Below are 55,645 nucleotides of genomic sequence, written 5' to 3'. Positions count from 1 at the left end.
CCGGTAGTACCTCGGTCGGGCGTCCGGCTTGCCTGAGGTGCGGGGCCAGCCAGCGTGTGCAAGGGCCAAATATCGCGTTTCAGTCACAGCAGACGGCCAACGGCAAGTCTCGTAGGTGACAACAAGCCTGCCTACGTGACAACTATCTTGCGTCGGCTCAGCCGAAGGGGCCGACTGGCGCTTGGCCAAGTACCGCCAGGACGTCCAAGTACATGCACACGTTCTGGATCAAGACCTACCGGCCCATCCGCAGCCACAACGAAGGCGCCAACAGACGCGTCAAGAGCGGGGAACTCGACATCGGCGACCGCAAACGCCGGCCGGCACGCCGGCCAGGTCACCCAGGCGCTTCTCCTCGCGGTCATGCTCACGATCGCCAACCCGACCGTCCTGGAAACCTGGCTCCTGGAACGCGGCGGGCCCGGCGACCTCACCACCGCCGACTTCGACGCGAGCGGCCCACTGCCACCACGCACCGCCCCCGGCGGCACCGGCACGCAGACCTCTCGACGTACCCGGAAACGGCAAGATCCCGCCCGATCGAAGGGATCGGCGGGATCTCGTGAACCGTCTACGAGCCAACTCGTGAACGGCCTGTGGGTGGACCTGTGGGGATTTGAACCCCAGACCCCCTCGATGCGAACGAGGTGCGCTACCGGACTGCGCTACAGGCCCTCACAACGGAAAGAACCTTAGCATCCCGGCCCCCTGGCCTGGAAATCGGTTCCTGCCGTGAGACGGGGGCGCGGGGGCGGGCTATTCGTTGGCGGCGCGGCGGCGGGGTGGGTCGGCGTACTGGTCGAAGAGGGGGGTGCGGTTGGTGGGGCGGCGGCGGGGGGTGTCGGGGGGCTCGGCGGGGTCGGTGGGTGGGGTCTCCGGCGCCGGGGGGCGGGGTTCGGCGGTGCTGGAGCGGGCCGAGCTCCAGGTGTCCGGGGCGTCGAGGTCCAGGCCGCGGGGGGCGCGGGGGGCCACGGGGGCGGTCACGTAGGTGGGCAGCGGGACCGGTACGGGGTCCCAGCCGGCGTCCGCGGGGCGGTCGCGCTCGCGCTGCTGGTCGACCCACTCGGCGTGGTCGGTCTGCTCCACCAGCGCCCGGCGGTCCGCCTCGTACGCCGCCGCGGGGGCGTCGAAGGGGGCCGTGGCGGAGGGGTCGTCGTCGGTGTCGTGTGCCGGGTGTCCGTCGCCGCCGTGGCGTTCGGCGCGCCCGTCCTCGGCGGCGGCGTCGTGGTCCGGTGCGGCCGTCTCCGGTCCGGTGCGGCGCCGGGGCGCGGGGGCGTTGACGCCGCCCTCGCGCAGTCGGCGGGCCGCCGCTTCGCCGCGGGCCGGGTCGGCGGTGAACGTGCGGCGGCGGCGCTCCTGGGTGCGTACGCGGACGACGTACGCCGTGAGCAGCAGCCCCGGGACCGCGACGGCCCACAGGAGGCGCGGCCCGCCGACCGAGGCCGCGACGGCGCCCGCGGTGAGGGCCACGAAGAGCAGCGTGAGCGTGCGCCGGCGGCGTGCGAGGACCCGGGCGCGGGCCCGGCGTTCCGCGGCGGCCTGCGGCGACTGGTTCCGGGCCGGGGCCGCGGGGGGCGCGGGGTCGGGGGCCGGGGGTGCCGGGTCGGCTTCGGGGGGGCGGGGGGGCGGGTTCGCGCCCTCGGGTGCGTCGGTGCGCCCCCGGGGCTCCTCGGGCTCGTCGTCCACGCGCGCCTTCGCCGCCGCGCCGCGGCGCGGCGCGGGGGCGGCGGCGCGGGGATCGGTCACGGGCACGGCAGCGGCCCGGACGTCGACCACGCCGCCTGCGGCGGGCGCGGCGTCCGGGCTGTCGTCGTCGCCTCCGGCGTCCTCTCCGGAGCCGTCCCGGTCCCGGGTACGGTCCGCTCCGCCCCGTCCGGTCAGCAGCCGGATGGCTGTGCTGAAGCGTTCCGTCGGACGGGCTTCGTTCAGCTCGTCCTGCCTACGGAGCCACATCGGCACCAGGTAGGCGGCCCAGGCCCCGACGATCATTGCGTAGATGAGGCCGCTGCTGCTCACGCCTTACACGTTAGAGGCCGCGGCGTCAGCGCATGGGCCAATTGGCTCGGTGTGTCGCACCATCTGGCTGATATCTCGACCTTTTCTTCTGACTTTTTACGGCCCTCTCTCGAATATTTGTTTTATTTCTCCGAGTGGCGGAGCCCGCGCCACCTGGTGATCAGCCCTTCCGGCACTTCCTCGGTGGTCAGCACGTACACCAGGTGGTCGCGCCAGGCGCCGTCGATGTGCAGGTAGCGCGGGCGCACACCTTCTTCACGAAAACCCAGCTTTTCCACCACACGGCGGCTCGGCATGTTCTCCGGCCGGATACAGACTTCGATGCGGTGCAGCCCGACCGTCCGGAAACAGTGGTCCACGGCAAGCGCCACGGAGGTGGGCATCACGCCGCGGCCCGCGTAATCCCGGTCGATCCAGTAACCGACGTGTCCGGAACGCATCGAGCCCCACGTGATACCCGCCACGGTCAGCTGCCCGCACAGCGTGCCCTCGTACTCGATGACGAAGGGCAGCATCCGGCCCGCGCTCGCCTCGCTGCGCAGATGCCGGACCATCTGCCGGAACGTGGGGCGGCGGGTGTGCGGGGTGCCGGGGGGCGGGGGCGGGACGGTGGCCTCCCAGGGGCGCAGCCAGTCGCGGTTGCGCTTGTTGATCTCCCGCCAGGCGCGCTGGTCGCGCGCGCGGATGGGGCGGAGGGTCACCGGTCCCTCCGCCAGCGTCGCGGGCCAGGACGCGCTCAGTGGGCACCGCCGGAGTGTCTGGGGGGCTCGCCGCCCGCCGGGCTCGGGCCGGGCCCGGCGTCCTGTCCGCGCGCGTGGTCGCCGCCGTGCACCTGGTCGACCGCGTGCGGCAGCAGCCGCGCCAGCACCGCGAGCCCGTCGCGTACGCCGCCGGACGAGCCCGGGAGGTTGACGATGACGGTACGGTCCGCGACCCCGGCGAGGCCGCGGGAGAGCGCGGCGGTGGGCACCTTCCCGTACCCGTACGCCCGGATCGCCTCCGATACGCCCGGCAGTTGCCTGTCGAGCACCCGGGCGGTCATCTCGGGCGTGCGGTCGGTGGGCGAGATGCCCGTGCCGCCGGTGGTCAGGACGACGGCGTAGCCGGCGGCGACCGCCTCGCGCAGCGCCGCCTCCACCGGCTCGCCGTCCGGCACCACCCGCGGGCCGTCGGCGGCGAAGCCCATCTCCGCCAGGCCGGCGACGAGCAGCGGGCCGCCCGTGTCCTCGTACACCCCGGCCGCCGCCCGGTTGGACACCGTGACCGCCAGGGCCCTCACGACCGGCTCCAGTCGCCGGACTTGCCGCCGCTCTTCGCCTCGACCCGCACGTCGGTGACGACCGCCTCCTTGTCGACGGCCTTGACCATGTCGACCACCGTGAGGGCCGCCACCGACACGGCGGTCAGCGCTTCCATCTCCACCCCGGTACGGTCCGTGGTGCGCACGGTCGCCGTGATCTCCACCGCGTCGTCCGCGACGCCGAGGTCGACGGTCACGCCGGAGAGGGCGAGCGGGTGGCAGAGCGGGATCAGCTCGGGGGTGCGCTTCGCGCCCATGATGCCGGCGATCCGGGCGGTGGCCAGGGCGTCGCCCTTCGGCAGCGTCTCGCCGGACGGGGTGCCGCGGAGCAGTTCGACGACGCGCGGCGAGACCAGGACGCGCCCGGACGCGCGGGCGGTGCGTGCCGTGACGTCCTTGGCGGAGACGTCGACCATGCGGGCGGCGCCCGTGTCGTCGAGGTGGGTCAGGCGGCTGTGCTGGCTCTGCTGGCTCATGGTGTCAGGAGCTCCCGGGGTGAATGCGCGCGGAGCCACCGTACCTCCAGGGCCCGGCGTTCGGCTCCGCGCGTTTCCCGGCAGCGGGCTCAGTCGAGGAGGACGACGTCGACGGACTCCCCCGGCGCCACCTCCGTGGTCTCCTCCGGTACGACGACGAGCGCGTTGGCCCGCGCCAGCGCCGCGATCAGGTGTGAGCCGGCGCCGCCCACGGGGGCGACCCGCGCGCCGCCGTCCGCGCCGCCGTCCGCCGGCTCCCCCGCCTCGTACCAGCCGCGGAGGAACTGCCGCCGGCCCGCCGGCGACGTCAGCGGCTCGTCGGCGGCCAGCCGGGCCCGTACCACCGGGCGGTGCACCGGCTCCACGCCCGTCAGCCTGCGGATCACGGGCCGTACGAACATCTCGAAAGAGATGTACGCGCTGACCGGGTTGCCCGGGAGGGCGAACAGCGGGGTGCGGTCCGCGCCGATGCGGCCGAAGCCCTGCGGCTTGCCCGGCTGCATCGCCAGCCGGCGGAACTCCACGCCGCCGCCCGCCTCGCCGTCCAGCTCGGCCAGCGCCTCCTTCACCACGTCGTACGCGCCGACGCTGACGCCGCCGCTGGTGACCAGCGCGTCGGCGCGGATCAGCTGGTCCTCGACGGTGGCGCGGAGGGTCTCGGCGTCGTCGGCGACGGCGCCCACGCGGTAGGCGATGGCGCCGGCGTCGCGGGCGGCGGCGGTCAGCGCGTAGCTGTTGGAGTCGTGGATACGGCCCGGGGTGAGCCGCTCGCCGGGGGGCACCAGCTCGCTGCCGGTGGACAGCACGACGACCCGCGGGCGCGGGCGGACCCGCACCGTGCCGCGGCCGATGGCGGCGAGCAGCCCGATCTGCGCCGGGCCGAGCACCGTGCCGGCGCGCAGCACCAGGTCGCCGGCGAGCACGTCGCTGCCGCGCGCGCGTACGTGCCGGCCGGTGCCGGCGGGGGCGTAGATCCGCACCTCGCCGCCGGCGCCGGCGGGCGACTCGCTGTGCGGGCGCATGGCGTCGACCCGGCCGCGGCCCGCGCCGCCGTCGGTCCACTCCACGGGGACGACGGCCTGCGTGCCGGGCGGCAGCGGGGCGCCGGTCATGATGCGGGCGGCCTCGCCGGCGCCGACGTGCGGCAGGTCGGCGCCGCCGCCCGCGGGGACGTCGCCGACGACGCGCAGGACGGCGGGGAACTCGTCGCTCGCGCGCTCGACGTCGACCGTGCGGACCGCGTACCCGTCCATGGAGCTGTTGTCGAAGGGCGGGAGGGCGACGGCGGCGGTGACGTCCTCGACGAGGACGCAGCCCTGGGCGTCGAGCAGCTGCATCTCCAGCGGCTCCAGGGGACGGATCTGCCGCAGTATGTCGTCGAGGTGCTCCTCGACGGACCACACTCCGTCGGGCCGGCGCCCGGCCGGCACGCCGGCGCCGGGCTCACGGGCCCCGCCGCCGGTCCCCGGCTCCCCCGCCTCCCGCACGTCCGCCTCCCGCACGCCCTCCACGTCCACCACGCCCTTCACGCCCTCCGCGGCCTCGCTCAATCCGCCATCTCCTCCGCGACGTACTTCCGCAGCCACGCGCGCATGTCCGCGCCGAGGTCCTCGCGCTCGCACGCGAGGCGGACGGTGGCGCGGAGGTAGTCGCCGCGGTCGCCGGTGTCGTACCGCCGGCCCTTGAACACCACGCCGTACACCGGGCTCCGCAGCTCCTCCTCCGTCGCCAGCCGTTGCAGCGCGTCGGTGAGCTGGATCTCGTTCCCCCGGCCGGGCTCCGTCGTGCGCAGCACGCCGAAGACCGCGGGGTCCAGCACGTACCGCCCGATGACCGCGTAGTTGCTGGGGGCGTCGGCGACGGCGGGCTTCTCCACGAGGTCCGTGACGCGCACGACGTCGCTGTCCGCGGTGGTCTCCACGGCCGCGCAGCCGTAGAGGTGGATCTGCTCCGGGTCGACCTCCATCAGCGCGATGACGCTGCCGCCGTGGTCGGCCCGGGCGCGCACCATGCGGGCGAGCAGCGGGTCGCGCGGGTCGATGAGGTCGTCGCCGAGGAGGACGGCGAACGGCTGGTCGCCGACGTGCTCGGCGGCGCACAGCACCGCGTGGCCGAGGCCGCGGGGGTCGCCCTGGCGGACGTAGTGGATGTTGGCCAGGTCGTTGGACTCGGCGACCTTGGCCAGGCGAGCCTCGTCGCCCTTCTTGCGGAGGGCCTCTTCCAGCTCGTGATTGCGGTCGAAGTGGTCTTCCAGCGGGCGCTTGTTCCGCCCGGTGATCATGAGAACGTCGGTGAGTCCGGCCGAGACGGCCTCCTCGACGACGTACTGGATCGCGGGCTTGTCGACCACCGGCAGCATCTCTTTCGGCGTCGCCTTGGTCGCCGGCAGGAAGCGGGTCCCGAGGCCGGCGGCCGGGATGACAGCCTTGGTGATCCGAGTACGCGAAGAATCCATGTTCAGCACCATAAGGGTAGGTACGGACAAGTGGGCAGCAGCGACCAGGCCGGAAAGGCGGCGTTGCGCCGCACCCTACTCGCGGCGCGGGCCGCGGTGCCGCCGGGTGAGGCGGAGGCGGCGGGGCGGCGGCTGGCGCGGCGGGCGCTGGAGCTGCCCGAACTGGCGGCGGCGCGGACGGTGGCGGCGTACGTGTCGGTGGGGCGCGAGCCGGCGACGCGCGAGCTGCTGGAGGAGCTGCGCGGGCGGGGCACGGCGGTGCTGCTGCCGGTGCTGCTGGCGGACGGGGACCTGGACTGGGCGGAGTACGGCGGTCCGGACACGCTGCGGGCCGCCGGGCGCGGGCTGCTGGAGCCGGCCGGGCCGCGGCTGGGCCCGGCGGCCGTGCGACGGGCGGGGGCGGTGCTGCTGCCGGGGCTCGCGGTGGACGGCCGGGGGATGCGGCTGGGGCGGGGCGGCGGGTCGTACGACCGGGTGCTGGCGCGGCTGGCGGCGGACCCGGACGCGGACGGGGACGCGGACGCGGGCGGCGCCGCGCTCGTCGTGCTCCTCTACGACGGCGAGGTGCTCGGCCACGTACCCGCCGAGCCCCACGACCGCCCCGTGACCGCCGCCGTCACACCCTCCGCGGTGCACCGCTTCCCGCGCGCGTAGCGCGGCGGCGTCCGTCCCGTACGGCCGTCAGGGCGACAGCGTCATCGTGTCGCCGGTCGCTTCCTCGACGGCCTTGTCCGAGAACGGCCACTCGTACAGCTCGCCCTTCGCCCACGCCGTCGTCTGGTCGGTGTAGTTCGGGTGGAAGGCGTGCCCCGAGGCGCCGGAGAGGTTGACCCAGCCGGAGCCGTCGAAGTCAGCCATGTCCACCACCATCCGCATCGACGGCACCCACAGGACGTCGTATCCGCCCGCCGCGTTCCAGCCGGTCGCGTTGACGGCGGCCTCGCCGCCGCTGAGGTTCCACGGGCCGCGGTTCAGCAGCCACTGCACGACGCCGGGGCCGTCGGTGCCCAGCGTCTGGTTGCGCAGCATCAGCTGGTGCAGCCGGCCCCACGACCAGGTGTCGATGTCCTTGCCCAGCTCGGCCGTCAGCTCCCAGCGGGCGTCGACCATGGCGTGTTCGAGGAGGTCGTCGCGGTTCTCGTCGAGCGGCTTGCCTTTTCTGTCGGTGGTCTTCCACCAGCGGTTGTCCTCGTCCTTGAGGATGCTCCGTACGACCTCGAACCACCGGTCCCCGCCGTCCGGCTGGGCGGCGTCCGCGTCGCGCTTGCCGCACTCGCGCACGGTGGCGGGGCCGTCCGGGTCGGCCGCGGGGTTGGCGGGGGGCACCCGCAGGCACTCGCCCTCCGGGCGCAGCTCCTTGGGCATCTTGTCGCCGAAGGCGAGCTTGAGGATGTTGCGGTAGACACCGTTGAAGTACGCGGCGGCGGAGGAGTCGGTGTCCTGGCTGTAGTCCCAGTCCTTCAGCAGGCCCTGGGCCTCGCGCACCATCGGGTCGTCGAGCTCGATCTTCAGCAGCAGCGGGGTGAGCAGCTCGGCGATCTCGCTGTGGTTGTCGAGCTGCATGGTGCGCATGTCGTCCGGGGAGATCTTCCCGCCGTCCTTGATCTTGCTCTCGATGAGGTCGGCGATGCGCTGGCTGCGGGTGCCGTAGCCGGGGTCGGTGGTGAGCAGGTACGGGTATTCCTTCTCGTTCACGACCGCCTGGTTGGCGGTGACGACGTACCCGCGCGCGGGATTCAGCTCCCAGGGCAGCGCGTCGAAGGGGATGTAGCCGTCCCAGGAGTACGCCGGGTCCCAGCCGGGCGCGGGCAGGCTACCGTCGCCGGTGCCGCGCCGGGGGATCTTGCCGGGCGCCTGGTAGCCGATGTTGCCCTCGGTGTCGGCGTAGACGAGGTTCTGCGAGGGCACGGCGAAGTCGCGGGCGGCGTCCCGGAACTCCTCGAAGTCGGACGCTGCGTTGATGCCGAAGACGGCGTCCATGGTGCGGGAGGGCTCCAGGGCGGTCCAGCGCAGCGAGACGGCGTAGCCGTCGCCGCGGTCGGGCGCGGAGTTGCCCACGGGGGCCTCCTTGCCGACCTCGGCGAGTTCGTCGCTGCGGTCGGAGATCACGGGGCCGTTGCGCGTGGTGCGTACGGTGATGCGCTTGTCCTCGCCGTCCGCGACCTTGATCAGCTCCTCGCGGGTGCCGAACTCGCGCGACTCGCCGTCATACAGATAGCCGTCGTCCTCGACCTTCTCCAGATACAGGTCGGCGACGTCGGCGCCGAGGTTGGTCATCCCCCAGGAGATGTCGGCGTTGTGGCCTATGACGACCCCCGGCATGCCGGAGAAGGAGAAGCCGCTGACCTCGTACGGGCACTCCTCGCTGACCCTCTTGCACTGAAGGCCCATCTGGTACCAGACGGAGGGCAGCTGCGCGGCCAGGTGCGGGTCGTTGGCGAGCAGCGGCTTCCCGGTGGTGGTCAGGTCGCCGGAGACCACCCACGAGTTCGAGCCGATGCCGCTGCCGCTGGGGCCGAGGAGGGCGGGGACCTCGTCCATGGTCTGCGCCAGCGCGCCCATCTGGCTGCTGAGGCCCTGCACGGCGGCGCCGTACGTGTTCCGGGCGCCCTCGGGGTCGTAGCCGTCCCGAGCGGCGGAGCCGCCCTCCACGATGGGTTTGTTGCGCTTGTACGGGTACGGCGGGTAGAGGTCGGCGATCTGGCCCTCGTCGAAGCGCTGGGAGAGCAGGGAGCGGTCGATCTCGTCCTCGACGTTGGCCCGCAGGTCCCACGCCATCGCCTTCAGCCAGGCGACGGAGTCGACCGGGGTCCACTTCTCGGGCTCGTAGTCGTTGACGAAGCCCAGGGCCGCGTACTCGACGGAGAGGGCGGAGCCGCTGTGGTCGGCGAGGTAGGCGTTGACCCCGTCGGCGTAGGCCCGCAGGTACTTCTTCGTGTCCGCCGAGAGCTTCTTCTCGTACTCCTCCTGCGCCACCTGCCGCCAGCCCAGCGTGCGCAGGAACTCGTCGGTCTCGACCTGGTCCGCGCCGAACATCTCCGACAGCCGGCCCGACGTCATGTGCCGGCGGACGTCCATCTCCCAGAAGCGGTCCTGGGCGTGCACGAAGCCCTGCGCCCGGAAGAGGTCCTCGGCGGTGTCGCCGTAGAGCGTCGGCACGCCGCGGGCGTCGCGCTTGACGGTGACCGGCGAGCCGAGGCCCGGCAGCTTGAGCGACCCCGTGGTCTGCGGGAAGGAGTCCCGTACGGTGCTGACCGTCCAGAACGTGGCGGCCCCCAGCCCCAGCACGAGCGCGGCGGCGAGTCCGATCGCGACGAAGATGAGGCGGCGCCTCTTGCCTGCCGTGCGGCCGTTCTCGTTGACGGGCATGCCTGTCCTTCTGGAGCCAGCGGAGCACTTGCTGGAGCAACCTTAGGCGCCCGGTCAAGCGGCTCCGTACGGCCCCTGCGCGGTCCGGCGAAGCAGCAGACGGACGGTCGCTCCAGGTAAATTCTCCGTCAAGCACGTGACGACGAGAGGGAAAAAGCTGTCAGTCGAAGAACTCAACAAGCTCGCGCTCGTCGCCGCCCTGGTTCTGCTGGTCGCGGTCGGAGCCGTCCGGCTCGCGTCCCGCAGCGGGCTGCCCAGCCTCCTGCTGTACATGGGCATCGGGGTCCTGGTCGGCGAGGACGGGCTGTTCGGCTACGCCTTCGACGACGTGGAGCTGACCCAGGTCTTCGGCTACGCGGCCCTCGCGCTGATCCTCGCGGAGGGCGGCCTCAGCACGAAGTGGAGTGAGATCAGACCCGCGGTGCCGGCCGCCGCCGTGCTGTCCACCGTGGGCGTCGCGGCGAGCGTGGGGGTGACCGCCGCCGGCGCGCACTACCTCGTCGGCCTGGAGTGGAAGCAGGCGCTCATCATGGGCGCCGTCGTCTCCTCCACGGACGCCGCGGCGGTCTTCTCCGTACTGAGAAGGGTGCCGCTGCCCAGCCGGGTCACGGGCGTGATGGAGGCGGAGTCCGGGTTCAACGACGCGCCCGTGGTCATCCTGGTCGTCGCCTTCTCCACCACGGGGGAGGTGGAGAGCTGGTACGTGCTGCTCGGCGAGATCCTGCTGCAACTGGCGATCGGGGCGGCGCTGGGGCTGGCGATCGGCTGGCTGGGCTCCTTCGCGCTGCGGCACGTGGCGCTGCCGGCCTCCGGCCTGTACCCGATCGCGGTGATGGCCATCGCCATAGTGGCGTACGCCGTCGGCGCCCTGGCGCACGGCAGCGGCTTCCTGGCCGTCTATCTGGCGGCGATGGTCCTGGGGAACGCGAAGCTGCCGCACTGGTCGGCCACCCTCGGCTTCGCCGACGGCGTCGGCTGGCTGGCGCAGATCGGGATGTTCGTGCTGCTCGGGCTGCTGGTGACGCCGCACGAGATGGCGGACGACATCCTGCCGGCGATCGTGGTCGGGCTGGTGCTGACGACGGTGGCGCGGCCGGCGTCGGTGGTCGTGAGCCTGCTGCCGTTCCGCATCCCGTGGCGGGAGCAGGCGCTGATGTCGTGGGCGGGGCTGCGCGGCGCGGTGCCGATCGTCCTGGCGACGATCCCGATGGTGAACCACGTCTCCGGCTCCGGACGCGTGTTCAACATCGTCTTCATACTCGTCATCGTCTACACGATGGTGCAGGGACCGACGCTGCCGCTGGTGGCGCGGTGGCTGCGGCTCGAAGAGGGGGAGGCGGCGTACGACCTGGGGATCGAGTCGGCGCCGCTGGAGCGGCTGCGGGGGCACCTGCTGTCGCTGTCGGTGCCGGAGCGCTCGCGGATGCACGGGGTGGAGGTCGGCGAGCTGCGGCTGCCGCCGGGGGCGGCGGTGACGCTGGTGGTGCGGGGCGGGGCGAGCTTCGTACCGTCGCCGACGGACATCCTGCGGCGGGGGGACGACCTGCTGGTGGTGGCCACGGACGAGGTGCGGGACGCGGCGGAGCAGCGGCTGCGGGACGTGGGGCGGGGCGGGAAGCTGGCGCGGTGGCTGGGCGGCGCGGACGACACGGGGCCGGGCGGGCCGGGCGGGTAGACCGGCTGACGGGCAGAGCGGCAGGCGGGCGGGCGGATCGGCGGGAGTGGGCGCGCGCGGGGGCGTTCGGTATCGTCGGGGTGGAAACTCGTACGAACAGTTGTCTCTGTCTGATGCAGGGCCGGCGCGCCGGAGGGCGCGCACAGCGGACGGCCCTCGGTGCGCGGCGCACTACCAGGCGGCAGGAAGGACCGGGGCGTGTCGCGCCCGTCTCAGCCTTCGTCCTCGCTCTCCTCTTCGCCCTCGGGCCGCTCTACGTCTCCGGGCTACCGGCAGTTGTTGCGCACCCCCGGCGCCCGGAGCTTCGTCCTCCCCGGCTTCGCCGCCCGGCAGCCGTTCGCGATGCTGACCATGAGCATCGTGCTGCTGGTGCGGCACACCTCGGGCTCGTACGCCCTGGCCGGTGCGGTCGCCGCCACGGCCGGCGTGGCCATGGCGCTCTGCGCGCCCCTCAGCGGCAAGCTGGCGGACCGCCACGGGCAGCCCGCCGTGCTGCTGCCGAGCGTGCTGCTGCACGCCGCCTCGGTGGCGCTGCTGAGCACGCTCGCGCTGGCGGGCGCGCCCGGGTGGGCGCTGGTGGCCGCGGCCGTGCCGACGGGCGCGTCCATACCGCAGGTCGGGCCGATGGTACGGGCCCGCTGGTCGCACCTCCTCGCGGCCGGGCCGGATCCGCGTACGCCGTTGCAGCACACGGCGACGGCGTTCGAGTCGGTGACGGACGAGTTCACGTTCGTCGTCGGGCCGGTGCTCGCCGCGGCCCTGTGCACGGGCGTGCACCCGGCGGCGGGCCTGGCCGCCGAGGGGGCGCTGACACTGGCCGGCGGGCTGCTGTTCGCCGCGCAGCGGCGGACGGCGCCGCCGGCGGAGCGGCCGCGGGGGCGTGGGGGACGTACGGGCGGCGAAGGGCGCGAGGGGCTGCCCCGGGGGCGGCGGGCGTCCGCGCTGCGGGCGCCGGCGCTGCCGGTGCTGGTCGCGGCGTTCTTCGGGGTCGGCGCGGTCTTCGGCGGCATGCAGGTGTCGCTGACGGCGTTCAGCGAGTCGATCGGCCGCCCCGGGCTGAGCGGGATCCTGTACGGGGTCTTCGCCGCCGGCAACATGCTCGCCGGGGTGGCCATCGGGATGGTCCACTGGCGCGGCCCGGCGCAGCGGCGCCTGCTCGTCGCGTACCCGCTGCTGGTCGCCACCGCCTCCGGGCTGTGGGCGGTCGCGGGTCTGGAGTCCGCCGTGGCGCTCGCCGGCCTCGGCCTGGCGGTCGGCGTGTGCATCGCGCCGGCGGTGATCACGGGCTTCACGCTGGCGGACGCGCTGGTGCCGAAGGAGGTGCGCACGGAGGCGTTCACGTGGCTGACGGGCGCCGTCGCGCTGGGGCAGGCCGCCGCGAGCACGGCGGCCGGGCGGCTGGCCGACGGGCCGGGGGCGAGCGCCGGGTTCCTCGTACCGCTGGCGGCCACCGCGCTCGCGTGCGCCACACTGCTGCTGCTCCGGCAGCGGCTGCGGCCCGCGGAGAGCCACGGGATGATCACGGTCCGTGGCGGCGGCCGCCCGGTTCCCGCCTCGGTGGACTGACGGGCGGGAATGCTGCATGATGAGGCGTCGTTAGCACTCAACAGTTGAGAGTGCCAGGAGGAAGCACGTGCCGACCTATCAGTACCAGTGCACCGAGTGCGGCGAGGGCCTCGAAGCGGTGCAGAAGTTCACCGACGACGCGCTGACGGTGTGCCCGGCCTGCCAGGGGCGGCTGCGCAAGGTGTTCTCCGCGGTCGGCGTCGTCTTCAAGGGCTCCGGGTTCTACCGGACGGACAGCCGCAGCGGCTCGGGGTCCGGGTCGGGCTCCGGATCGGGCGGCTCGGGGTCCGAGTCGGGGTCGGGCGAGAAGAAGAGTGCGGAGTCCGCGGCTTCGTCCTCGTCGTCCGACTCGTCCTCGGGTTCTTCCTCCTCTTCCTCCTCTTCGGGCTCGTCTTCGGGTTCGTCCTCTTCCTCGTCGTCGTCCTCTTCGTCCTCCTCGTCGGCGTCCAAGTCGTCCAGCGGTTCGGCTGCGGCCCGCGGAGAGCCCGCCGGGCCCGCTGCGGCTATCGTGGCGGAATGGCTGAGGCAGTGGCAGAGCAGGCAGAGATCGGCGTCATCGGGGGCTCGGGGTTCTACTCGTTCCTCGACGACGTCACGGAGATCGGCGTCGAGACACCGTACGGACCCCCGAGCGACTCGCTGTTCCTCGGCGAGATCGCGGGGCGCCGCGTGGCGTTCCTGCCCCGGCACGGCCGCAAGCACCACCTGCCGCCGCACCGCATCAACTACCGCGCCAACCTGTGGGCACTGCGCTCCCTGGGCGTACGGCAGGTGCTGGGGCCGTGCGCCGTGGGCGGATTGCAGCCGGAGCACGGGCCGGGCACGCTGCTCGTACCGGACCAGTTCGTGGACCGTACGAAGGCGCGCGCGCAGACGTACTACGACGGCGAGCAGCTGCCCGACGGCGCCACGCCGAACGTCGTGCACGTGAGCCTCGCCGACCCGTACTGCCCGACCGGGCGCCAGGCCGCGCTGAAGGCGGCGCACGGGGACGGCTGGGAGGCGGTCGACGGCGGGACGCTCGTCGTCGTGGAGGGCCCGCGGTTCTCGACGCGGGCCGAGTCGCTGTGGCACCGGGCGCAGGGGTGGGCCGTGGTCGGGATGACCGGGCACCCGGAGGCGGCACTGGCCCGCGAACTGGAGCTCTGCTACACGTCGATGACGCTGGTGACGGACCTGGACGCGGGCGCCGAGACGGGCGAGGGGGTCTCGCACGAGGAGGTGCTCGAAGTCTTCGCGGCGAACGTGGGGCGGCTGCGGGACGTCCTCTTCGACGCGGTGGGGCGACTGCCGGCGACGGCGGACCGGGACTGCCTGTGCGCGGGGGCGCTGGCGGGCATGGATCCGGGGATCGAGCTGCCGTAGGGGCTGCTCGCCGAGGCCGGCGTTGTCCACAACCGGGGAGTTGTCCACAGGCTGAAGCGGGGCGGACGGGAATCGGGCAGGGTTGAGGGCGTCACGGAACGCATCCGACTCGTCACGTACAGGTGGTGACCGCCATGTCCGCCCTGGTCCGCTCTCTGCCCGGCTCTTCTCCCGGCTCTTTTCCCGCCCCTGACCCCGCCCCGTTTCCCTCCCCTTTCCCCGCGCCTCGCGCCCGCCCCGGCGCGGACCCGGCCGCGGGCTCCGGTGTCGGCACCGGTGTCGGCTCCGGCTTTGAGTACGGCGAGGGTGGCGCCGGGGGCGGTCGGGACGGCGGCCCGGGTGAGGCGGTCGGGACGGGCGAGGGCGGCGGCGCGGCTGATCCTGGACCGTTGCCGCGCGGCGCGCCGCCGCCCCGCCCGGTGCCGGAGTTCGAGCCGTTGCGCCCGCCGCGGGGCGCCCGGCTGCGCCGGGCCGTGGCCAGGCGCAGCCGGCTGCTGGCCGCCGTGGTCGCGATGACGGCGGCGGCACTGGCCGCGGCGCCGCGCAGCGACGCGGAGAGCCCGCCGCCCGCCACCGCGCCGGACGGCTCCGCGACCGGGGTCCCCGGCGAGGCCCCCGGTGCGACCGCCGGCGAGCACGTCGGAGGCGGAGGCGGGGGCGCCGGAGCCGGGGGCGGGGAGGTGCTGGCGCCGGTGCGGCTCGCGGACGCCGGGGTGGCCGGGCTGCTGGAGCCGGGCGACGTGGTGGATGTGCTGGCTGTCGGCGCCGAGGACACCGGAGGCGGCGGCCCGGCGCGGATCGTGGCGCGGGCGGCGCGGGTGGCGGAGATTCCGGGGACGGCGGAGGCGCCGGGCGCACCGGGGTTCGCGGCAGACCCGGAGGCGCAACCGCCGCCGGGAGCAACGGGGTTGACGGCGCCGGCGGGTGGGGACGGCGGCACGCTGGTGGTGTTGTCGGTGCCGCGGAAGACGGCCGCGGCGCTGGCCGGCGCGGCGGCCGAACGACGACTGGCGGTCACCTTGCGATGACGACATATGCGCGGACCGTCACCGGCCCGAGTGGGAGGATTGGACAATCCTTCTGTATCTCTGCCATATCTTGCTGGGTCGGCCGACCAGTCGAGAGTGAAGCGAGGAAGGGCATTGAGCACGCAGGGCGCCGGGAGCACCTCGGACAGTCAGGGCGTCATCGCCGGGTTCAAGCAGTTCCTGATGCGCGGGAACGTGATGGAGCTCGCGGTCGCCGTCGTCATCGGCGCCGCCTTCACGAACATCGTGAACGCGGTGGTGAAGGGCGTCATCAACCCACTCATCGGAATCTTCGGCTCGAAGAACCTCGACAAGTACCACTCGTGCTTCAGCGACGTCTGCACCACCAGTCCGGAGGGCGAGGTCACCGAGGGTGTCGCGATCCTCTGGGGCCCGGTGCTGAGCGCCACGCTGACGTTCGTGATGACGGCCGCGGTCGTGTACTTCGCGATGGTCCTGCCGATGAACCGGCTCCGGGAGCGGCAGACGGCGCAGGCGCCGGTGGAGGAGGCGCCCGTGGAGGTCACGGAGGTCGATCTGCTGACGCAGATCCGCGACGAGCTGGTGGCCCAGCGGAACGGCTCGGCGCCGAGCGCCGACCCCGGGACGTTGCCGACGCAGAAATAGGCGTCGCGGGGCGTCACGGCGGGCCCGCGAGCGGGCGGGGACGGCGTGGGCAGGGACCCTGGGCGGGGACCCTGGGCAGGGCCGGTGTCCGGGCGGCCCGGCGGGCCCGGGCGGGTCAGATGTGGTGCGGCGGCTTCTCGTCGAGGAAGCGCGCCAGGTCGGCGGCGCTCCCCTCGGCGACGGGCCGGTCGCCCCAGCCCTCGTCGGTGTCGTCCCGGCTCTGCCGCGTCAGCGGGTCGTCGAAGACGAGCGGGTTCTCGGGCTGGGTACTCATACGCCCCAGGGTACGCGGCACTGCTCCGGGGAGGCGGGGGCGGCGCCGGGCCGCCGCGGGGACCCGGTCGCGCGGGCGGGAAGGGCGGGAAGGGCGGATCGCGGGCCGGTCTTCCTCTCCGGCTCCGCGTCCGCGGGGTGCCTGCCGGGCAGGCAGGCCGCTTCTTTCGGTTCGTCCCGCCGGCCGGAGGCGGATGACGGCGAGGTGAGGTCGTCGTCGGCAACGCAGGCCGGACTTCCGGCTGCGCTGGCTGCTCCGGCGGCTACCCGCGCCGGTGGGCGGAGCGGTGGGTCGCCAGAGCGGTGAGGAGCACCAGGACCGCGGCCAGCGGGGAGAGCGGGCCCGCGCCCAAGCCCGAGAGCGCGAGGCCGCCGAGGACCCCCGAGAGCGATATCGCCAGGTACAGCGCCGACTGGTAGAGGGAGGTGACGACGGAATGCGCCCCCGGCGCCAGCACGATGATCTCCTGCTGCTGCGGCGTGGTGATGGCGAAGGAGAAGAACCCGACCACGACGATCGCGGGGATCGCGGCAGCCACGCTGCCCCGCAGCGCCGGGACCGCCAGCAGCGCCACGGCCAGCAGCGAGGTCGCGACCACGATCACCCGGGCCGCGCCGAGGCGGTCCGCCAGCGTACCGGCGACCAGGTTGCCCGCGGTGCCCGCGACCCCGAACACCAGCAGAAAGATCGCGAGCAGCCCGCTGTCTCCACCGGTGGCGGGCTCGTAGACGGCGCTGAGATAGGTGTACGGGACGTAGACGCCGGTGAAGGCCAGCAGCGTCCTGCCCAGCGCGGCGAGCACCCTGCGGTCGGTCAGCGGCGCCAGCCGGACCCGCAGCCCGGCGCCCGCGGTGCCGGGGATCGCCGGTAGCCGGACGGCGACGACGACGGCCGCCACCGCTCCGGCGATCACCAGGAACCACAGCGTCGAGCGCCAGCCGAACGCGCCGCCGATGACCGTGCCGATCGGCGTGCCCAGGACGAGGGAGGAGGTCAGCCCGAGCATCACCACGGAGATCGCCTTGCCGTGGTGGCGCCTGCCGGCGAGCGTGGCCGCCGCCGCGGTGGCGCTGGCGGTGTAGAGCGCGGCGCCGGTCGCGGCGATCGCGCGCGAGGCGAGGACGAGGGGGTAGCTCGGCGCGACGGCGGTCAGTACGTTGCCCGCGGTCAGCACGGCCAGCGCGACGACGAGAGCCGTGCGCCGGGACCAGCCGGCGGTGAGCACGCCGAGCACGGGCGCGCTCAGGGCGTACGCCAGCGAGAACACGGTCACCAGTTGCCCGGCCGCGGAGACGCTCACCCCGAACGAGTCCGCGATGTCCGGCAGCACGCCGGCGATGACGAACGCGTCGGTGCCGACGGCGAACGTGCCCAGGGCGAGCACCGCCGCGTGCGACCGCCAGTGCGGGGAAGCGCCGGGCTCGGCGTGGGTGTCGGCGGCGGTGCCGGTGTCGGCGTCCGTATCGGTGTCCGTGTCGGTGTCGGCTGCGGGGCGAGGGCCGGGCGGAGTCGGCGGACCTTTGCGGGACAGGGGTGACAAGACCACTCCTCGATTCGGTACCGATCAGTTCCGCTTTCGAGACGGTACTGATCGGTTCCGTCTTGTGTCAATCCCGGGTTACCATCGCGGCATGCCCACACGAGCCCGTGAGCGTCTGATCGAAGCGGCCAGAGACCTCTTCTTCGCGGAAGGGATCCACTCCGTCGGTGTGGAGCGGCTGTTGCAGGAGTCCGGCGTCGGGAGGGCGTCGTTCTACCGCCACTTCGCGAGCAAGGACGAACTCGTCGCGACCATGCTGCGCAGCTATGACGAGGAGCTCCGGACCTGGCTGCGGCAGGTCGTCGACGACGCGGGCGGCGACCCGCTGGCGATGTTCGACGGGCTCGCCGACCGGATGGCGGCGTCCGGCTACCGCGGGTGCGCCTCGATCAACACCATGGTCGAGATCGCGGACCCGGACGACCCGGCGCGCAAGGTCGCCGTCGAGCACAAGGAGTCCATGATCCGGGACCTGCGCCGGCTCCTCGACGCGCCGCAGGGCGACGAACTGCCCGAGCAACTGCTGCTGTTGTTCGACGGCGCGCTCGTCAGTTCCCTGCGGGAGCGCAGCCCGGCCCCGGCTCGGCGGGCACGGAAGATCGCACAGGCCCTGCTCGCCGCATAGGCCCCGCCGTCGATCGCGCGCCGGTCGGCCCGCGGGGGCGGTTAGGGTGCGTCGCATGGGCGTGGACGGGCTCACGGATGTGGCGGGGGTGCGCGTCGGGCACGCGTCCCGGACCGGGGACGGGTGGCTGACCGGGACGACGGTGGTGCTCGCGCCCGAGGGCGGCGCCGTCGCCTCGGTCGACGTACGCGGCGGCGGGCCCGGCACGCGGGAGACCGACGCCCTCGACCCGCGCAACCTCGTGCAGCGGGTGGAGGCGGTGGTGCTCACGGGCGGCAGCGCGTACGGGCTGGCCGCCGCGTCCGGCGTGCTGGCCTGGCTGGAGGAGCGGGGCCGCGGCTTCCGGGTGGGGCCCGACCCCGCGCAGGTCGTCCCGGTGGTGCCGGCGGCGGCCCTGTTCGACCTGGGCCGCGGCGGCGACTTCCGGGCCCGCCCCGACGCCGCCATGGGTGCCGAGGCCGCCGCCGCGGCGGCGGCCTCGGCACCCGGCGCCCCGGTGGCGCAGGGCAACGTCGGCGCGGGTACGGGCGCGGTGTGCGGCGCGATGAAGGGCGGCGCCGGTACGGCGAGCACCGTGCTGCCGTCCGGCGCCACCGTCGCCGCGCTGGCGATCGTCAACGCCGCCGGCTCCGGCGTCGACCCGGCGACGGGCGCGCTGTACGCCGAGCTGCACGGAGACGCCGGCGGAGACGGGGGGCGCCGGGTCTCCCCCGGGGTTTCTCCCGCGGCTTCTCCGGCGGATTCCGCCGCGGCTTCCTCTGCGGGGGCCCTCGGCGTTCCTGCCGGGGGCCCGCCCGCGCCGGACGTGCACGCGGCCGCCGTGCGGCGGTTGGCGGCGGCGCGGGAGGAGACCGCGCGGCGGTACGCCGCGTCGGCCCGGCCCCCGCTGAACACGACCCTGGCGGTCGTCGCCACGGACGCAGCCCTCGGCAAGGCGCAGGCACAGAAGCTGGCCGGTTCGGCGCACGACGGCCTCGCCCGGGCCGTACGGCCCGCGCACCTGCTCTCCGACGGCGACACCGTCTTCGCGCTGGCCACCGGGGCCCGGCCGCTGCGGCCCGCGGACGCCCCCGCGGCCGACCCGGCGTTCGCCGTCCACGAGGAGGCCGGGGCGCTCGACGAGGTCTTCGGGGCCGGGGCGGACGTCCTGACCCGCGCCGTGGCCAAGGCGCTGCGCGCGGCCGAGGGCGTCGACGGCCCGGGCGGCGTCTTCCCGTCGTACGCCGACCTCTACCACCGTCCCTCCGCCTAGCGGCGGGACCGCGGGCGGGAGGAGCGCGGTCCGGTCGGTGCCCGGCACGGTCCCCGCGCCGACGAGAGCGCGGCCGGGCTGCCAGCGGCGCGGGCGTGGCGGCACCCCGGCGCCCGCGGACTCCGGCGCCGGGCCCCGCACCCCGGCGTGCCTGGCGCGGCCTGGCGCGGCCCGCGCGTCCCCGGCGCGCCCCCGCGCGTCCCGCGCGGGTGCCCGCGGTCGTCACCGGGCCGGCGGGTGCATCGCCAGCGGGGTTGTGGTCGGGAGGCGGGTGAGGGCGATCCGCGTGACGCGGCCCTCCCGGACGGTGATGTCGACGACGGCCAGGGCGTGACCGCCGGGGGCGATGACGTGGGCCGGTCTGCCGGCGACGAGCATGCGGACGGTGGCGTGGATGCGGTCGGTGAAGTACTTCGTCTCCTCCGCCACCTCGCGGGCGCCGGTGACGACGGCCGGTGCGCCGGGCGGGAGCAGCGCGGGGTCGGCGGTGCGTACGCAGTCGTCGGTCATCAGGGCGAGCATGCGGTCCATGTCCCCGCCAGCCGCGGCGGCGAGGAACGCGTCCACGACGGCCGCCTCGCTCTCCGTACCGCCCCTCCCGTCACCGTCCCCCTCCCCGTCCCCGGGCGCGGACGAGGGCGCAGGCCCGCCGCCGATGCGGCGGCGGGCCCGGCTGGCGTGCTGCTTCGCGGCGGCCTCGCTCGTGCCGAGGGTCTCCGCCACCTCCCGGAACGGCATGTCGAACAGGTCGTGGAGGACGTAGGCGACGCGCTGCGGAGGGGTCAGCCGGTCGAGGACCACCAGCAGCGCCCGGGAGACCTTCTCGCGCCGCAGGTACCGCTCGTCCGCCGCGGCCTCCGCGCCCGGGATCAGGTCCGCGAACAGCGGTTCCTCCCGGCGGCGGCGCCGCGCGCGCAGCTGGTCGAGGCAGACCCGGGTGAGCACGGTCGTCAGCCACGCCGCCGGGTTGCGGACGTCGTCGGGGGCGGTGGCCGTCGCCGCCTTCAGCCAGGTGGTCTGCACCGCGTCCTCGGCGTCGGGTACGGACCCGAGCAGCCGGAACGCCACCGCCGTCAGCTGCGGCCGGGCCGCTTCGAAATCCGCAACCGGCACCACGGGGTGTCACCTTTCCACGGTTCGGGACGTCGGGACGGGCGAGACGGAGACCACTGCCCGAGGAGGCGACCCGACCATGAGCGTACATACCGTCCCGTTCCGGACCGCGCGCCGGGAGACCACCGGGGGGTGGTCCGTATGACCGTGCTGTTCACCGCCGTGATCCTGTGTATCGCGGCGAACGCGTTCATCGCCGTGGCCGACTACGCCCGGGCGGGGTTCGTGCTGAAGAACTCCGCCGAGGTGCGCGCCCCCGCGGCCGCCCTGCCCTACCTCGCGACGCTGAAGCTGGCCGGTGCCGCCGGGCTGGTCGTCGGGCTGGCGGCGGTGCCGTGGCTCGGGGTCGCGGCCGGCGTCGGCCTGGTGCTGTTCTTCCTCGCCGCGGTGGCCGCCCACGTCCGGGCGCGCGTCTTCCACAACATCGCGTTCCCCGGCCTCTACCTGCTCCTGGCCGTGGCGTCCGCCGCGTACATGCTCGACGGCGCCGTCGGCTCCTGACGTCCGCGCATGCGGGAGCCCCCGGTGCCGGGGGGAGACACCGGGGGCGGCTTGGGGGGGGCGGCGGGGCTGCGCGGAGGCGGTGCGCGCCGGGGGGGTTACGCGGCGGCGTCGAAGCCCGTGTCGCGGGCGAGCTTCTTCAGCTCGACCAGCGCGTGCTTCTCGATCTGCCGGATCCGCTCGCGCGTCAGGCCGTGCTGCTTGCCGACCTCGGTCAGCGTGCGCTCGCGGCCGTCCTCGATGCCGTACCGCGCCTTGATGATCGACGCCGTACGCGGCTCCAGCCGGCCGATGAGGTCCTCCAGCTCCTCGCGGCGCATCATCACCAGCACGGAGTCCTCCGGGGAGTCGGCCCCGGTGTCCTCCAGCAGGTCGCCGAACTGGGTCTCGCCCTCGTCGTCCACCGACATGTTGAGGCTGACCGGGTCGCGGGCCCAGTCCAGGACGTCCGTCACGCGCTCCGGCGTCGAGCCGAGCTCGGCGGCGACCTCGGCGGGCTCCGGCTCGCGGCCGTGCTCGCGGTTGAACTCCCGCTGGACGCGCCGGATCCGGCCCAGCTCCTCGACGAGGTGGACGGGCAGCCGGATGGTGCGCGACTGGTCGGCGATGGAGCGGGTGATGGCCTGGCGGATCCACCACGTCGCGTACGTGGAGAACTTGAAGCCCTTCTTGTAGTCGAACTTCTCGACGGCGCGCACCAGGCCGGCGTTCCCCTCCTGGATCAGGTCGAGGAGGGGCAGCCCGCTGCGCGGGTAGCGACGGGCGACGGCGACGACCAGCCGCAGGTTCGAGCGGATGAAGAGGTCCTTGGCGCGCTCGCCCTGGGCCACGATCGCTTCGAGCTCCTCCCGGTTCGCGGACGCGCTCGGCGCGTCCACCGCCTCGGGCTTCGCCTCGCCGGCGAGCAGCTTCCCGGCGTAGACGCCGGCCTCGATGTCCAGGGAGAGCTCGACCTCCTTCGCGGCGTCGAGCAGCGGCGTCCGTGCGATCTCGTCGAGGTACATCCCGACGAGGTCGCGGTCGGCGATCTCGCCGCTCCGGACGCGAGCGCCGCGGGCGCTGCTTGCCGCGCCGGCCGGGGTCTCGGCCTGGCGGCGGGCGACGGCACGGGTTGCCATGCGTGCTCCCTTGCGAGTGAGTTCCTACAGGTGGTCCGACACCTACCGGGTGCCCGTTCCACCCTGTCCAACGACGGGAATCAGGACAGAATTCCCCTCGGGTACACCAATTTCCGTGATCTTGCAGTACCCTGCCCGCCCACACGTGTCCTCCGGTGCGCGTACGGGGCCGGAGAGACCCAGGTCAGGCCCCGCGGCCCGAGGGCCGCGCCGCCCCGCTCCGGGCCCGGCCGGCGCCGGTCGGCGCGGTGCCCGTCGCTTCCGGCATCGGGACCTCCCCCGGGGCGGGACCGTCCCGGCCCGCCCTCTCCTTGAAGAGGACGGCACCCGCGGCCTTCTGGTTGCTCCTGTCCCCCCGGCGGCCGAAAAGAGCCGGTCGGGCGGCCCGGCCTCGGCCCGGAGGCGTACTCCGCGGCGCCGCCCGGGCCGGTAGGACCTAGGTCCCGCGGCCGTTACGGACCGGGCGGCGGCGGACGTAGCGTCGCCGCCATGGATACGAGCCGTGAGGACGCACGTACGCAGACCGGCCCGGGCGCCGGCGGCGGCACCCGGGCCGCCCACGACCCGACCGGAGTGCTCGACGAGGCCCTGGAGCGGCTGCACGCCGCGGGCCCCGAGCGGCTGGGCTGGCTGACCAACCACGGGCCGATGGCCGTCGAGGCCCTGGTGCACGGCGACCGGGCCGCGACCGTGCACCGCTGGCTGGACCACTACCGCGACAAGCTGGAGGACATGCCGCCGGAGACCCGGCCCATCGACCCCGCCGCCTGGCACGACGCGCTCGGCGACCCGGCGCGGCTCGGCGACTGGCCGGCGTACTTCGCCCGCGAGCTGGAGGCCCGGCCGTGGCGCGAGGTGCTGGCCGAGTGGTGGCCGCGGCTGCTGCCGGGGCTGGCCGGGGCCGCCACGCACACGGTGATCCGCGCGGGTCACGCCGTACGCACCCTGGAGGCCACCGAGGCCGCCGGCGGCACCGCCGGCGGGCCGCGGCTGGCCGAGCTGGCGCACGCCCTCGGCTACTGGGCCGCCCGCTACGCCCGCCTGCCCAGCGCCCCCGTCCCGGCGGGCACCGCCACCCCGGACGCCGCGCTGGCCGCCGTGCCCGCGGTCCCGGCGCAGTCCGGCGGGATCCGCGAGCGGCTGGCGCAGCTGACGCCGGAGGCGACGCCGGGCTGGCCGGCGGCGGTGGGCGCGCTGGCGCCGGCGGGTACGCCGGAGGAGGCCCGCGCGGCGCTGGCCGGGCTGGTCCGGGCCGCGGTCCACCGCTACGCGGCGTACGGGCACGGCGAGCCGGTGATGCTGGTGCACGCGGCGACCGCCCCGAACGCCGTGCTCCGCGCCCTGCCCGCGCTCCCCCGCGAGCTGTGGCTGCCGAGCTACGCGGCCGCGTGGGCGGCGAGCGCCGCCGTCACCGCCGCGTACGGGCCGGCCGATCCGCTGCCGCCGGAGCGGGTCCCCGCGCCGCCGGCCGGGGACGCGGCGGCGGCCGCGGACGAGCTGCGGACCCGGGCGGCGGCGCACGGCGACGAGCACGCGATCAAGTTCGTCGACACCGCGCTGGACGTCGGCGACGACACGGCGCGCGCCGCCGCGCTCCAGTCCGTCGCGCTCATCGACCCGGCGTTCTGACCCGGGGCGCACCGGAAGGAAGGGGAAAGCGAGGGGAGAGAGGGGGAGGCCGGGCACCCAGCCGGGCGCGGGTATGGTTGATGGTTGAAGTCTCAATTTAAGGCGGCGACCACGATGCCCACCATGCCCGCGCTCTACCTCTCGCACGGCGCCCCGCCGCTCGCCGACGACCCGGTCTGGCCCGCCGAGCTGGCCGCCTGGGCCGCCGCGCTGCCCCGCCCGCGCGCGATCCTCGTCGTCTCCGCGCACTGGGAGGAGGCCCCGCTCGCCCTCGGCGCCACCACCACCGTCCCGCTCGTCTACGACTTCGGTGGCTTCCCCGAGCACTATTACCGCGTCCGCTACCCCGCCCCCGGCGCCCCCGGCCTCGCCGACTCGGTGCGCAAGCTGCTGCGCACCCCCGGCGACGGCGTGCAGGACTTCCCCGACCGCGGCCTCGACCACGGCGCGTACGTGCCGCTGGTGGAGATGTACCCGGACGCCGACATCCCCGTGTTGCAGGTCTCCATGCCCACCCTCGACCCGGCCCGCCTGCTCGACGTCGGCCGCAGGCTCGCGCCGCTGCGCGCAGAGGGCGTGCTGATCGTCGGCAGCGGCTTCTTCACCCACAACCTCGCCGCGCTGCGGCACGCCGGCGACTCCCCGCCGTCCTGGTCCGCGGAGTTCGACGCCTGGGGCCGCGAGGCGCTGGCGGCGCAGGACGTGGACGCGCTGCTGGACTTCACGCGCAAGGCGCCCGCCGGGCGGCTGGCCCACCCCCGTACCGAGCACTTCGCCCCGCTGTTCGTCACCCTGGGCGCCGCCGAGGACGACCTGGCCGGCCAGCGCAGCGTCATCGACGGCTTCTGGATGGGGCTCGCGAAGCGCTCCCTCCAGTTCGGCTGACCCGGGTTCCCGGAGCGAGCACGGCGAAGGCCCCTTCCCGTCCCCCGAGGAACGGAAAGGGGCCTTCGCGCAGCCCTGAACTCTCCTTTGAGTCAGTGCGTCCGCGCGGTCAGTGGACCATCACCGGAGCCTTGACGTCGTCCTCCGTGCCCTCGCCGGCACCGGCCGCGGCCTGCTGGCCGCCCTGGCCGCGGGTGGTGACCAGGCCCCACGCGAGGGCCGCCGAGACCACCAGGATGCCGACCGCCCACCAGATCGCGGTGGAGTAGCCGTGCACGGCCGCGGAGTTCTCGAAGCCCGTACGGCCCAGGGTGCGGGCCTCGGCGGCGTGCGAGGAGATCCAGTCGGTCGTGGCGCTGGCCGCGATCGTGTTCAGCAGCGCGGTGCCGATGGCGCCGCCGACCTGCTGCGAGGTGTTGACCATCGCCGAGGCGACGCCGGAGTCGCGCGGCTCGACGCCGAAGGTGGCCAGGGACATGGCCGGCATGAACGCCGTGCCCAGGCCCAGGCCGAGCAGGATCAGGCCGGGCAGGACGACCGCGGCGTACGAGCTGCCGGGCTCGATCTGCGAGAGCAGCAGCATGCCGAGCGCGCCGACGAGGAAGCCGGGCACGAGCAGCAGCCGCGGCTGCACGCGGGTCATCAGCCGGGCGCCGATCTGCGTCGAGCCGATGATCATGCCCACGATCATCGGAAGGAAGGCGAGACCGGTCTTGACCGGGGTGTAGCCCTTCACGACCTGGAGGTAGTAGGTGAGGAACAGGAAGACGCCGAACATCGCGATGACCGCGAGGCCGAGCGACAGGTAGACACCGCCGCGGTTGCGGTCCAGCAGGACGCGCAGCGGCAGCAGCGGGTTCCGCACCCGCGACTCCACCGCCACGAACGCGGCCAGCAGCAGCGCGGACGCGACGAACATGACCAGCGTCAGGGTGTCGGTCCAGCCGTCCGACTCGGCCCGGGTGAAGCCGTACACCAGCGCCACCAGGCCGCTGGTCGCCAGCAGCACGCCCGGGATGTCGAGCGTGGAGCGGTTCCGGCTGCCCTTCGGGTCGTGGATGAAGGCCAGGGCGCCGAGGACGGCGACCGCGGCGAACGGGATGTTCACGAAGAACGTCCAGCGCCAGTCCAGGTACTCGGTCAGCACGCCGCCGAGGATCAGCCCGACGCCGCCGCCGGCGCCGGCGATGGCGCCGTAGATGCCGAACGCCTTGGCGCGCTCCTTGCCGTCGGTGAAGAGGACGGCGAGCAGGGACAGCGCGGCGGGCGCGAGCAGCGCGCCGAAGACGCCCTGGAGGGCGCGGGCGCCGAACATCATGGCCTGGCCGGTCGCGGCCCCGCCGAGGGCGGAGGCGAAGGCGAAGCCGACGAGGCCGGTGATGAAGGTGCGCTTGCGGCCCCAGAGGTCGGCGATGCGGCCGCCGAAGAGGAGCAGGCCGCCGAAGGCGAGCGCGTAGGCCGTGATGACCCACTGGCGGTTGCCGTCGGAGATGCCGAGGTCCGCCTGCGCCGAGGGCAGCGCGATGTTCACGATGGTCGCGTCGAGGACGACCATCAGCTGGGCCACAGCGATGAACGCGAGGGCTTTCCAGCGCCTCGGATCAGGCTGCAGAGCCGTTTCTGGCATGGGGGTACCCACCATTCGAGTTCAGGGTTTGATCACTTGAGGGTTCGGTGCGGGTCGCCGCGCGGGGCGTGGCGGGTGGCAGGGGGGAAGAGCCGTGGAGGGAGTCCTGATGATCAGAACAGACTCAACGTGCGCGGATCACCTCATTTACGTGCCCTTCTGCCGCAGTGCCTCGAACGTGGCCGCGCTGCCGGACAGCGTTGACCTGGCAGGATTCATCAGCCCGTCGAGGAACAGGTCCAGATGACGGTGCATGTACGTGTCGAACCCCACACCGCACTCCAGGCCGGGCAGCGGCCTGGTGAGCTGGGCGAGCGCGACCATCAGGTCACCGACGCCGACGTCGGCGCGGAGCGTGCCGTCGGCGCGGGCCCGCGCCATCAGGTTCTCCAGCGCGGTGTCGAGCCGGTCGCGGGTGGCGATCACCTCGGGCGCGGTGTGGTCGAAGCCGTCGACGAGCAGCGGGCACAGCGACCCGATCCGTTCGTCGGCGCCCCGGTGCACGAAGCGCCGCAGCGCCTCGAAGGGTTCGTCCTCGTCGGTGAGCCCGGCCTCCGCCAGGTCCGCGACGCGGCGCATGGACTCCAGCGTCACCTGGAGGATCAGCTCGCGGCGGTCGGCGAAGTTCCGGTAGACCGTCGCGTTGCCGACGCCGGCGCGGCGGGCGATCTCGTCGAGCGGGACGTCCGGGCCCCACTCGACGAACGCCTCCCGGGCGGCGTCGATGATCCGTTCGCGGTTGCGGGAGGCATCGGCGCGCAGCCGCGGCCGGCGTGGCCGCTCTCGCTGCCCGGGGAGCGTGGCCCCCTTGCCCTTGCCCATCGTTGCCTCCCTGACGGCTTCCGGGGACTGACTCCCCGTTTCGTTCGGACACCTGCTAAACGGGGAGGGAGTCCCCGGTATTTCCCGGCCCGGCTGTGATCTGCGCCACCCGGGTGCCGGGCCGCGGCCCGGACGCGCTCGGGCCCACCGGCACCGATAACTTGGGCACGTACCGTCTTTCGCTCCAGACACGGAGGCTGACCGCCATGGCAACCACCCGCACCGCGAAGACCCACTGGGAGGGCAACCTGCTCGAGGGCAAGGGCACCGTCGCCCTTGAGTCCTCCCAGATCGGCACGTACGACGTGAGCTGGCCGGCCCGTTCCGCCGAGCCCGGCGGCAAGACCAGCCCCGAGGAGCTGATCGCGGCCGCCCACTCCGCGTGCTACTCGATGGCCTTCTCGCACGGCCTGGCGGGCAAGGGCCACACCGTCGAGGCCCTCGACACCAGCGCCGACGTCACCTTCCAGCCCGGCGAGGGCATCACCGGCATCGTGCTGACGGTGCGGGCGAAGGTGCCGGGGCTGTCCGAGGAGGACTTCCAGGCCGCCGCCGCGGACGCCAAGGCGAACTGCCCGGTGAGCAAGGCGCTGGCGGGCGTCGAGAACATCACGCTCAACGCCACGCTGGTGCCCTGAGCCGTACGCGCCGCCGCCGGTCTCCCGCTACGCGGGCGACCGGCGGTTCTGCGTGGGGGCCGGCCGCCCGGCCGGCGCCAACGCGCGCACCGACCGGGCGACCGCCCCCGGCGCCTCCAGCGGGAGTACGCGGCCGGCCCCGCCGACCTCCGTCACCCCGGCGCACCACGGCAGCGCCCCGGCCACGGCGCGCGCCCCGGCCCGGGCGGCGACCGGCTCCGCGCCGCCGACCAGCACCGCGCTCGGCACGTCGAGCCGCCCCGGCGCGGTGTCCCGCACGGCGTCGACGCCGCGGAGCGCCGCCGCCCAGGACCGCGCCCCGCCGCCCCGGCCGTCGTGGGCCATGCGCGCGCAGGCGCCGGCCGCCGCGCCCGGGGCGTACGGGCCGAGCACCCGGCGCCGGAACAGCCACCGCGTCAGCGGCGGCCACACCCCGAGCGGCAGCCGCGCCGGGCCGCCGTCGGGGCTGCACAGCACCGCGGCCGACGCGCGCCGCAGCAGCCGGGGACCGGCCGCCGCGAGGATCGCCAGCGCGCCCAGCCCGTGCCCCGCGAGCACCGCCCGCTCGCCGGGGCCGAGGCACGCCTCCAGGACCGTGCACAGGTCGTCGGCCGCCGTCGCCAGGCCGGGCGGGCCGGCGCCGGCGGCCCGCGGGGGCGTACGGGCGTGGCCGCGCTGGTCGTACGCGATGACCAGGTGGTCGGCGGCCAGGTCCGCCACCACGGCGTCCCAGACCCGCGCCGACAGCGCCCGGTCGTGGGCCAGCAGCACCGCGGGGGCGCCCTCGGCGCCGTGCATCTCGACGTGCAGCGGCGTGCCGTCGGCCGCGAGCGCGGTCAGCTCGCAGCCGCGGTCCCGGCCGTGCGGCCCGCCCGCTCCCCCGGTCATGTCGGGCCGCCCGGTCAGGTGGTGCCGGGGTCCGGGTCCGGCGAGGTGGAGTCGTCGGGGCAGGGGGACTCGCCGGAGCCGGTCGGGCTGGGCGCGGGGGACTCGCTCGGGTCGGCGGAGCAGGTGTCGCTCGGGTCCGGGTCGGGGGAGCCGGTGCCGCCGGGGTCGCCCGTCCCGCCGGTGTCGCCCGTGCCGCCGGCGTCGCCGCCCGGATCGCCGGTGTCGCCCGGGTCGCCGGGGTCCCCCGGGTCGCCGGTGTCGCCGGGGTCGCTCGGGCTGGGGCCGGGGGTCGGGTCGCCGCCGCCGGAGTCGCCGCCCGTACCGCCGGAGTCGCCCGTACCGCCGTCCGCGCCGCCGGAGCCGCCCGTGTCACCCGAGCCGCCCGAGTCCGCGTCCCCCGGGTCGTCGCCCGGCGGGCTCGGCTGCGGGCCCACCTCGATGCCGCCGCCCGGCTCACCGGGCGCCTTGCGGCTGCCCTTCGGCGGCACCGAACCGGCGTTCCCGGCACCGGAGCTGGCCGGCAGCGCGCCCGTGCCGTCCGGCACGGCGTGCACGCCGGAGCGGTAGAACCCGAGCCAGGCCAGGACCGTGTTCAGGTAGTCCCGGGAGTAGTTGTAGCTGAGGATCGCCCGTTCCAGGTCGGCCTGCGTCCGCAGGTCGCGCGCCCCCGCGCACAGGTAGCGGCCGGCCGCCAGGGTCGCGTCGTAGACGTTGTTCGGGTCGGCCCGGCCGTCGCCGTTGCCGTCCGCCGCCCACCCCGCCCACGTCGACGGGATGAACTGCATGGGCCCCACGGCCCGGTCGTAGCCGGTGTCGCCGTCGTAGCGGCCGCCGTCGGTGTCGGAGATGTGCGCGAAGCCGTCGCCGTTGAGCACCGGGCCGAGGATCGGCGTGCGCGTGGTGCCGCGCGCGTCCACCGCGCCGCCCCGCGCGTGGCCCGACTCCACCTTGCCGATGGCGGCCAGCAGTTCCCACTCCAGGCCGCACCCCGGGTCGCTGCCCGCGAGCCGCCGCTCCGCGTTCCGGTACGCGGCCAGCACGGTCGCCGGCACCCCCGCCTGCTCCTCGACCACGGCGGGCGGCGTCGGCCGGGCGCCGGTGACCGGGCCGGTGACCGGGTCCATGCCCGAGAGCGGCGGGATCTCGGTGTGGTACTGGCCGTCGCCCGGCGTGCCCGGCGGCAGCACCGGCACGGAGTCGATGCCGTCCTCCCCGGCCCCGCCGTCCGCCGCGCGGCCGGGCTCGCCGCCCGGCGCCTGCGACGCCGTGAGCGCGACCATCGCCGTCGCCGCGAGCGCCGCCGTCGCCACGCCGTGCCGCAGTCTGCTGAGTGAAGCCATGGACCTGCCTCCCGGCGGAAGTCGAGGGGTGCGGTGGTTGCCGGTGGTGCCGTGCCGTCAGCCGAAGGTGTCGATGTTCGAGATCCGCCACCTGTCGCCGTCCTTCACCGCGTCCACGGCGACCATCGCGGCGCCGTACGACGTCTCGTCGGTGTCGGTACGGGTGTTGCGCTGGTCGGCGAAGACCAGCACGCGGGCCGCGTCGTCGTCGGCCAGCTCCACCGCCGAGTCGGTCACGGTGGTGGTGAGGACGAGCTTCTGCTCCGGCGCGTCCGCGCGGACGTCCCCGAGCATCCGCCGGTGCTGCTCGACGGCGTCGCCCGTGAGGTACGTACGCGCCGCCTTCTCGTTCTCCGCGAGGTCGGTGTAGTCGACGGAGAACACCGCCTCCACCGCCTCCCCCACACCGCCCTTGACCTCGCTGGTCAGCGCCGCGTCCACGAGCGCGGCGTTCTCCGCCGCCGGGTCGTCGCCGCCGCTCGCCCGCACGGCCGCGAAGGCGGCGAAGCAGCCGAGCAGCACGGCGGCGGCAAGCAGCGCGGCGACCAGCCGCCCGCCGCGCCGCGCCGGCGGCACGGCGGAGCCGGGGCCTGCGGAGCCGGACCCGGAGCCGCGGGCCCGTACGCTGCCCGCGCGCTGCGGCCGGCCGGACGGGGCCGGGGTCTTCTTCCCCGGGTTCTTCGCGGTCTCCTCCGCGGGCCGGGCCGCCGGCCGCTGCCGGGCCCTGGCCCGTACGGCGGACGGGGCCGGCCGGCGGGCCGGGGCCGGGGACTCCTCGGCGGGCGGCGCGGTGCGGCGGCGCCGGTTGATCAGGTGGCGGGTGGTCGACATCTGTGCGGTCCTCTCCGGAAGTTCACTGTCCGGCTGCGCCGGCCTCGCCCGAGCCCTCGCCCGCGTCCCCGCCCGCGGAGTCGCCCGCCGGGGCCTGCCCGAGGGCGCTGAGCTTCCAGCCGTCGCCGGTCCTGGTGACCTCGCCGAGCATCCGGCTGTCCTTGGCCTGCGGCTTCTCCCCGGGCGCGGCGACCGTGATCCGCACCGCGACCAGCACGTCGGCACGCCCCGCCCGCTCGTCCAGCCCGGTCAGCGCCGCCGACAGCACCTCGGCCGTGGTCACCGTCTCCGCCTTGCGCACCTCCTTCTCGAACCCCTCGCGCCCCTGCCGCAGCTGCGCGAGGAGCTCGCCGGTGGCGGACGCCTCCCAGCGGTCCAGGCCCTCGTCCAGCTCGCGGTGGTCGAGGGTGTTGAGGTTCGTCACCGCCTGCCGGGCGGCGGCCAGCGCGTCGTCCCGGGCGGCGGCGAAGTCCGCGGCGTCGTCGTGCGCGGCCGCGTACCAGGAGGTCCCGGCCCACGCCGCGAGCACCGCCGCCAGCGCGGCGGCCACCAGGGCCAGCGCCAGCAGGGGGTTCTTCCTCAGGCTCACGTCGGTCCGCCCTTTCGCTAGCGGGACTTCAGATCGGTGATGCGCCAGCGCCCGTCCTGCCGCTCCGCGGTCACGGACAGCTGCGCGCCGACGCTCGTCGGGTCCTCGCCCTTGCGCTCGGTGACCTGGTCGAGCAGGACGAGCAGCGAGGCGTCGTCGCCGTCGAGCCGGATCACCCCGGCGCGTACGACGTGGGTCGTCAGCGTCAGCTCCTGGGAGACGACGCGCTGCTGGATCCGGCCGAAGAGCTGCCGGTACTGCTCGCGGGCCCGGCCGGCGAGGAGTTCGTCGGCGTCCCGGGCGGTGACGCCGGGGTCCTCGGGGGCGTACGAGAACACCTTGCTGAGCGCGTTGCTGACGTCGCCGGCGACGGCGGCGGTGCCGGCGGCGTCGGTGAGCGCCCGGTTGGCCAGCGCGTCGTCGCCGTTGAGGCGGGCGGCCTGGACGAGGAGACCGGCACCGGCGAGGACGAGCAGGACGAGGACCGCGACGCCACCGACCCGCCACCGACCCCGGGCCCCGGCGACGGGGTCGGCGCGGCCCGCCCCGGCGGCCTCCGCGGGGTCCGCGGGCGCGGTGGGGTTCCCAGGCTTGGCGGGTTGAGCCGGCCGCGTGCGTTTGCCTGGGGCTGCGGATTTCGCCGACCCGGCCGGCGGCCCGGCCGACTCCTTCGGCGCGGCTGACTCCGCGGGCGCCTTCGGGGCCGCCGAGTCCCCGGGCGTGTCCAGACCCTCCGGCTCGGCAGGCCCCTCGGGCTCCCCCGGTCCCGTCGTCTCCGCCAAGTCCCCGGGCCCCTCCGGCCCCTCCGGCTCCACGAGCCCCCTCGGTCCCGCCGACTCCCCCAAGTCCCTAGGCCCGTCCGGGCCCTCCGACTCCACGGGCCCCCTTGATCCCGCCGGTTCCGCCGAGGCCCCAAGGCCCTCCGGCCCCTCCGGCCCCACGGACCCCCTCAGTCCTGCCGACTCCGCCAAGTCCCCAGGCCCCTCCGGCCCTTCCGACTCCACCGGCTCCGCCGACTCCCGCTCCCGCCCGCGTTCGCGCCCGCCCGCGGGAACCGCGACCCCCGTTCTGCTCTCCCGGCTCATGTCCGGCTCCCCTCCACGGTGATCGCGGTGAGGGACGCGATCTTCCAGCCGTCCCCCGTCCGCTTCAGTCCCGCCTCGAACCGCTTGCGGTCCGTCGCCGCCCCGTCCGCCCCGCCGCGCCGCTCCACCCGCAGCGTGGCCAGCGCCTTCGCCGTCCCTCCGCGGGTGTCCAGCTCCGTGACGGCGGCCTCGGTGACCGTCGCGCGGGCCGTGATCCCGGAGCGCTTGACGGCGTCCGCGCTCGCGGCCCGCGACCGGCGCAGGTCCTCGTGGAGCGGCCCGGTGGTGGCGTCCAGCCAGCGCGTCAGGCCGGCGTCCGGGTCGGCGGCGTCGATGCTGTTGAGCGTCCCGATGTGCGTCTGCGCGGCGGAGAGCACGCGGTCGCGCTCGCGGCCGAAGTCCAGGTCGTCGTTGGTCGCGGCGGCGGCGTAGCGCCAGGCGGCGAAGCCCGCGAACGCGAGGACCAGCGCGACGACGACGGCGACGGCGAGCGTCCGCCCCCGCGGCGCCTGCGGGGCGTCCGGAACGTACGACGCTGGCGTGCTCATCGCGCCTCCTCTAGGCCGAGCAGCCCGGCCATGTCGCGGGGCCCGTCGCCGACCGACGGGAGCCCGAGCGCGCCGGGCAGGGCGCCGGTCGCGGCGCGGGTGCCGGGCCGGTCGTCGGCGAGCCCGGAACCGGGCCGGGCCGGCGTCGGCACCTCGCCGCCGCCCGGGGAGTGCGCGGAGCCGCGGACGTTGACGCCGCTGGACGCCGGGGCGGTGCAGCGGGCGGCGGTGTTGAAGCTCGCGGGGCTGGTCTTCAGCCCGTTCCGGTATGTCGTGGAGCCGTACCCCTGGGTGCAGGGCAGCGGGTTGAAGAAGCTCAGGGCCAGGCCGAAGCGCGCGCCGTCGGGGGTGATGGCGGTGGAGCCGGCGGCGGTCACCTGGGGCAGCTGGACGAGGAGCTGTTCCAGGCCGTCCTGCCGGGTGACCGCGATGTCCGAGGTGGTCAGCAGGTTCGCCAGCAGCACGCTCAGGCTCGGGTCGAGGTCCCGCAGCAGCCCGGTGACCTGGCTCGCCGCGCCCGGCCCGGCCTCGATGACGCGGCGCAGGTCGCCGTCGGAGCGCTCCAGTTGGTGAGCCAGTTCCTCGGCGCCGTCCGCGAACGCCTTCAGCGCCTCGCCGGACTCGTTCTGGGTGCGCAGCACGGTCTCGCCGTCGATCATGAGCCGGGTGCTGTACGGGAGCGCGTCGTCGGCGGCGCGGACGAACTCGCTGCCGGTGTCGAGGAGCCGCCGCAGGTTCTCGCCCTGGCCGGCGAAGGCGTCGCCGAGCTCGTCGACGACGGTGCGCAGCTCGCGGGTGTCGACGGAGGTGGCGAAGGAGTCGACGCTGGTGAGGAGGTTGGTGACGGGCGCGGGCGTCGAGGTGTGCTGGCGGCCGACGACGTCGCCGTCCGTCAGGTACGGGCCGGAGTCGGCGGTGGGTTTGAGGTCGAGGTACTGCTCGCCGACGGCGGAGTAGTTGGCGACGTCGGCGGACAGGTCGGCGGGGATCGGCGGGGCCGAGTCGCGGATCCGCAGCTCGGCCTCGACGCCCGTGTCGGTCAGCTCGATGGGCCCGACGCGGCCGACGGACACCCCGCGGTAGGTGACCGCCGCGTGGGTGAACAGCCCGCCGGTCTCGGCGAGTTCGACGCGCACCGTGTAGTAGTCGCGCATGCCGACGTAGCGTCCGAGGTCGGCGTAGCGCACGCCGACGTACCCGATGACCAGCACCGCGACGACGGCGAACACGATGTTCTTGACGATGACGGACCTGGTGATCACCGGCTCTCACCCCCGGCCGACGGGCTGCCGGACGCCGGCGACTCCGGCTCCGTGGCGGAGGGGCTGCCGTCCGGCGACGACGACGGCGTGCCGTCCCCGTCCCCGCTGTCCCCGCTGTCCCCGCCGTCTCCGCCGCCGTCCGCCGCGTCGTCCCCGCCCGGGGACGCCGGCCCCGTGCCGTCCGGCGCCGGGTCGCCCGGGGTCGGGGACGACGACGGCCCGCCCTCGGGCGACGTGGGCGCCACCGACGGCAGCGGCAGCGACAGGGCGGTGCCCGGCGGCGTGGTGCCGGGGCCGGCCGCGCCGCCGGGGCCGCCGGAGTGGGGCAGCGGGTCCTCGGTGATCGGCGGGATGATCTCCGTGCCACGGGGCGCGGTCACCGCGAGGTAGATGTTGAGGTAGTCGCCCTTGACCCCGTTGAGCACCTCGTCGGTGAAGGGGTACGTGAACAGCACCTCCAGCGACTCGGGCAGCGCCTGCCCGGCGTCGGCGAGGTTCTTCAGCACCGGGCCGAGCGCCCGCAGATCGGCGATCATGTCCTCCCTGCTCGCGTCGATGGTGTCGACCGCGACGTCGGAGAGCCGGTCGAGGGAGCGCAGCATGGTGAGCAGCGCGCCGCGCTGCTCCTCCAGCACCTTCATGCCGGGGCTGAGGTCTTCGAGCACGGTGCCGATCTCGGTCTTGCGGGTGGCGAGGGTGGCGGACAGCCGGTTGACGCTGTCGAGCGCGTCGGTGATGCCGTCCTTGTTGTCGTCGAGGCTGGTCATCAGGGTGTCGACGCGGGTGAGCACGGAGCGGACCTCGGTCTCGTTGCCGTCCAGCGCCTTGTTCAGCTCCCGGCTGATGGTGCGCAGCTGCTCGATGCCGCCGCCGTTGAGGAGCATGGACAGGGCGCCGAAGACCTCCTCGACCTCCGGGTTGCGGTTGGTGCGCGCCAGCGGGATGTCGGGCTTCGCCGCCTCGTCGGGGTCGGGGAGGATCGCCGTGGTCACGTCCCCGGGGGCGCTGCCGAGGTCGCCCGCCTGCTGCGCGTCGACCCGCTCCTTCTCCGGCGGGGCGAGCAGCTGGACGTACTTCTCGCCCAGCAGGCTCGACTGCTCGATGCGGGCGTACGCGCCGGCCGGCAGCCGCACGTCGCCGTTGACCTTCATGGTGACCATCGCGGTCCACCCGTCGTCGGCGACCTCGATGTCGGTGACCCGGCCGACGGCCACGTCGTTGACCCGTACCGCGGACTGCGGCACGAGGCTCAGCACGTCCTCGAACTCGGCGGTGACCTCGTACGGGTGGTCGCCGAGGTCGGCGCCGCCGGGCAGCGGCAGGTCCTGGATGCCGGTGAACTCGACGTCGGCGCGCTGGTAGACCTCCATCAGCACGAACGGCGAGGCGAGGACGAGCGCGGTGGCGGCGAGCCCCACGACCGGCTTGACGTGCCACCTCATCGGGCACCTCCCTGCTCCGGCGTGCCGTAGACGTCGCCGACGGCCGGCAGCGGCAGACCGGGCAGCTCGGCGCGCCGCTCCGCGGGCGCCGGCACCAGTCCCTCGGTGCCGCTGCCGGCGTTCGCGGCCTCGGTGTCCGGGGTGCCGCCCATGCTCAGCTCGTTGAGGTTGCCGCGGCCGTCGATGGTGCGCTTGCCGGGGTTGTAGGCGTTCAGCAGGTTGTCCGTCGCGAGGGGCGCGGCGTCGAGGGCCTCGGCGAGGGAGGCCCGGTTGTCCACGAGGATGCGGGTCAGCGACGCCAGCTTGCCGACGTTGTCCTTGATGCGGCCGCGGTTGTCCTCGATGAACGACTCCACCTCGCCGAGCGCGTCGCCCAGTTCCCTGAGCGCGGCGGCCAGCTCGTCCTTGTCCTCGGCGAGGAAGGTGCCGACGTCGGCGAGCTGCCGTTCGGCGTCGCGCACCTGCTTGTCGTTCCTCTTCAGCATGGTGGTGAAGGACTGGAGGTTCTTGATGGTGCCGAAGAGTTCGTCGCTGCGGCCGGAGAGCGTCTGGGTGGCGTCGCCGAACTGGTCGATGCTGTCGCCGATCGCCTTGCCGTTGCCCTCCAGGTTGCGGGCGCCGGTCTCCAGCAGCTCGCTCAGCTCCCCCTCGGCGTTGGCGCCCTCGGGGCCGAGGGCGTCGCTGAGGTCGGTGAGGGAGGCGTACAGCTCGTCGATCTCCACCGGGGTGGCGGTCCGTTCGACGGGGATCTCGTCGCCGTCGGCCAGCTCGGGCCCGCCGGTGTAGGCGGGGCTGAGCTGGACGTAGCGGCCGGAGACCACGCTCGGCGCGATGACCGCCGCCTGGACGTCCGCGGGCGCGGGCACGCCGTCGTCGAGGGTCAGCTCGACGCGCACCCGCTCGCCCTCGGGTTCGACGGAGTCCACGCTGCCGACCGTGACGCCGAGGATCTTGAGCTCCGAGCCCTCGTAGAGGCCGACGCCGGAGTCGAAGTACGCGGTGACCGACGTGCCGTCGGGCCCGGTGAGCGCCCGTACGCCCCAGGTGCCCGCGGCCGCCAGCACGGCCGCGGCCAGCAGCAGCGCGACGGGCCTGCGCCCGCGCAGCCGGCCGGCGGCGGCGCGGACGTGCCGGGCCGCTCCCCTTCCGGGCGGTGTTCTGGCCGTCTTGGCCATCCTCACCGGCCCCCCTTCGGCTTGGGCGGCTTGCACCCGGTGTCCGGCACGACGTCCGGCGCGTAGGTCTTGGGCACCAGGCCGCAGAGGTAGCTGTCGAACCACCGGCCGTTGCCGACGGTGTTGCCGAGGAGCCGGTAGTACGGACCGGCCGTGGCCAGCGCCTTGTCGAGGTTCTTCTCGTTGTCCAGGAGCACGTCGGTGACCCGGTCGAGGGCGTCGAGCGTCGGGCCGAGCTGCTTCTCGTTGTCCGCCACCAGCCCGTCGAGCTCCTTCGCCAGGTCGCGGGTACCGGTGAAGAGGGCGTGGATCGCGTCGCGCCGGGCGCGTACCTCGGCGAGCAGGTCGTTGCCGTCCTTCAGCAGCGTCTCGAACGTCTCGTTCTGGTTCTTCAGGGTCCTGGTGATCTCGTTGCTGCCGGAGAGCAGCCGGGCCAGCTCCGCGTCCCGGGAGGAGATGGTCTTCGACAGGTCCGCGAGTCCCGTGGCCGCCTTCCGCACGTTCGGCGGGGTGTCCTCGAACGTCTGCGAGAGCACCTGGAAGCTCTCCGACAGCGCCTCGGTGTCCAGCTCGTCGACGGTCGAGGACAGGTCCTGGAACGCCTGCGTGACGTCGTACGGCGCGGTGGTGCGGCGGAGCGGAATGGGCCGGCCGGCGTCCTGGCGGGCGTCGCCGAGGGGGTCGAGCGCCAGGTACTTCTCGCCGAGCAGCGTCTCGATGGCGATGGCGGCGGTGGAGCGGTCGCCGACCCAGGCGTCCCGTACGGTGAAGTCCACCGCGACCCGGTCCCCGTCGAGCCCGACGTCGTCCACCTCGCCCACCTTCACGCCCGCGATCCGCACCTCGTCGCCGGAGCGCAGCCCCGCCGACTCGGAGAAGTGCGCGGTGTAGGTGGTGCCGCCGCCGACGCCGGGCAGCGCGTCGGCGCGGTACGCCGCGAGCCCGAGCACGGCGAGGACCAGCAGCCCCACCAGCGCCACGGCGACGGGGTTGCGTTCGCGTACGGGCTTCAGCTGCGGGAGTCTCATCGCTCGCACCTCGGCTGGGTCACGGAGATCCCGGTCGGCGGCTCGCTGCCGTCGTACGTGCTCACGCCGGACACCTTCGCCTCGCAGAGGTAGAGGTTGAACCAGGACCCGTACGAGGACAGCCGCCCGAGCGTGGCCATCTTGACCGGCGTCCGTTCGAGGAAGTTCTCCACCATGGGCGCGTTGTCCGCCAGCCGCTCCGAGACTCGGCCGAGCTGGCGGATGTCCTCCTTCAGCGGGGCGCGGCCGTCGCGTACGAGGCCGGCGGTGCTGGTCGTCAGGTCGCCCATGGCGTCGACGGCGCGGAAGAGGGGCTTCCGGTCGTCGGCGAAGCCGGACACGAGGTCCTGGAGGGTGACCAGCAGGTCGTTGAAGTCCTGTTCGCGGGTGTTGACGGTCTCCACCACCTCGGTGAGGTTGTCGATGACCTCGCCGATCACCTTGTCCTTGGCGGCCAGGGTGGTGGTCAGCGAGCCGACCGTCTCGACGAGGCTGTCGACCGTGCCGCCCTGGCCCTGGAGGACCTGGACGATCTCGTTCGCGAGCTTGTTGGTGTCCTCCGGCGACAGCCCCTGGAAGAGCGGCTGGAAGCCGTTGAAGAGCTGGGTGAGGTCGAGCGCGGGCCGGGTGCGCTCCAGCGGGATGGTGTCGCCGGGCGTGAGGCTCCGGCCGACCGGGCCCTCGCCCTGCTCCAGGTCGATGTAGCGCTGGCCGACCATGTTGAGGTACTTGACCGAGGCGTTCACGGAGGCGGGCAGCTCGCGCCCCTCGCGTACGGTGAACTCCACCTGCGCGTACCGCCGTCCGCTCAGCTCGATGGACTCGACTTCGCCGACCTTCACGCCCGCGACCCGCACGCTGTCGCCCTCGACGAGGCCGGTGACGTCGGTGAACCGGGCCCGGTAGCCGTCGGTGGGGCCGACGCCGGTGTTGGCGATGGAGAAGGCGAGCGCGGTCGTGGCGAGCGCGGTGACGACGACGAAGACGAGGGACTTGACCAGCGGTCCGGCGAGGCTCTTCCTGTTCACTTCAGCTCCACCTCCGTCCCGCGGAAGACGGGCCCGGCGAGCACGCTGGACCAGTCGGGCAGGCCGGCCGCGGCGGTGGTGTCGCCGGCCGCGAGGAGTTCGTTGACGAGCTGGTTCTCCGCCTGCGAGTTGGGCAGCCCGAGGCCGTCGTCGTCGGTGGCGAGGGTCTTCGCGGACTGCGGCCGCCCGCCGCCCGCGGTCCCGCTCCGGGACGGCTGGCCGGTGTACGGGACGCCGTAGCAGTGCGGGCCGCCGCCGGCGTCGAAGCGCGGGGTGTCCCGGCCGGGGACGTACTTGCCGCGCTGCGGCACCACCTCGACCTCGACGTGCAGGCCGGGCTTGCCGGTGCCCTTGCCGAGGGCCTTGTCCATGACGGGCACGAAGTCCGCGAGGGTACGGAGCGTGCAGGGGAACGACGGCGCGTACTCGGCGAGCTTCTCCACCGTGGGGCGGCCGTGGGCGGACAGCCGGATGATGTTCTCCTCGTTCTGCCGCAGGAAGGTGTCGAGGTCCTGCGCGGTGACCGTCGTGGTGCCGTAGAGGATGCCGAGGTCCGCGCGCTTGGCGGCGAGGGTGCCGCTCGTCGTCGTGGCGTCCCGCAGGGCGTCGACCAGGTCGGGGGCGGCGTCCGCGTACAGGTGGCCGAACTCGACCAGCTCGCGGATGTCGCGGTTGAGCGTCGGCAGGTGCGGGTTGAGCTTCTTCAGGTGCGCGTCCAGTTCGACGAGGGTGTCGCCGAGCTTCTCGCCGCGGCCGTCGAGCGCGTCGGCCATCGCGGTGAGGGTGGCGGACAGCTTGTCCGGCTTGACGGCGGTGAGCAGCGGCAGGACGTTGTCGAGGACCTGCTCCAGCTCGATGGCGTTCTCGCTGAGGTCCTGCGGGATGACGCTGCCGGCTTCGAGCGGCTCCGGCGCCGGGCTCTCCGGCGGGACGAGGGCGACGTAGCGCTCGCCGAAGAGGGTGGTGGGCAGCATCCGGGCGGAGACGTCCGCCGGTATCCGGTCCAGCTCCCCGGGCTTGAGGGCGATCGTCAGCTTCGCGGTCCGCCCGCCGTCCTCGGCGGAGATCTCCCGCACCTCGCCGACGACGACGCCGCGCATCTTCACCTCGGCGTACGGGTGCATCTCGTTGCCGACGCTGCCGGTCTCGACCGTGACGGTGGCGGTGTCGGTGAACTCCTTGTGGTAGACGGCCACCGACAGCCACACCAGCAGGGCCAGCACCAGCAGGAACACCAGCCCCGCGAGCCGCCGTCCGGCCGTCTGCGCCACGCCGCTCATCCGGACACCTTCACCGTGGTCGTGGTGCCCCAGATCGCCAGGCTGAGGAAGAAGTCGGTGACGGCGATCAGCACGATCGCGGTACGCACCGAGCGCCCCACGGCGACGCCGACGCCGGCGGGGCCGCCGGTGGCGCGGAAGCCGTAGTAGCAGTGCGCGAGGATCACCATCACGCTGAAGATCAGCACTTTCAGGAACGACAGGAGCACGTCGGTCGGGGAGAGGAAGAGGTTGAAGTAGTGGTCGTACGTGCCGGCGGCCTGGTCGTTGTAGAAGACCGTCACGGCGCGGGACGCGAGGTAGGAGCTGAGCAGCCCGATCCCGTAGAGCGGGATGATGGCCACGACCCCGGCGAGGATGCGGGTGGTGACGAGGTACGGCATGGAGCGCACGCCCATGCCCTCCAGCGCGTCCACCTCCTCGTTGATCCGCATCGCGCCCAGCTGCGCGGTGAAGCCGGCGCCGACCGTGGCGGACAGCGCGAGGCCGGCGACGAGCGGGGCGATCTCGCGGGTGTTGAAGTACGCGGAGACGAAGCCGGTGAAGGCGGCGGTGCCGATCTGGTTGAGGGCGGCGTAGCCCTGGAGGCCGACGACCGTGCCGGTGAACAGGGTCATCGCGAACATCACGCCGATGGTGCCGCCGATGACGCCCAGGCCGCCGCTGCCGAAGGCGACCTCGGCGAGGAGCCGCTGCACCTCCTTGAGGTAGCGGCGGGCGGCGCGCGGCGCCCACAGCAGCGCGCGTACGTAGAAGATGAGCTGGTCGCCGGCCTGGTCGAGCCAGGACAGCGGGCGGTCCAGGAGCCGGCCGGGGGCGAGGCGCCGGGGGGCCGGCCCGGACTCCTCGGGGGCCGTGGCGTCCCGCTGTCGCTTCTGGTCCAGGGCCATCGCTCAGCCTCCCTTCGGGGGGACGACCTGCAGGTAGACCGACGTCAGGATGGTGTTGACGAAGAACAGCAGCAGGAAGGTGATGACGACGGACTGGTTGACCGCGTCGCCCACGCCCTTCGGGCCGCCGCGGGGGTTGAGGCCGCGGTAGGCGGCGACGATGCCGGCGATGAAGCCGAAGATCAGCGCCTTGATCTCGCTGATGTACAGGTCGGGGAGCTGCGCGAGGGCGGAGAAGCTGGAGAGGTACGCGCCGGGGGTGCCGCCCTGCATGATGACGTTGAAGAAGTAGCCGCCGAGCGTCCCGACGACCGACACCAGGCCGTTGAGCAGCACCGCCACGCCCATCGCGGCAAGCACCCGGGGCACCACGAGCCGCTGCACCGGCGAGACGCCCATGACCTCCATCGCGTCCAGCTCCTCGCGGATCTTCCGGGAGCCGAGGTCGGCGCAGATCGCGGAGCCGCCGGCGCCGGAGATCAGCAGCGCCACGATCAGCGGTGACGCCTGCTGGATGACGGCGAGGACGCTGGCGCCGCCGGTGAAGGACTGCGCGCCGAACTGCTGGGTGAGCGAGCCGACCTGGAGGGCGATGACGGCGCCGAAGGGGATCGACACCAGGGCGGCGGGCAGGATCGTGACGCTGGCGATGAACCAGAACTGCTCGACGAACTCGCGCAGCTGGAACGGCCGCTTGAAGGTCAGCCGGGCGACGGACAGCGCCAGCGCGAACAGCTTGCCCGTCTCGCGCAGCGCGCCGGCCCCGGGTACGGACCGGGCGGGGCGCGGCTCCTTCCGCTCGGCGGCGTCCGGCGTTTCGCCGGGCCCGGGCTCCGGGCCGGGGTCCGGGTCCGGTTCCGGCGGGGGCGGCGGGCCCGGCGGGGGCGGCGGCAGGACGGCGGTCACGGCCGCTCCTCCGGGATCGCCGGCATGGTCAGCGTCCGCGCCTCCGCGACCGACGACCCGATGCCCGCCACGATCGCGTTGCGCGCGGCGGTCGGCAGCTGCGCCAGCATGCCCAGCACCCGCTCCCGGTGCCGGTCCACCGCCTGCCGCGCGGGCATCCCGGGCGACGGTTCGAGCTGCGGCACGATCGCGCGCGGGCCGGCGCCGGGCGCCGCGCCGCCGAGGCCCTCGGCGGCCAGGGTCGCCGCGTCCTTCTCCTCGGACATGCCGATGGGGCCGAGCCGGCTGCCGCTGAGGAACTGCGACACCACGGGCTCCTCGCTGGTGAGCAGCACCTCGCGGGGCCCGAAGGTGACGAGGTTGCGGCGGAAGAGCATGCCGATGTTGTCGGGGACGGTGGAGGCGATGTCGATGTTGTGGGTGACGATCAGCATCGTCGCGTCGATCTGCGCGTTGACGTCGATGAGCAGCTGCGAGATGAACGCCGTACGCACCGGGTCCAGACCGGAGTCCGGCTCGTCGCACAGCACGATCTCCGGGTCGAGGACCAGCGCGCGCGCCAGGCCCGCCCGCTTGCGCATGCCGCCGGATATCTCGCCCGGGAGCTTGCCCTCGGCGCCGCCGAGGCCGACGAGGTCCATCCGCTCCATGACGATGCGGCGGATCTCGGACTCCTTCTTGCGGGTGTGCTCGCGCAGCGGGAACGCGACGTTGTCGAAGAGGCTCATGGAGCCGAACAGCGCGCCGTCCTGGAACATCAGCCCGAACTTCTTGCGCGCCTCGAAGACGTCCCGCTCGCGGTCGTTGACCATGTCGACGCCGTCGACCAGGACGTGCCCCTCCTCGGGCTTGAGCAGCCCGATGAGCGACTTGAGGAACACCGTCTTGCCGGTGCCGGACGGGCCCAGCATCACGCTGACCTCGCCGGCCGGCAGCGTCAGCGTGACGTCCCGCCAGATGTTCTGGCGGCCGAAGGACTTCGTCAGCCCGTCGACGACCACTTCGATTCCCATCACAGCCCCCTGGCGGGTGGGCGACGCCGGCCGTGTACACCCCGGCCGGTCCCGTCAACTCCGGTGCGGGCACAGCACAGCACAGCCCGCGGGCGCGGGCGCCGCTCACAGCCGACGACTGGCAACCGGTGACAAACCCGGGCGGCGGCCTTGTCTCCGAGTGAGCAAAGAGCGGCGGGCCGGGCCGGGTTGCCGCGCGACACGTGTTCTGCCGGGCACATGCGTGCATCACTCCATGAGGGGGTCCTGCAGCAGCCGGTGCGGCCTCTGCGCCTGTGAGATCCGCGCTGCGGCGGACACGACTTCTGCGGTGCGGCCTTACTGGGGGACGGGCTGCACGAGCACCTGCGGAGGGAGACGCTACGCACGGGTAACCGGGGAATCAATAGCCGTGGCAGGGAAAGTCACCGCCCCCTTACCGACGGGTATTTTCTTGTCGTCCGCTGAGCAATCCGCCGTGCTGTTTTATCACCTGGTGACAACCTCCCGACCGCCCGGCAGATGCTCACCCGGCGACACATCGGCGGGCCCTCGGTTCTCACTGCCTGATAAGTATTCCGACCATTCCCAGATCGCCTTACCGGGCACATTGCCAGCCTTATTACCGGCGCGTAGCATTCTCACGCCGACAGTCGGCAGAATCCCAACCCGGGCTCCCCCACACGATATTGAGGAGATTCTCGATGGCCAGACGGTTGACACTATCGAGAGGGCAGCGGAATCTGGGCCGCGGCGCCCTGGCGCTGCTCGCCGCGGCGGGCTTCACCGTCGCCACCACGGGCACCGCGAACGCCGCGCCCGTCCAGCTCAACTATCCGCTGTCCGGCACGACGCACCTCGCGGGCACCGACTCGGACCTCGAACTGGGCCCGGGCACCCTGGAGACCACCGTGGACCTGTCCACCGGTGCGCTCAGCGCCAACACCAACCTGCCCCCGTCCACCGGCTCGTTCAAGACGCTCGACTTCATCCCGGCGACGGCGACCACCGAGTTCATCGAGACCGAGCCCACCGCCGGCACCATCGACACCGCCACCGGCGAGGTCAACACGGTCTCGAAGCTGACGCTGCGGATCACCGAGCTGAAGGTGGCCGGCATACCCATCTGGGTGGGCAGCCGCTGCCAGACCGAGGTGCCCGCCGAGATAGCCCTCACCTCGGAGCCGGGATTCAACCCGTTCACGGGCGGCACGCTCAGCGGCGAGTACACGATCCCCGACTTCGAGCACTGCCTGCTCGCCACCCCCGTGATCAACGCGATCATCCCGGGTGAGGGGAACACCATCAGCCTCGACCTCGGCACCGCGGAGGCGCCGCCGGCGAGCTGACCCCGGCCACGACGGCTCGCCCGGTTTCCCTCCGCGGAGGGAAACCGGGCGAGTTTCGTGCTCAGTCGTGGGCGGGCAGTTCGGGGACGACCGGCGTACACGGCATCGTGCACAGCGGCGACTGGTTCAGCTCGACGTAGTTTCCGGGACCGGCGAGAGCCGCCGTGAAGATGGCGTCCAGGTCTTCACCGCCGGTGCCGCACCCGGTGAACGGGGGTACCGAAACCAGGCCCCTCAACGTGCCGCCGGGGAGAACCTCATATTCTGGAGCTATACCTTTGAGCACGACGTCGATTTGCCGGCTGGTGCGGCAGTTGTCGCCCACATCCAGCGGGACCCCGTTCACCTTCACATCGTAGATCCTGAGAGACTGGTAGAAGCCCGCCGTGGTCTCGTTGGGCTCGGTGGGCCGGACCTGCTCCGTGTTGATCGTCATCGGCCCGTTAGTGAATTCGACCTTCCCCGAGACCGGAACAAACCCGAAGGCCAGGAATGTCGACCCGGAGTCCGGAAGAGTGAACTCCGCGACACTGCGGGTTTGGTTATAACCGCCGTCACCCCAAATATACTGCTTGGTCAGCATGACGCGCACGCTGTCGAGCGTGGGTCCGTGCGGATCGTTGGCGATGAGCGCGCCGTTCAGCTTCTTGGAATTCACGATGCCGACCGAGGTCGTACACGTGTAGACACCCGGGAAATTGAAGATGTCCGAGCCCTCAGGGGGCTCGATCAGCCGGTCGGGATCCAGCTCCGCCGTAGGCGGCTGGTCCGGAGGGCACGGCTTCACATCGCCGGTCTCGGCGGGCTTGTCCCCAGGCGCCGTTTCCACGCCGGCGCCCGCGCCGCCGGGCTCGGTGCCCGTGGCACCCGGAGTGCCCTGCCCGGCGCCGCCGTTGTCGCCGCGGCCGTCCTCGCCGCCCGGTGTGCCGGACTCGTCCGGTCCGACGACCGTCGCCAGGGCGGCGTCCTGGCCCTCCGCGAGGGTGCAGGCGAGGGTGGTCGCGGCCGGGTCACCCGGGTCGGCCGGCGGGGATGCCGGATCGGCGGGCGGCGAGGCAGTGTCACCCTGTGCCGGCGGGTTGCCCTGCAACTCCAGGGTCAGCGGGCCGAGGCTGAAGACCACGTCCCCGGAGCCACCGGGTGTCGCCGACGACATCCCGCCGGAGAACGACACGGTGGCCGTACCGTCCGCCGCCACCTCGGCCTGCTCCCCGGTCGCTCCGGTCCACGGGTAGTCGGCGGACTCCGGCCCCTGGGCCACGCTCATCGCCACCGACGCCGACCCGGCGACGGTGGCGCCCTCCTCGGCCGGCAGCCCTTCCAGCAGCTCCCCGCCCAACGTGGCCGACATCGTGAGGTCGCCGGGCCGGATGGCCTCACCGGAGCGCACGGAGGCCGGGAAAGAACCCGTGAACTCGACCGTGGTGTCGACGGCTCCGCCGCCGGCCGGCTCGCACACGTAGGCGGCGGAGACCGAGACGGTCGCCTCCTGGGCCGCCGAACCGGAGGCCGGGAGCAGTCCTGCGACGAGCGCACCGAGTGCGATCACGGTGAGCCGCCCGGTACGTGGACTCATCGAACTCCTTCTGCCGTGGGCGCGTCAGTCCAGCGCGATGAACTGAGGCGGTGAGACGTCGTAGGTGCCGGTGAACGCGATGCGGTCGCCGTCGTTGATGATGCCGAGGCAGTTCGCGTCGTGGGCGGTGAGGTCGCCGTCCTCGATGACGAGTTGGTGCTTCTTCGTGTCGTAGTAACCGGTGAGCGTCCCCGGGTCGGTGGGGCCGTCGGGACCGGCGAACGTCGCCGTGCAGATGCCGCTCGTGTCCGAGACGTGCACGATGACCCCCGTGATCACCACCAGTACCCGGTCGGGGTTGTCGGGGTCGACGCCGATGACGATCAGGTCCCACGGCAGCGAGACCGAGGAGTTCATCTCGAACGAGACTCCGCCCACGGAGCAGTTCATGAACATCAGACTGTCGATGGTGCCGATGCCTGCACCGTCCAGACCCGACCCGCTCTTCAGCGTCCCGGAGACGTCCGAGTCGGTACACCGGAAGAGGTAGTTCGGCATGCCCCACTGCGTGTCACCGGAATGGGCCGTGAACGGCCCGCCCGGAGTGACCGTCCAGGTCGCCTGCGCGGTCGCCGAGGCAGAGCTGACGGTGAACCCCACGGCCGCCACAAGTGCCGCCGCTGCGACTGCGGTGCGTCTCGTGAGTCGTCGCACTGCGATTCCCTTCGTGAGCTGTTGGGTGGGAACGCCGTGGGCCCGGGCCGTCAGGCCGGGCGTCAGTCCATCGTGATGGTCTGCGCCGGCGAGACGTCGAAGGTGCCGGTGAACGCGGCGTGCTCACCGTTGTTGATGATGTTCAGGCAGTTCGCGTTGTACGCGGTGAGGTCTCCGTCCTGCACCACGAGCTGGCTGGTCGCGTTGTCGAAGTACCCGGTGACCGTGCCCTCGTCGGTGGCTCCGCCGGGACCGGCGAACGTCGCCGAGCAGAGGCCGGACGGGTCCGAGATGTTCGCGATGATCCCGGTGATCGACCCCAGTACCCGGTCGGGGTTGTTGGGGTCGACGCCGGTGACGTTCAGGTCCCAGGGCGTCGAGGACGTGTCGACGTTGAACATGATTCCGGCCACGGTGCAGTTCGTGAACGTCAGGCTGTCGATGGTGCCGATGCCTGCACCGTCCAGCCCCGACCCGCTCTGGAGATCCCCGGCGGCATCCGCGTCGGTGCAGCGGAGGACGGCGTTGGGCACCTCCAGCTGCGTGTCTCCGGAGTGGGCCGTGAACGGCCCGCCCGGAGAGACCGTCCAGGTCGCCTGCGCGGTCGCGGAGGCGGAGCTGACGGTGAAGCCGACGGCCGCCATGAGGGCTGTTGCTGCGACTGCGGCGCTTCTCGTGAGTGTTCGCACTGCGATTCCCCTCGTGAGTTGAAGTGACGGTTCTGCGCCACCACGGTGTCCGCTTCCCGGGGCGCGGACAACGCGCGGCAGATCGAAACCGTGGAGCGATCCGGGTCCGGCCTGCGGACTTCGGCGGATGCCCCGACCAGCGCCTTGCAGGTGGGTACGTTACGTACGGGTAACAAGGGAGCGCAATACTTCGGCCCGGGAATCGGGGAACTTTGTTACGGCCGGGTATTTTCTTGTCAGCCGTGCAGTATCCGGCCGCCGGAACTTGTCGCCGAGTGCGCAATCGCAAGCCGTTCCCCGGTAATGATCCACCGCACGGCAACGACGGATACCCTCCGAATCCCCCCGGGTCACCGCCGGTCTCCCCGGCCGGGCGTCTCCAGCCTGGTGACCGCGCCGGCGGCGTCCCAGCGCACGGCGACGGCCGGCAGGTCCGCCGTCCCCCGGACTCCCACGGCCTCGCCGGCGTCGTCGACGGCCGCGGCGCCGGCGGACCGGCCGCCCGGCCGGGTGTCCAGCTCCACCGCCGCCGCGGTGCCCGGTCAGTGGGCCGCGTACCCCCGCTCCTCCGCGACGTGTACGCAACCAACCGCGTGACCCGCCCCGTTGACGGCCCCGGCGGCGCTCTGCGCAGCGGCCATCGGCTCGCCGGTGGCCGGGCCGGGACGGGGCCGACGCGCCCGGCGGGTTCGGCATGCGGACCACAACCAGCCTGCCGACAAGTTCCTCACGCGGAGCAGGTTACGTACGGGCGATAAGTACGCACAATGCCAAGGACCGCGAAACGGCGAACGTCCCACCGCGGCGCGCTTTCTTGTCAGTTGCGCAGCATTCCGCCACCGGGGTTTGTCGCCGAGTGCGCAAGCCCGGCCGTTCCGCTCCCGTGCCGCCGCGCCGCCACGCATGCTTGGCGGCGGAGCCACGCCGACCGGGCTCCGCCGCCGGGGTGGAGGAGTCATGCAGATGCCGGACGCCGGACCCGCCGCCGGGCTCGGCGAGCCGCCGGAGCCGCTGCCGCAGGAGTTCGCCGCGGTGATGCGCCCGGAACTGCCCAGCCTGGTGGAGGAAATAGCGCAGGAGATCAGCAGGGCCATTCCGGAATACGACCAGTTGCTCGGCGGGCCGTACGGGGAGGTGTTGCAGCAGAGCGTCGAGCAGAATCTCTCCGCATTCGTGGAGCAGGTGGCGAATCCGGAATCCCCGGCGGGCCGTCAGGACGACCTGTGCCGGCGGCTGGGCAGGTTCGAGGCGTACGAGGGCCGCAGCTTCCAGTACCTGCGCTCGGCGCTGCGCATCGGCGCCCGCGTGGCGCTGCGCCGGGCCAAGACGGTGGGCGCCCGCTACAACATGTCCCCCACCCTGATGGCGATGTTCGCCGACGCCGTCTTCGCGTACGTCGACTCCACCGAGGAGCTGTGCCGCGAGGGCTATCTGGAGGCGCAGTCGGGGCCGGAGGACGCCGGGGCGCGCCGGCGGCGGCTGCTGCGGCTGCTGCTCGCCGGCGGCGCGACGCCCCTCACCCACCCCGCGATCACCGGACTCGCCGAGGGGGCCGGCTGGCCGCTGCCGGAGACGGCGACGCCCGTCGCGCTGGCGGCGGGGAGCCTCCCCGACGCCGGGGCGTTCCCGGACGACGTGCTCACCGAACTCGCCGACCCGCAGCCGCACCTGCTCCTGCCCGGGCCCCTGACCGGCGAGCGCCGCGCCGGCCTGGTCGCGGCGCTGGCCGGCGGCCGGGCCGCGATCGGCGTGACCGTGCCGCTCGCCGGGGCCGCGGACTCGCTGCGCTGGGCGCGGCAGGCGCTCGCGCACGCGGAGGCCGGGCTGATCCGGGACGAGCCGGTGTTCGCCTGCGCCGACCACCTGGTGACGCTGTGGCTGATGGCCGACCCGGCGCTCGCCGAGGAGCTGGCGCGCCGGCGGCTGGCGCCGCTCGCCGGGCACACGCCGGTGCGAAGGGACCGGCTGGTCGACACGTTGCGGGTCTGGCTGACGACCCGCGGCACGGCGGCGCGGATGGCGCGGCTGCTGCACGTGCACCCGCAGACCGTGCGCTACCGGCTGCGCAGCCTGCACCGGCTCTTCGGCGCGCGGCTGGACGACCACGACGAGCGGTTCGCGGTGGAGGTGGCGGTACGGACGCTCCACCTGCGGCGGCGCGGCGACGGCCCGTGAACGTTCGCGGGGAACTATCACCGTCGTACAAAAGATGCGTACAAGCGCTTGCCCGGTGAGTAGTCCCGCGTCCACTCTGTGTGGGCTACAACGTTATCCGGGTACACCGCGGTCTCCGGTGCGCTGCCGGCCGGGCGCCCGCGGTTCTTCATCGAAACAGTGAGCTGCCGGCACCTCCGCGCGGCAGGGCACCCGGCTTGTCCACCCCCCACCGGGCCGGTGTCCGCATGCCCGCCGCCGCCGGCGGCGTGAGGGGTAGACGTATGCCGTCCGACGTGCAGGCGATCGCACTGGCCGAGCCGCCCGAGCCGCTGCCGCGGGAGCTGGCCGGCCTGATCCGGCCCGAGTTACCGAGCCTCTACCGGGAGATCGTCGCGGCGATCCGCCGCGCGGTGCCCGAGTACGGGCTCCAGCAGGGGGACGCGTACGAACGGGCCATCCGGCTGGGCGTGCGGCAGTCGCTCGACACGTTCACCGACCGGGTCGCGACGACGCGCAAGCGCGCCGTCCCCCTCGCCGAGGTGCACCGAAGACTCGGCCGGTACGAGGCGCAGGAGGGCCGCAGCCTCGACGCCCTGCAGTCGGCGTACCGCATCGGAGGCCGGGTCGCGTGGCGCCGCGCGATGGCCGTGGGCGAGCGGCACCACCTCGCCTCGCACGTCATGAACGCCTTCGCCGACGCGCTCTTCGCCTACATCGACGAGCTGTCGGAGCTGGCCCGGCAGGGCTACCTGGAGGCGGAGGCCGACTCGGCGGAGCGGCTGGAGAGCCTGCGCCGGCGGCTGCTGCGCACGCTGGTCGCCGAGCCGCCGGTGCCGCGCCCCACGGTCGAGGACATCGCCGCGCAGGCCCGCTGGCGGCTGCCGGACGAGGTGACGCCGGCCGCGCTCATGCCGGCGGAGAAGTTCCCGTCGCTGACCGCGCTCCCCGACGACGTCCTCGCCGACACCGCGGGCCCGCACCCGTACCTGCTGATCCCCGGCCCGTTCGACGAGGAGCGCCGCGAGGCGCTGGACGTGGCGCTGGGCCGGACGGCCGTGGCCGTCGGCCTCACCGTCCCGCTGCACCGGACCGCGGACTCGCTGCGCTGGGCGCGGCAGGCGCTCGGCATGGTCGAGTCGGGCGCGATCCGCACGCCTTCGCCGGTACGGGTCGAGGAGCACCTGCTCACGCTGTGGCTGCTGACGGACCCCGCGCTGGTCGAGCAGATGGCCGGCCGCCAGCTGGAGCCGCTGGCCACCGTGACCGCGGGCCGGCGCGAGCGGCTGGTGGAGACGCTGCGGGTGTGGCTGACGACGCGGGGCACGGCGGGGCGTATCGCCGAGCAGCTGCACGTCCACCCGCAGACCGTGCGGTACCGGATGCGCACCCTTGGCCAGCACTTCGGCTCGCAGCTGTCCGAGCCGGACCGCCGCTTCGCCCTGGAGGCGACGCTGCGCGCGCTCCGCCTGCGCGACCAGGCGGACCTGCCGTCGGCGGGCCCGCTCACCGGCCGGGGCAAACCGCCGGGTTGAGGACGGGGCGGGCCGGGGCAGCGGCCCGCCGGTGCCCTCGGCGCGCGCTCAGTCGGCGCTGGGGATGTCGAACAGCGTGGTCAGTTTGAGGGCGAGCGCCACGTCGCCGGTGACCTTCAACTTCCGCTTCATGAACAGCTTGACGGGCCCGGCGTTCCCGGACGTGACCCGCAGGAACTCCTCGTCGCCCATCTCCAGCGTCACCCGCGGCCGTCCGCTGCCCCGCCCCTCGCGGACCGAGCAGGCGCCGCCGGCGACGGTGACCTCGTACACCACCTCGCTGACGCCGGTGATCTGCCACCGGATCACGGCGTCCAGCGTGCCCGCCTTCTCCGGCTGGAACTGCTGCGCCATCCGCCCGAAGACCTCCCCGACGACCCGCGCGCGGAGCGCCTCGTCCCGGGCCATCTCCTCGATCTCCTTCGAGGAGAGCCCCTGGACGATGCGGGCGTACTCCTCGGGGGACACCGCGGCGAGGTCCAGTCCCGCCAGTCCCGACGTGTCGTCGGCCATCTGCACACCCCTCGTTCTTACCGATGAGTAAACTTACTGGTGCGTTAAATATAGGAGGCGGCAGATAGGCTCGCAAGTGTGACCGAGAAGCGCAGGCAGCGGCTCCCCCGCCGGGTGCGGGAGCAGCAGATCATCGACGTGGCGGTACGGGTCTTCTCCAAACGCGGCTACCACGCGGCCTCCGTGGACGAGATCGCCGAGCTGGCCGGGATCTCCAAGCCGATGGTCTACCTCTATCTGGAGTCCAAGGAAGGGCTGTTCGTCGCCTGCCTGCGGCGCGAGGCGGAGCGGCTGGTGGCCGCCTTCCAGGCGGCGGCCGAGGAGGTGGGCACGCCGGAGCTGCGGCTGCGGGCGGGGCTGCGGGCGTTCTTCTCCTTCGTCTCCGAGCACCGCGACGGGTGGGTCGTGCTGCACCGGCACGCCGCCGAGCTGAGCGAGGCGATCGCCGCGGAGTCGGCGGCGGCGCGGCGGGCGGTGATGGCGGAGGTGACCGCGCTGGTACGGGCCGGGATCGAGGAGAACGACGGACCGGCCCGGCTGGGGGACGAGGACGCCGAGTTCGTCGCGCACACCATCGTGGGCGCGGCGGACGCGCTGACGGACTGGATGGCCGACCACCCCGCGGAGTCGCCGGAGGGCATGACGCGCCGGCTGATGAACATGATCTGGGTGGGCATGCGCAACGTACTCGACGGCGAAACGTGGACCCCGCCGCCAGCCCCGCCGGGGCCGTCAGCCGCCGAGGGGTGAGACCGCGCCGCGCAGGTGCTCGCGGGTGCCGTCCGCGGCGCGTACGTCGAACGCCCAGCCCGCGCCCGCGTGTTCCGCACGCTCCGCGCGGAAGCGGACCGTCGCCGGCAGCAGCACCGGCGCGCGGAACGCCACCTCCGCCGCGTACGCCCCGGGCAGGTCGGCCGCCAGCGCCGCCAGGCAGCGCGCCTTGGTCCACATGCCGTGCGCGATCGCGCGCCGGAAGCCGAACGGCCGGGCCGCCAGCGGGTGCAGGTGGATGGGGTTGCGGTCGCCGGAGGAGGCGGCGTACGAGCGGCCCAGCGAGCCCGGCAGCGGCCAGTTCTCCTGCCGCGACGGCACCGTGAGGTCCGGCGCCTCCTGCTGCGCCCCAGCCTCGCCCGTGCCGGGCCCGCGGCTCAGGTACGTGCTCGCCGACCGCCACACCGTCTCCCCGCCCGCCCGCGCCTGCGCGGTGACCGTGAACGCCGTGCCCCTGGGGTGCGGTTCCGCCGGGCCCGTCGCCACGACGTACGTCAGCCGCTCGCCGGCGTCGACCGGGCGCAGCCGCTCGACGCGGTTGGCGACGTGGACGAGGCCGAGCAGCGGGAAGGGGAAGTCGCGGGCGGCCATGAGGGACATGGCGAGCGGGAAGGCCACCACGTGCGGGTACGTGGCCGGCAGCCGGCCGTCGTCGGGGAAGCCGCAGACGGCGGCGTAGCGGCGCAGCCGGGCGGGGTCGGGGCGTACGGCGGGCAGGACGAGGCGGCGTTCGGGGACGGCGGGCCGGGGGACGGCGGGCCGCCCCCGCCGCTTCGGCACCGCCGCCCGCGCGTACAGCGGCAGCAGCCGCGGCGCCCTGCTCAGCTCCCGGGTCTCCATTTCACGCCCCCAGCAGTGCCTGGCCGCACACCCGCAGCACCTGCCCGGTCACGGCTCCGCTGCCGGGCGCCGCGAAGTACGCCACCGCCTCGGCCACGTCCACGGGCAGGCCGCCCTGCTTCAGGCTGTTCATGCGGCGTCCCGCCTCCCGGATGACCAGCGGGACCGCCGCCGTCATCTGCGTCTCGATGAATCCGGGCGCGACCGCGTTGACCGTCACCCCGCGCCGGGCCGCGGCCGGGGCGGCGGCCTGGACGTAGCCGATGAGTCCGGCCTTGCTGGCCGCGTAGTTGGTCTGGCCGACGTTGCCCGCGATGCCGCTGATCGACGAGGTGCACACGACGCGGCCGCCGTCGCGCAGCAGGCCGCCGTCGAGGAGGCGGGCGGTGAGGGTCTCGACGGCGGTGAGGTTGACGCCGACGACCGCGTCCCACTGCGCCGCGGTCATGCGCCCGAGGGTCTTGTCGCGGGTGATGCCCGCGTTGTGCACGACGACGTCGACGCCGCTGTGGTGCTCGTCCAGGTACGCGGCCAGCCGGTCCCCGGCGTCCGCCGCCGTGATGTCCAGCTCCAGCGCCCCGCCGCCGACCCGGTCGGCCACCGCCCGCAGCTCGGCGGCCTGCGCGGCGACGTCCAGGCACACCACCTGTGCGCCGTCGCGGTGCAGGGTCTCCGCCGTCACCGCGCCGATCCCCCGCGACGCGCCGGTGACCAGCGCCGTCCGTCCGGCCAGCGGCCGGTCCCAGTCGGCCGTCGCAGGCACGTCGGCCGTGCCCGTGACCCGGAGCGCCTGGCCCGAGACGTACGCCGAGCGGGCCGACAGCGCGAAGCGCAGCGTCGACTCCAGCCCGCCCTCCGCGCCCGGCGCGACCAGCAGCAGGTGCGCGGTGGAGCCGTTCCGCAGCTCCTTGCCGACCGACCGGACGAACCCCTCCAGCGCCCGCTGCGCCACCGCCTCGGCCGGTCCGGCGGCGTCCTCGGGCGGCGTGCCGACGACCACGACGCGCCCGCAGGGGGCGAGCCGGCGTATCCGGGGGTGGAGGAAGTCGTGGAGGGCGCGCAGCCGGGCGGAGGAGTCGATGCCGGTGGCGTCGAAGACCAGCGCCCCGGGCCGTACGGTCTCCTCGGTCACCACCTCCGCGCCGGCGGAGTCCAGCAGCTCGCGCAGCGTCTTGCGCATCCGGCCGCCGTCCGCGCCGCCGAGCGCGACGGGCCCGCGCGCCACGGGCTGCCCCGGCCGGTGCCGCTCCAGCCGCGCGGGGCGCGGGAGGCCGAGCCGCTTGGCGACGAAGGCGCCGGCGCCGCGGCTCGTGAGTTTCTGGTAGCGATCGGCCATTGGCAATCCCCTTACGCCTGAGTAAGTTTACTCCCGAGTAAGAAGCGTACGCGACGGATGGAGCACAGCGATGACCACACCGGCGAAGACGGGCGGACCCACCGGCGCGGGCGCGCGCCGCGTCGCGGTCGTCGGCGGCAACCGGATCCCCTTCGCCCGCGCGGACGGCGCGTACGCCACCGCGTCCAACCAGGAGATGCTCTCCGCCGCCCTCGACGGCCTCGTCACCCGGTACGACCTGGGCGGCGCGCTCCTCGACGAGTTCGTCGCCGGCGCCGTGCTCAAACACAGCCGCGACTTCAACCTCGCCCGCGAGGTCGTCCTCGGCAGCAGGCTCGACCACCGCACACCCGCCTACGACATCCAGCAGGCGTGCGGCACCGGCCTGGAGGCCGTGATCCTCGTCGCCAACAAGATTGCGCTCGGCCAGATCGACGCGGGCGTCGCCGGCGGCGTCGACACCACCAGCGACGCGCCCCTCGCCCTCAACGACGGCCTGCGCCACGTCCTGCTCCGCGCCCGCCGGCAGAAGACCCTCGGCAAGCGCGCCGCCGCCCTCGCCGGGCTCCGCCCCCGGCACGTCGTCCCCGACATCCCGCGCAACGCCGAGCCGCGTACCGGGCTGTCCATGGGCGAGCACGCCGCGCGCACCGCGCGCGCGTGGCGGGTGCCGCGCGCCGCGCAGGACGAGCTGGCCGCCGCCAGCCACCGCCGGCTGGCCGCCGCGTACGACGCGGGCTTCTTCGCCGACCTGCTGACGCCCTTCCGCGGGCTGGACCGCGACCAGAACCTGCGCCCCGACTCCACGCCGGAGAAACTCGCGCGCCTGAAGCCGGTGTTCGGCGCCGCCGAGCCGGACGCCACCATGACCGCGGGCAACTCCACCCCGCTGACCGACGGCGCCGCCACCGTGCTGCTGGCGAGCGAGGAGTGGGCCGCGGCGCGCGGGCTGCCGGTGCTCGCGTACCTCACGCACGCGCGCACCGGCGCGGTCGACTTCGTCGACGGCCGGGACGGCCCGGACGGGCTGCTGATGGCGCCCG

At 74.0% G+C, this 55,645-nt stretch carries 52 protein-coding genes, 1 tRNA gene and 1 pseudogene (1 of these 54 only partly in view); 18 read left to right on the top strand and 36 right to left on the bottom strand.

Annotation, left to right across the window (positions count from 1 at the left end; all coding sequences use genetic code 11):
* Window positions 1-601: 601 nt before the first annotated feature.
* From ACHZ99_RS26410 to galU, 7 genes are all read right to left on the bottom strand, one after another.
* Window positions 602-675: transfer RNA gene (locus ACHZ99_RS26410), tRNA-Ala, on the bottom strand.
* 81 nt (window positions 676-756) lie between these two features.
* The gene (gene glpR, locus ACHZ99_RS26405; RefSeq protein WP_420307247.1) at window positions 757-2,016 is read right to left on the bottom strand and encodes a gephyrin-like molybdotransferase receptor GlpR; all 1,260 of its coding nucleotides are present in this window, start codon (window positions 2,014-2,016) and stop codon (window positions 757-759) included.
* Between the two features lie 122 nt (window positions 2,017-2,138).
* Entirely contained in the window at window positions 2,139-2,717 is a 579-nt protein-coding gene (locus ACHZ99_RS26400; protein WP_420307246.1) for a GNAT family N-acetyltransferase, read from the bottom strand.
* Window positions 2,718-2,752: 35 nt separating this feature from the next.
* Window positions 2,753-3,295 (bottom strand): MogA/MoaB family molybdenum cofactor biosynthesis protein, encoded by a 543-nt coding sequence (locus ACHZ99_RS26395; RefSeq protein ID WP_420307245.1) that lies wholly within the window; start codon window positions 3,293-3,295, stop codon window positions 2,753-2,755.
* A complete protein-coding gene (moaC, locus tag ACHZ99_RS26390) occupies window positions 3,292-3,792 on the bottom strand; it encodes a cyclic pyranopterin monophosphate synthase MoaC (RefSeq protein ID WP_420307244.1) in 501 nt (166 codons plus the stop codon). The genes ACHZ99_RS26395 and moaC overlap by 4 nt, the downstream gene beginning before the upstream one ends.
* An 89-nt stretch (window positions 3,793-3,881) precedes the next feature.
* Window positions 3,882-5,222, bottom strand: a complete 1,341-nt coding sequence (gene glp, locus ACHZ99_RS26385; RefSeq protein ID WP_420307316.1) for a gephyrin-like molybdotransferase Glp — start codon at window positions 5,220-5,222, stop codon at window positions 3,882-3,884.
* 116 nt (window positions 5,223-5,338) lie between these two features.
* Window positions 5,339-6,247, bottom strand: coding sequence for a UTP--glucose-1-phosphate uridylyltransferase GalU (gene galU / locus ACHZ99_RS26380; RefSeq protein ID WP_420307243.1), 909 nt, complete (start codon window positions 6,245-6,247; stop codon window positions 5,339-5,341).
* Between the two features lie 30 nt (window positions 6,248-6,277).
* Here galU and ACHZ99_RS26375 point away from each other — a divergent pair, with 30 nt between their 5' ends.
* Window positions 6,278-6,901 (top strand): 5-formyltetrahydrofolate cyclo-ligase, encoded by a 624-nt coding sequence (locus ACHZ99_RS26375; RefSeq protein WP_420307242.1) that lies wholly within the window; start codon window positions 6,278-6,280, stop codon window positions 6,899-6,901.
* 27 nt (window positions 6,902-6,928) lie between these two features.
* On the opposite strand, the gene ACHZ99_RS26370 is transcribed toward ACHZ99_RS26375, so the two are convergent.
* Window positions 6,929-9,616 (bottom strand): penicillin acylase family protein, encoded by a 2,688-nt coding sequence (locus ACHZ99_RS26370; RefSeq protein ID WP_420307241.1) that lies wholly within the window; start codon window positions 9,614-9,616, stop codon window positions 6,929-6,931.
* A gap of 157 nt (window positions 9,617-9,773) precedes the next feature.
* Here ACHZ99_RS26370 and ACHZ99_RS26365 point away from each other — a divergent pair, with 157 nt between their 5' ends.
* The 6 genes and pseudogenes from ACHZ99_RS26365 (at window position 9,774) to mscL (ending at window position 15,877) form a co-directional block, all read left to right on the top strand.
* The gene (locus tag ACHZ99_RS26365) at window positions 9,774-11,291 is read left to right on the top strand and encodes a potassium/proton antiporter (RefSeq protein WP_420307315.1); all 1,518 of its coding nucleotides are present in this window, start codon (window positions 9,774-9,776) and stop codon (window positions 11,289-11,291) included.
* Between the two features lie 276 nt (window positions 11,292-11,567).
* Complete coding sequence (locus ACHZ99_RS26360) at window positions 11,568-12,857, top strand: MFS transporter (RefSeq protein WP_420307240.1); 1,290 nt, start codon at window positions 11,568-11,570, stop codon at window positions 12,855-12,857.
* A gap of 67 nt (window positions 12,858-12,924) precedes the next feature.
* A pseudogene (locus tag ACHZ99_RS26355) lies at window positions 12,925-13,299 on the top strand (FmdB family zinc ribbon protein); the annotation flags it as partial.
* Window positions 13,300-13,373: 74 nt separating this feature from the next.
* Window positions 13,374-14,222 carry an S-methyl-5'-thioadenosine phosphorylase gene (locus ACHZ99_RS26350; RefSeq protein WP_420307239.1) on the top strand — a complete coding sequence of 283 codons (849 nt, stop codon included), beginning with the start codon at window positions 13,374-13,376 and terminating at the stop codon, window positions 14,220-14,222.
* 389 nt (window positions 14,223-14,611) lie between these two features.
* On the top strand, window positions 14,612-15,250 hold the full coding sequence (locus ACHZ99_RS26345) for an RcpC/CpaB family pilus assembly protein (RefSeq protein ID WP_420307238.1): 639 nt from the start codon (window positions 14,612-14,614) through the stop codon (window positions 15,248-15,250).
* A 114-nt stretch (window positions 15,251-15,364) separates the two neighbouring features.
* Window positions 15,365-15,877, top strand: coding sequence for a large conductance mechanosensitive channel protein MscL (gene mscL, locus ACHZ99_RS26340; protein WP_420307237.1), 513 nt, complete (start codon window positions 15,365-15,367; stop codon window positions 15,875-15,877).
* Window positions 15,878-15,992: 115 nt separating this feature from the next.
* Here the strand turns inward: mscL and ACHZ99_RS26335 are convergent, their stop codons facing one another.
* Both ACHZ99_RS26335 and ACHZ99_RS26330 read right to left on the bottom strand, forming a co-directional pair.
* Entirely contained in the window at window positions 15,993-16,151 is a 159-nt protein-coding gene (locus ACHZ99_RS26335; RefSeq protein ID WP_420307236.1) for a hypothetical protein, read from the bottom strand.
* 262 nt (window positions 16,152-16,413) lie between these two features.
* Window positions 16,414-17,691 (bottom strand): MFS transporter, encoded by a 1,278-nt coding sequence (locus tag ACHZ99_RS26330; RefSeq protein ID WP_420307235.1) that lies wholly within the window; start codon window positions 17,689-17,691, stop codon window positions 16,414-16,416.
* 91 nt (window positions 17,692-17,782) lie between these two features.
* Between ACHZ99_RS26330 and ACHZ99_RS26325 the strand changes: the two genes are divergently transcribed.
* Window positions 17,783-18,316 (top strand): TetR/AcrR family transcriptional regulator, encoded by a 534-nt coding sequence (locus ACHZ99_RS26325; protein WP_420307234.1) that lies wholly within the window; start codon window positions 17,783-17,785, stop codon window positions 18,314-18,316.
* 55 nt (window positions 18,317-18,371) lie between these two features.
* A complete protein-coding gene (locus tag ACHZ99_RS26320) occupies window positions 18,372-19,568 on the top strand; it encodes a P1 family peptidase (protein WP_420307233.1) in 1,197 nt (398 codons plus the stop codon).
* A gap of 222 nt (window positions 19,569-19,790) precedes the next feature.
* On the opposite strand, the gene ACHZ99_RS26315 is transcribed toward ACHZ99_RS26320, so the two are convergent.
* Entirely contained in the window at window positions 19,791-20,681 is an 891-nt protein-coding gene (locus tag ACHZ99_RS26315; RefSeq protein ID WP_420307232.1) for a sigma-70 family RNA polymerase sigma factor, read from the bottom strand.
* 141 nt (window positions 20,682-20,822) lie between these two features.
* On the opposite strand from ACHZ99_RS26315, the gene ACHZ99_RS26310 reads away from it, so the two are divergent.
* Window positions 20,823-21,182 carry a DoxX family protein gene (locus tag ACHZ99_RS26310; RefSeq protein ID WP_420307231.1) on the top strand — a complete coding sequence of 120 codons (360 nt, stop codon included), beginning with the start codon at window positions 20,823-20,825 and terminating at the stop codon, window positions 21,180-21,182.
* Between the two features lie 98 nt (window positions 21,183-21,280).
* Here the strand turns inward: ACHZ99_RS26310 and ACHZ99_RS26305 are convergent, their stop codons facing one another.
* The gene (locus ACHZ99_RS26305; protein ID WP_420307230.1) at window positions 21,281-22,300 is read right to left on the bottom strand and encodes a sigma-70 family RNA polymerase sigma factor; all 1,020 of its coding nucleotides are present in this window, start codon (window positions 22,298-22,300) and stop codon (window positions 21,281-21,283) included.
* Window positions 22,301-22,789: 489 nt separating this feature from the next.
* Here ACHZ99_RS26305 and ACHZ99_RS26300 point away from each other — a divergent pair, with 489 nt between their 5' ends.
* Both ACHZ99_RS26300 and ACHZ99_RS26295 read left to right on the top strand, forming a co-directional pair.
* Window positions 22,790-23,929 (top strand): questin oxidase family protein, encoded by a 1,140-nt coding sequence (locus ACHZ99_RS26300; RefSeq protein ID WP_420307229.1) that lies wholly within the window; start codon window positions 22,790-22,792, stop codon window positions 23,927-23,929.
* Window positions 23,930-24,043: 114 nt separating this feature from the next.
* Entirely contained in the window at window positions 24,044-24,814 is a 771-nt protein-coding gene (locus tag ACHZ99_RS26295) for a dioxygenase (protein WP_420307314.1), read from the top strand.
* 109 nt (window positions 24,815-24,923) lie between these two features.
* Here the strand turns inward: ACHZ99_RS26295 and ACHZ99_RS26290 are convergent, their stop codons facing one another.
* Together ACHZ99_RS26290 and ACHZ99_RS26285 are read right to left on the bottom strand one after the other, a co-directional pair.
* Window positions 24,924-26,441 (bottom strand): MFS transporter, encoded by a 1,518-nt coding sequence (locus ACHZ99_RS26290; protein ID WP_420307228.1) that lies wholly within the window; start codon window positions 26,439-26,441, stop codon window positions 24,924-24,926.
* Between the two features lie 147 nt (window positions 26,442-26,588).
* On the bottom strand, window positions 26,589-27,263 hold the full coding sequence (locus ACHZ99_RS26285; RefSeq protein WP_420307227.1) for a TetR/AcrR family transcriptional regulator: 675 nt from the start codon (window positions 27,261-27,263) through the stop codon (window positions 26,589-26,591).
* 206 nt (window positions 27,264-27,469) lie between these two features.
* Here ACHZ99_RS26285 and ACHZ99_RS26280 point away from each other — a divergent pair, with 206 nt between their 5' ends.
* A complete protein-coding gene (locus tag ACHZ99_RS26280; RefSeq protein WP_420307226.1) occupies window positions 27,470-27,901 on the top strand; it encodes an OsmC family peroxiredoxin in 432 nt (143 codons plus the stop codon).
* A gap of 27 nt (window positions 27,902-27,928) precedes the next feature.
* Here ACHZ99_RS26280 and ACHZ99_RS26275 read toward each other — a convergent pair whose 3' ends face one another.
* From ACHZ99_RS26275 to ACHZ99_RS26205, 15 genes are all read right to left on the bottom strand, one after another.
* A complete protein-coding gene (locus ACHZ99_RS26275) occupies window positions 27,929-28,789 on the bottom strand; it encodes an alpha/beta fold hydrolase (RefSeq protein WP_420307225.1) in 861 nt (286 codons plus the stop codon).
* 14 nt (window positions 28,790-28,803) lie between these two features.
* Window positions 28,804-30,129, bottom strand: a complete 1,326-nt coding sequence (locus tag ACHZ99_RS26270) for a lytic transglycosylase domain-containing protein (protein ID WP_420307224.1) — start codon at window positions 30,127-30,129, stop codon at window positions 28,804-28,806.
* 57 nt (window positions 30,130-30,186) lie between these two features.
* Entirely contained in the window at window positions 30,187-30,960 is a 774-nt protein-coding gene (locus tag ACHZ99_RS26265) for a hypothetical protein (RefSeq protein ID WP_420307223.1), read from the bottom strand.
* Window positions 30,961-30,982: 22 nt separating this feature from the next.
* Complete coding sequence (locus ACHZ99_RS26260; RefSeq protein WP_420307222.1) at window positions 30,983-31,549, bottom strand: hypothetical protein; 567 nt, start codon at window positions 31,547-31,549, stop codon at window positions 30,983-30,985.
* 17 nt (window positions 31,550-31,566) lie between these two features.
* A complete protein-coding gene (locus ACHZ99_RS26255) occupies window positions 31,567-32,331 on the bottom strand; it encodes a hypothetical protein (RefSeq protein WP_420307221.1) in 765 nt (254 codons plus the stop codon).
* A gap of 299 nt (window positions 32,332-32,630) precedes the next feature.
* Entirely contained in the window at window positions 32,631-33,182 is a 552-nt protein-coding gene (locus ACHZ99_RS26250; protein ID WP_420307220.1) for a hypothetical protein, read from the bottom strand.
* Window positions 33,179-34,444: an MCE family protein gene (locus ACHZ99_RS26245; RefSeq protein WP_420307219.1), complete on the bottom strand. Its 1,266-nt coding sequence runs from the start codon at window positions 34,442-34,444 to the stop codon at window positions 33,179-33,181. Before ACHZ99_RS26245 ends, ACHZ99_RS26250 begins: the two co-directional genes overlap by 4 nt.
* Window positions 34,441-35,886, bottom strand: a complete 1,446-nt coding sequence (locus ACHZ99_RS26240) for an MlaD family protein (protein WP_420307218.1) — start codon at window positions 35,884-35,886, stop codon at window positions 34,441-34,443. Before ACHZ99_RS26240 ends, ACHZ99_RS26245 begins: the two co-directional genes overlap by 4 nt.
* A complete protein-coding gene (locus ACHZ99_RS26235; RefSeq protein WP_420307217.1) occupies window positions 35,883-37,061 on the bottom strand; it encodes an MCE family protein in 1,179 nt (392 codons plus the stop codon). The genes ACHZ99_RS26240 and ACHZ99_RS26235 overlap by 4 nt, the downstream gene beginning before the upstream one ends.
* A gap of 2 nt (window positions 37,062-37,063) precedes the next feature.
* Window positions 37,064-38,089, bottom strand: coding sequence for an MCE family protein (locus ACHZ99_RS26230; RefSeq protein WP_420307216.1), 1,026 nt, complete (start codon window positions 38,087-38,089; stop codon window positions 37,064-37,066).
* Complete coding sequence (locus ACHZ99_RS26225) at window positions 38,086-39,117, bottom strand: MCE family protein (protein ID WP_420307215.1); 1,032 nt, start codon at window positions 39,115-39,117, stop codon at window positions 38,086-38,088. The genes ACHZ99_RS26230 and ACHZ99_RS26225 overlap by 4 nt, the downstream gene beginning before the upstream one ends.
* Window positions 39,114-40,397 carry an MCE family protein gene (locus ACHZ99_RS26220; protein ID WP_420307214.1) on the bottom strand — a complete coding sequence of 428 codons (1,284 nt, stop codon included), beginning with the start codon at window positions 40,395-40,397 and terminating at the stop codon, window positions 39,114-39,116. The genes ACHZ99_RS26225 and ACHZ99_RS26220 overlap by 4 nt, the downstream gene beginning before the upstream one ends.
* A complete protein-coding gene (locus ACHZ99_RS26215) occupies window positions 40,394-41,287 on the bottom strand; it encodes an MlaE family ABC transporter permease (protein ID WP_420307213.1) in 894 nt (297 codons plus the stop codon). Before ACHZ99_RS26215 ends, ACHZ99_RS26220 begins: the two co-directional genes overlap by 4 nt.
* A gap of 3 nt (window positions 41,288-41,290) precedes the next feature.
* Window positions 41,291-42,193 carry an MlaE family ABC transporter permease gene (locus ACHZ99_RS26210; protein ID WP_420307212.1) on the bottom strand — a complete coding sequence of 301 codons (903 nt, stop codon included), beginning with the start codon at window positions 42,191-42,193 and terminating at the stop codon, window positions 41,291-41,293.
* On the bottom strand, window positions 42,190-43,206 hold the full coding sequence (locus tag ACHZ99_RS26205) for an ABC transporter ATP-binding protein (RefSeq protein WP_420307210.1): 1,017 nt from the start codon (window positions 43,204-43,206) through the stop codon (window positions 42,190-42,192). The genes ACHZ99_RS26210 and ACHZ99_RS26205 overlap by 4 nt, the downstream gene beginning before the upstream one ends.
* 683 nt (window positions 43,207-43,889) lie before the next feature.
* Between ACHZ99_RS26205 and ACHZ99_RS26200 the strand changes: the two genes are divergently transcribed.
* Window positions 43,890-44,534, top strand: a complete 645-nt coding sequence (locus ACHZ99_RS26200) for a hypothetical protein (protein ID WP_420307209.1) — start codon at window positions 43,890-43,892, stop codon at window positions 44,532-44,534.
* Between the two features lie 61 nt (window positions 44,535-44,595).
* Here ACHZ99_RS26200 and ACHZ99_RS26195 read toward each other — a convergent pair whose 3' ends face one another.
* From ACHZ99_RS26195 to ACHZ99_RS26180, 4 genes are all read right to left on the bottom strand, one after another.
* Window positions 44,596-45,993: a DUF6801 domain-containing protein gene (locus ACHZ99_RS26195; protein ID WP_420307208.1), complete on the bottom strand. Its 1,398-nt coding sequence runs from the start codon at window positions 45,991-45,993 to the stop codon at window positions 44,596-44,598.
* A 141-nt stretch (window positions 45,994-46,134) separates the two neighbouring features.
* Window positions 46,135-46,608 carry a hypothetical protein gene (locus ACHZ99_RS26190; protein WP_420307207.1) on the bottom strand — a complete coding sequence of 158 codons (474 nt, stop codon included), beginning with the start codon at window positions 46,606-46,608 and terminating at the stop codon, window positions 46,135-46,137.
* Between the two features lie 218 nt (window positions 46,609-46,826).
* Window positions 46,827-47,408, bottom strand: coding sequence for a hypothetical protein (locus tag ACHZ99_RS26185; protein WP_420307206.1), 582 nt, complete (start codon window positions 47,406-47,408; stop codon window positions 46,827-46,829).
* 395 nt (window positions 47,409-47,803) lie between these two features.
* Window positions 47,804-47,977: a hypothetical protein gene (locus ACHZ99_RS26180; protein WP_420307205.1), complete on the bottom strand. Its 174-nt coding sequence runs from the start codon at window positions 47,975-47,977 to the stop codon at window positions 47,804-47,806.
* Window positions 47,978-48,416: 439 nt separating this feature from the next.
* Between ACHZ99_RS26180 and ACHZ99_RS26175 the strand changes: the two genes are divergently transcribed.
* Both ACHZ99_RS26175 and ACHZ99_RS26170 read left to right on the top strand, forming a co-directional pair.
* A complete protein-coding gene (locus ACHZ99_RS26175) occupies window positions 48,417-49,628 on the top strand; it encodes a helix-turn-helix domain-containing protein (RefSeq protein ID WP_420307313.1) in 1,212 nt (403 codons plus the stop codon).
* A gap of 263 nt (window positions 49,629-49,891) precedes the next feature.
* On the top strand, window positions 49,892-51,142 hold the full coding sequence (locus ACHZ99_RS26170) for a helix-turn-helix domain-containing protein (RefSeq protein ID WP_420307204.1): 1,251 nt from the start codon (window positions 49,892-49,894) through the stop codon (window positions 51,140-51,142).
* A 48-nt stretch (window positions 51,143-51,190) separates the two neighbouring features.
* Here ACHZ99_RS26170 and ACHZ99_RS26165 read toward each other — a convergent pair whose 3' ends face one another.
* Window positions 51,191-51,655, bottom strand: coding sequence for an SCP2 sterol-binding domain-containing protein (locus ACHZ99_RS26165; RefSeq protein ID WP_420307203.1), 465 nt, complete (start codon window positions 51,653-51,655; stop codon window positions 51,191-51,193).
* Between the two features lie 78 nt (window positions 51,656-51,733).
* Between ACHZ99_RS26165 and ACHZ99_RS26160 the strand changes: the two genes are divergently transcribed.
* Entirely contained in the window at window positions 51,734-52,405 is a 672-nt protein-coding gene (locus ACHZ99_RS26160; protein ID WP_420307202.1) for a TetR/AcrR family transcriptional regulator, read from the top strand.
* Here the strand turns inward: ACHZ99_RS26160 and ACHZ99_RS26155 are convergent.
* Together ACHZ99_RS26155 and ACHZ99_RS26150 are read right to left on the bottom strand one after the other, a co-directional pair.
* Window positions 52,388-53,266 carry a MaoC family dehydratase gene (locus ACHZ99_RS26155; protein ID WP_420307201.1) on the bottom strand — a complete coding sequence of 293 codons (879 nt, stop codon included), beginning with the start codon at window positions 53,264-53,266 and terminating at the stop codon, window positions 52,388-52,390. The genes ACHZ99_RS26160 and ACHZ99_RS26155 overlap by 18 nt on opposite strands.
* Before the next feature lies 1 nt (window position 53,267).
* Window positions 53,268-54,602 (bottom strand): 3-oxoacyl-ACP reductase, encoded by a 1,335-nt coding sequence (locus ACHZ99_RS26150; protein ID WP_420307200.1) that lies wholly within the window; start codon window positions 54,600-54,602, stop codon window positions 53,268-53,270.
* Window positions 54,603-54,672: 70 nt separating this feature from the next.
* Between ACHZ99_RS26150 and ACHZ99_RS26145 the strand changes: the two genes are divergently transcribed.
* Window positions 54,673-55,645 carry the 5' portion of an acetyl-CoA C-acetyltransferase gene (locus ACHZ99_RS26145; protein WP_420307199.1) on the top strand. It continues 377 nt past the right edge of the window, so the window shows 973 of its 1,350 coding nt (coding positions 1-973); its start codon is at window positions 54,673-54,675; its stop codon lies beyond the right edge, outside the window.

The sequence above is a fragment of the Streptomyces sp. MAR4 CNX-425 genome (genome assembly GCF_048656465.1).
Lineage (GTDB): Bacteria > Actinomycetota > Actinomycetes > Streptomycetales > Streptomycetaceae > Streptomyces.
Note: the sequence above shows the minus strand (reverse complement) of the source record. Positions and strands in the feature narration are given on the sequence as shown.

What these genes read in the sequence shown, in the direction of transcription:
- moaC (WP_420307244.1), bottom strand. Translation starts at nt 3,792, where the DNA reads ATGAGCCAGCAGAGCCAGCACAGCCGCCTGACCCACCTCGACGACACG.
- galU (WP_420307243.1), bottom strand. Translation starts at nt 6,247, where the DNA reads ATGGATTCTTCGCGTACTCGGATCACCAAGGCTGTCATCCCGGCCGCC.
- ACHZ99_RS26370 (WP_420307241.1), bottom strand. Translation starts at nt 9,616, where the DNA reads ATGCCCGTCAACGAGAACGGCCGCACGGCAGGCAAGAGGCGCCGCCTC.
- ACHZ99_RS26350 (WP_420307239.1), top strand. Translation starts at nt 13,374, where the DNA reads ATGGCTGAGGCAGTGGCAGAGCAGGCAGAGATCGGCGTCATCGGGGGC.
- ACHZ99_RS26335 (WP_420307236.1), bottom strand. Translation starts at nt 16,151, where the DNA reads ATGAGTACCCAGCCCGAGAACCCGCTCGTCTTCGACGACCCGCTGACG.
- ACHZ99_RS26325 (WP_420307234.1), top strand. Translation starts at nt 17,783, where the DNA reads ATGCCCACACGAGCCCGTGAGCGTCTGATCGAAGCGGCCAGAGACCTC.
- ACHZ99_RS26320 (WP_420307233.1), top strand. Translation starts at nt 18,372, where the DNA reads ATGGGCGTGGACGGGCTCACGGATGTGGCGGGGGTGCGCGTCGGGCAC.
- ACHZ99_RS26310 (WP_420307231.1), top strand. Translation starts at nt 20,823, where the DNA reads ATGACCGTGCTGTTCACCGCCGTGATCCTGTGTATCGCGGCGAACGCG.
- ACHZ99_RS26305 (WP_420307230.1), bottom strand. Translation starts at nt 22,300, where the DNA reads ATGGCAACCCGTGCCGTCGCCCGCCGCCAGGCCGAGACCCCGGCCGGC.
- ACHZ99_RS26300 (WP_420307229.1), top strand. Translation starts at nt 22,790, where the DNA reads ATGGATACGAGCCGTGAGGACGCACGTACGCAGACCGGCCCGGGCGCC.
- ACHZ99_RS26295 (WP_420307314.1), top strand. Translation starts at nt 24,044, where the DNA reads ATGCCCACCATGCCCGCGCTCTACCTCTCGCACGGCGCCCCGCCGCTC.
- ACHZ99_RS26290 (WP_420307228.1), bottom strand. Translation starts at nt 26,441, where the DNA reads ATGCCAGAAACGGCTCTGCAGCCTGATCCGAGGCGCTGGAAAGCCCTC.
- ACHZ99_RS26285 (WP_420307227.1), bottom strand. Translation starts at nt 27,263, where the DNA reads ATGGGCAAGGGCAAGGGGGCCACGCTCCCCGGGCAGCGAGAGCGGCCA.
- ACHZ99_RS26280 (WP_420307226.1), top strand. Translation starts at nt 27,470, where the DNA reads ATGGCAACCACCCGCACCGCGAAGACCCACTGGGAGGGCAACCTGCTC.
- ACHZ99_RS26275 (WP_420307225.1), bottom strand. Translation starts at nt 28,789, where the DNA reads ATGACCGGGGGAGCGGGCGGGCCGCACGGCCGGGACCGCGGCTGCGAG.
- ACHZ99_RS26270 (WP_420307224.1), bottom strand. Translation starts at nt 30,129, where the DNA reads ATGGCTTCACTCAGCAGACTGCGGCACGGCGTGGCGACGGCGGCGCTC.
- ACHZ99_RS26265 (WP_420307223.1), bottom strand. Translation starts at nt 30,960, where the DNA reads ATGTCGACCACCCGCCACCTGATCAACCGGCGCCGCCGCACCGCGCCG.
- ACHZ99_RS26250 (WP_420307220.1), bottom strand. Translation starts at nt 33,182, where the DNA reads ATGAGCACGCCAGCGTCGTACGTTCCGGACGCCCCGCAGGCGCCGCGG.
- ACHZ99_RS26240 (WP_420307218.1), bottom strand. Translation starts at nt 35,886, where the DNA reads ATGAGGTGGCACGTCAAGCCGGTCGTGGGGCTCGCCGCCACCGCGCTC.
- ACHZ99_RS26235 (WP_420307217.1), bottom strand. Translation starts at nt 37,061, where the DNA reads ATGGCCAAGACGGCCAGAACACCGCCCGGAAGGGGAGCGGCCCGGCAC.
- ACHZ99_RS26230 (WP_420307216.1), bottom strand. Translation starts at nt 38,089, where the DNA reads ATGAGACTCCCGCAGCTGAAGCCCGTACGCGAACGCAACCCCGTCGCC.
- ACHZ99_RS26220 (WP_420307214.1), bottom strand. Translation starts at nt 40,397, where the DNA reads ATGAGCGGCGTGGCGCAGACGGCCGGACGGCGGCTCGCGGGGCTGGTG.
- ACHZ99_RS26215 (WP_420307213.1), bottom strand. Translation starts at nt 41,287, where the DNA reads ATGGCCCTGGACCAGAAGCGACAGCGGGACGCCACGGCCCCCGAGGAG.
- ACHZ99_RS26205 (WP_420307210.1), bottom strand. Translation starts at nt 43,206, where the DNA reads ATGGGAATCGAAGTGGTCGTCGACGGGCTGACGAAGTCCTTCGGCCGC.
- ACHZ99_RS26200 (WP_420307209.1), top strand. Translation starts at nt 43,890, where the DNA reads ATGGCCAGACGGTTGACACTATCGAGAGGGCAGCGGAATCTGGGCCGC.
- ACHZ99_RS26190 (WP_420307207.1), bottom strand. Translation starts at nt 46,608, where the DNA reads ATGCCGAACTACCTCTTCCGGTGTACCGACTCGGACGTCTCCGGGACG.
- ACHZ99_RS26185 (WP_420307206.1), bottom strand. Translation starts at nt 47,408, where the DNA reads ATGGCGGCCGTCGGCTTCACCGTCAGCTCCGCCTCCGCGACCGCGCAG.
- ACHZ99_RS26175 (WP_420307313.1), top strand. Translation starts at nt 48,417, where the DNA reads ATGCCGGACGCCGGACCCGCCGCCGGGCTCGGCGAGCCGCCGGAGCCG.
- ACHZ99_RS26170 (WP_420307204.1), top strand. Translation starts at nt 49,892, where the DNA reads ATGCCGTCCGACGTGCAGGCGATCGCACTGGCCGAGCCGCCCGAGCCG.
- ACHZ99_RS26165 (WP_420307203.1), bottom strand. Translation starts at nt 51,655, where the DNA reads ATGGCCGACGACACGTCGGGACTGGCGGGACTGGACCTCGCCGCGGTG.
- ACHZ99_RS26155 (WP_420307201.1), bottom strand. Translation starts at nt 53,266, where the DNA reads ATGGAGACCCGGGAGCTGAGCAGGGCGCCGCGGCTGCTGCCGCTGTAC.
- ACHZ99_RS26150 (WP_420307200.1), bottom strand. Translation starts at nt 54,602, where the DNA reads ATGGCCGATCGCTACCAGAAACTCACGAGCCGCGGCGCCGGCGCCTTC.